Below are 54,452 nucleotides of genomic sequence, written 5' to 3'. Positions count from 1 at the left end.
CGCTCTTCGAACGGGAACTTCTGGTTCGCCCCATAGGCCGAGCTGGTCGACGCCAGCACCAGATGCTGCGTGTTATAGCGGCGGGAAAATTCGATGACATTGAACGAGCCGACGATATTGGCGTCGATATAATCGCGCGGATGGTCGAGGCTGTAGCGCACGCCCGCCTGCGCCGCAAAATGCACCACCATGTCGGGCGTATCGCGCCGGAACACCGCTTCGAGCGCCTCGCTGTCCTCGATGCGGATACGCTCCAGCTGAAACCCCTCGAACGCGGTCAGGCGGGCGGCGCGGTCTTCCTTCAGCTGTGGGTCGTAATAAGGGGTGAAACAGTCCACGCCGGTCACGCTGTGGCCTTCTTTGAGAAGCCGCAGCGCCATCTCGCTCCCGATGAAGCCGGCCGCGCCGGTTACGAGGATTTTCATGTCAGTCTCATCTCAAATCGCGCCCGGCGCACTAGCCATCACTTGCCCCGAATGTGCAACACCCCCGCCAGTTGGGCGAGGGTGCGCGGCAGGTCAATTGCAGCCAGCAATCAGCGTTCGCGGATGCGCGGCCCGATGGCCATGGCCTGTCCGGAGTTCATCGCTTCTGCGGTGGCGAGTTCTTCCAGCAGCACCTGGGTGCGCTCGTCGCCTGCGAAGGCGCTGATGACGGCGGCGGCGCGGGCAGTTTCTGCGGAGACGCCGAACAGGTCTTCCAGGGCTTCAAAGCCGGTCTTGCGGTAGGGGTAGAAGGCAAGGCGCGGTTTCACGTCAGCTTCGATACCGGCCAGGGATTTGGCCTTCTCGATGGCGTCCATGAAGGTGCCGATCTCGTCGACGAGGCCTTGCTGCTTGGCCGCTTCCCCGGTCCAGACGCGGCCGCGGGCCACTTCATGCACCTGGTCATAGGTCATGCCGCGGCCTTCGCCGACATGGGCAAGGAACCGGTCATAGCCGCGCTTCAGGCTGGCCTTCACTTCGGCTTCCTGGCTTTCGGTGAAGGGCGCGGTGCCCCAGGCGGAGGCAAAGTCGCCGCCAACGGTCACGGTGTCGAAGGTGACGCCGATCTTGTTGAAGGTGCCATCAATGGCCAGCTTGCCGCCGAAGATGCCGATCGAGCCGGTCAGAGTGGCGCGGTTGGCGAGAATGGCGTCCGCGCCGGTCGACACATAATAGCCGCCCGATGCTGCCAGGCTGCCCATCGAGACGACCACCGGTTTGCCCGCTTCCTTGGCCCGCTCCACAGCGCGCCAGATCTGGTCAGATGCCGTCGGAGAGCCTCCGGGGCTGTCGACCCGGAAGACGATGGCTTTCACATCCTCATCTTCAGCCGCGTCGAGAATCGCGCGGGCGATCACGTCCGAGGCAAAAGCCGGCGGGTCGGAGAAGGGCGAGCTGCTGGTCGCGCCGCCGGTGACGATGGCGCCTTCGCCGCCGATCACCGCAATCAGCGGGGCCTTGCTGTTATACTTCGCAGGCGAGGTATAGGCGGCCAGGTCGATCAGCTCGGCATCGTCGCTGCCGGCACGTTCCTTGGCGGCTTCCTGCGCGTCTTCCGGCCAGCCGAGCTTGTCGATCAGTTTCAGCTCGACGGCGTTTTCAGCCGTTTTCGGGCCGCTTTCCAGAATCGTGCGCAGCTGTCCCGGCTCCAGGCCGCGATCTGCCGCGATGTCGCTCAGCGCGGTGGCCCAGATCGAATTGGCCAGCGCTTCCATCGCTTCGCGGTGGGGGCCGGTATAGCTCGTCTCATTATAAGAGTTGGGCGCGTTCTTGTATTCGTAGAGAGGATAGACCTGCGGCTCCAGGGCGATCTTGTCGAACAGGCCCTTGTAGAACTCAGTCTCGAACACGACGCCGGTGACCATCAGATCGGTGCCCGGCTGCATCCAGATTTCATCGGCTGCGGCGATCGAGTGAAACGCCGAAGGGCCGCTGGCCCCGAACATGCCCTGGGAATGGGCAATGACGAATTTGCCCGACCCCTGGAAGCTTTTCAGCGCCTGGCGCAGTTCTTCGGCGCGGCTCGTGCCAAAGCCCATATCGGCGCCGCGGATATAGATGCCTTTCACCGACTTGTCGGCTTCGGCCTCTTTCAGCTTCAGCAGCAGGTCGATGAAGCCGGGCGTGCCGGAAAGGGCGGCGAATCCGCCAGAGGGCGCCTGATCGGGATAGTTGGCGTTCAGGTCCAGCGTCAGGACAATATTGGCGGGGTGGGGCGGCTTGGCGCTGACGGCCATGCCGATAAGCGTGAAAAGAAAAAAGAAGCCTAGGACGATGAACAGGATCATCGCCGTGAAGGCGCCTGCCATGGACAGCAGAAAAGTTTTCATTTCCGGGAGGCCTTCCTTGAGGGCGCGCGGAGTGCGCAAACGGGTTCTGGAATGATATTGTTGATAATCGATAAAATGTAAAGACCTGCTATGCTGCGGGCGCTTGCCGCAGCCTTTCAGATGAAATCCGTGTGCAAAACGCTGGAAGCGGGTGTTGCCAGCGCAATAAAGGTTGGCTATCTGGCGCTTCCACTGTTGGGGTGTCGCCAAGTGGTAAGGCAGCGGTTTTTGGTACCGCCACCCTAGGTTCGAATCCTAGCACCCCAGCCACTCTCTCCCGCATCTGTCTCTTTCTTGGTGCTTTGTCCCGTTGTCTGGGCCGAAGGGGCGGACTTGTTTCTTCTATTGCGTTTGATTGAAGCCGGGGTTTCTCTGGTTGCGCGCGCCGCTTGTTTTCAGGCTCGGGCACAAGGCCGGTGGGGGCGCGCAGGTTCGCCGATAACCGGCGAGGGGGGCAATATGAAGAATCTCGCGAAACAGCGCCTGGCGTTTGCCGTCATTGCCGGGCTGATGCTCAGTGTTTTCGGCGCGCCGGTCATGGCGCAGGGGGAGGAAGCGCCCGCCCCGTGGATCCCGATGAAGACCACCAGCGGCTGCACCTTCTTTCTCTACGATTATGATGACCCGGCCGGCTCCTGGTACAAGGAAGCGGGCTGGACCTGGACGGGCGGCTGCGCAAACGGCGTTGCCTCCGGCTCAGGAGACCTGACCACACAGCGCATTGATAGTGGTGGGGGAAGTTATTCGACGGGCTATCGCGGCGCCTTGATCGGCGGATATATGAACGGGCGCATCGAAGAGATCCACAACGGCAAGATGCTGGCGAGCTATTACTGGCAGTCTTTCGACATGGGGTGCGGAGACGCAGCGCACTTTGTCTATTGCGTGCCTGCAACCCTCACGCCGGCATCTGCGCCAGCGCCGGCGGCTCCGACAGCGGCGTCATCCTCCTCGCGCCTGGGCACCGATACCGCCGCAATAAAGGCGGCACTGTCCGGGGCCCCTGAAGACCGCGTATTCGCCATGCTGGCGGAGCTGATCGAGACCGGCCAGATAGATCTGGCGCGGGAGGCCGAGGTGCAACTGGCCCGGCGGTATCCGAACTCGCCGCTGATCTCTGTCGCGCGCCAGCTGCTGGACGCCTTGAAAACCGGGCCTTCGGTGCCCACCGGCGCCAGCGGGACAAGGGTGACCCATGATTTTCTGCGCCAGGCCGCTGAGGCGACCTACGGCAATGCGACGAATATCAGCTCAGGTGGATTGCCTGCCTATGAGGTGATGGTGGTCCGCGACGGGAACCGCCTTCCTGTTGTTGTCGAGCTTTCCGGCAACATGGAATATCTCTGGGTGTCCGTGCGCCTCACCGATCGTCCGGTGTCTCCGGAAGTCGCCTCGCGCGCCCTGCAGAGAGTGAAGGATTTGCAGCCCACAATGATGTGGGAATTCAACGGGCTGCGCATCGGGCGCGCGATCGCCAATGAGGGGCTCACGGCGGAAGAAGTCCGTCAGGCGATTGATCAGGTGACGGCTGACGCGCTCGCCACCATTGACCTCTGGGGGAATTGAATCGCCGCGATAAGGTGAGTGGCTTGCCTTAAAAAAGATATATTCAGCCCGACTAATGCCCCCTTATGCGGCATCGCTGCCCCATTAAGCTGCATCTGACATGCCAGCGCATGTAAACTTGTCATGTTCGGTCGCTAGAGGGGCCCAGCCGGTGCTTTGAGTGGCGCCGGAAACGAACTGCGCGGGGCTGGTTGCGTTACAATGTGGTCAGGATATTTTCTAAGGAATGGTAAAGCCTGATTGATCCGAAATTAGAGGATTGTTACCGTCAGGGTTCACAGCTAAGGCCTTTCGGCGCTCCGCAGCAGAATGCCGCTGGGTCTATCAGACAAGAATAGAGGACGGACAGCGTCCCGTTACCATGCAGGGGAGGTGATTGGGTTTTGATTCTCCCATCCACTTCCGGGTTCACTTTGCGGCTCTGTGTGTGTGAGCCGGCATAAGATCGGGACGGCCTCGTGAGCAGGCTCGCCCGCAACCAGGATTTACGCGCCCCGGAGAGGGTGCGTCACCGTTTGTTTGGAGAGTTGAGAGGCTAACCTCATGAAGAAACTTCTTTCACCCGCTCGCAGCGTGATCGCTGCCGCGCTGATCGCCGGGCTGGCCATTCCAGCTCAGGCTCAATTCCGCGAGGCGCTGAACACGGGCGAGCAAGCGACCCGGAGAGCCGAACAGATCCAGGATCAGATCAACCAGCTGGATGATCAACGTTCGGATATGGTTCGCGAATACCGCACGCTCCTGCAGCGTCGCGACGCTGCTGAGCTCTTTGCAAAGCAGCAGGAACTCGTCGTGCAGAGCCAGCGGGAAGAGATTGCCTCGCTCACCGAACAGCTCGGCTCGATCGACGACATCACCGCGCAGACTGTCCCGATGCTGCTCGGCATGATCGAAGACCTGAAGCTCTTTGTTGCCGCCGACCTGCCTTTCAAGATGGAAGAGCGTAACGCCCGCCTTGAAGCGCTGGACGGCGTGATGCGCAGCCCGAACGTTTCTGCCTCCGAACAGTACCGCCTGATCATGGAAGCCTACCAGGCTGAGATGGAATACGGCCGCACGATCGACACCTGGCAGGAAGAGATCTCCATCGACGGCAACCCGACCACCGTGGACATGTTCCTCTATGGCCGTGTTTCTTACGTCTACCTGACGCCGAACGGCAGAGCTGCCCGCTTTGACCGCGCCACCGGTGAGTGGGTCAACCTGCCTGGCAGCTACGTGCCGGAAGTCCAGCGCGCCATCCGCGTCGCTCAGGGCAAGGCCCAGCAGGTCGTTCTGTTCGCCCCGGTCCAGAAGTTCTCGGTCCAGTAAACGGCCCGAACCGTCAGACACAAAGGTTTTCAAAACATGTTCAAGTTCAAATCCTCTCTGAAGGCTCTGGGTGTTTCTGTCCTCGTTGCGGCAACTGCTGCCACGATGGCGCCCCCGGCCGTCGCTCAGACCCTTTCTGAAGTGCTCGCTGCGGTTCGCCGCGACTCCGAGCAGATGTCCGCCGCTGACCAGGCTCGCCTGCGCGAATTCCAGCAGGACACCGCCAGCCAGTCCGCCCGTATGGCCGAAGCTCGCAACGCGCTCGCCGCTGCTGAAGGCCGCGCCGCAGCTCTCAGCCGCGAGTTCGATGCCAACGAAGCCCAGCTCGGCGCTCTGGAAGCAGAAGTTTCGGCTCAGGCCGGTGACTTCCAGGAACTGCTTGGCCAGTTCCGCTCGGCAGCCGGCGCCACGATGCCGGAAATCGCCAACTCGGTCGCCAACTTCGACTATAAAGACCGCGTGGAAGCCATCGCCGAGATCGCTGAAGCCCGCGTCCTGCCGACCCGCGCCCAGCTGGAGCGTCTGCCCAAGGCAATGCTGCAGGAAATGATCGCCCAGTCCGAAGTCAAGACCTTCACCGCGACGGTCAACGGCATCGGCGCTGACGGCTCGAATGGCGAAGCTGAACTGATCCGCGTCGGCGTGTTCACCGCCGCCACCACCTCTGGCCGCGACTTCGTCGAAGTCCGTGGTGGCCAGGGTTCCGACACCTTCCTGCAGGTCTTCGCGAAACAGCCGGGCGGCGCTTACTCCTCCGGTATCGCTTCGCTGATCCGCGCGGGTGAAGGCGAAGTCGTCCGCGCTCCGGTCGATCCGTCGAAAGGCAACCTCTTCGGTATCCTCGGCGACCTGCCGACCTTCGGTGATCGTCTGAAACAGGGCGGTGAAGTCGGTGCCGTGATCGCCACTCTGGCCGTCGCCGGTATCCTGCTCGGCCTGTTCAAGATCTTCACCCTCTTCACCATGGGCGGCGCAATGCGCGGCACGGCGAAAACCCGCCAGGCCGGCACCGGCAACCCGCTGGCCCGCGTGTTCGAAGTCTACGAGAACAACCGCAATGCCGATGTTGAAACCCTCGAGCTGAAGCTGGACGAGCAGATCCTGCGCGAAAGCCCCCGCATCGAGCGCTTCAACGACATCATCAAAGTGCTTGCTGCCGTCGCCCCGCTGCTCGGTCTTCTGGGTACGGTCGTCGGTATGATCATCACCTTCACCGCCATCACCATCTACGGTGCCGGCGATCCGAAGCTGATGGCTGGCGGTATCTCGGTCGCTCTCATGACCACGGTGTTCGGTCTCGTCGCAGCTATCCCGCTGCTTCTGATCCACGCTGTTGTCTCGGCTATGGCCCGCGGCAACCAGCAGCTCCTCGACGAGCAGGCCGCTGGCCTCGTCGCCGAGAAGATGGAATCCGTCCACGGGGGCCGGGCATAAGCCCGCCCCTCAGAGCGCTCGAGGAGTAACCCGATATGGGTTTCCAAGACCTACAAGCCTTCCTTGATCGTGGCGGTCCCGTTCTGATCGTCATCATGGCTGCCACATTCATCATGTGGGCCCTGATCCTGGAAAGGCTGTTTTACTTCCGCTTTGCTCACAAGCAGGTGGCAGCTGAAGCGATCGCCGAGTGGCGCGCGCGGTCGGACCGCAAGTCCGTCCCCGCCCACTGGATCCGCGACAAGCTCGTTTCCGAAGTGCGCGCCAAGGCGGAGGCGAATGTCCAGCTGACGAAAGCAATGGTGGCCCTTGCGCCATTGCTGGGCCTGCTGGGCACAGTGACGGGCATGGTGGCCGTGTTTGATATCATGGCCATCACTTCCGGTGCAGATGCGAAGGCCATGTCGGCCGGTGTGTCGCGCGCCACGATCCCGACCATGGCAGGCATGGTGGCCTCCCTGTCCGGCATCCTGTTCACATCGGGCATGGACCGGCGGGTGAACCGCGCTGTCCAGGCGGTCGAAGATGAGATGGAGATCGGCTGATGCGTGGACGTTCCGCAAGACCTCCCGAGGAGGCCAATGTTGACCTGACGCCCATGCTGGACGTCGTCTTCATCCTCCTCATTTTCTTCATCGTGACGTCGACCTTTGCACGTGAGGAGGCGATCGGCCTTGAGCCGCCGCCGCCGCCGTCTCCTGACCAGGAGCAGCAGCAGACCCAACAGGCGATCCTGATCTTCATTGATGAGTCCAATCTCATCACGGTGAACGGTCGCCCGACGGATATCGGCTCGGTGCGTGCAAATATCGAACGCGTGGTCGCAGAAAATCCGCAAAGTGCGCTTATCATTCAGGCTCACCCCAAAACCCGTAGCGGTATTGTGGTGAAGATCCGTGACGAGGCGTACAATGCGGGCTTCCGCGATCGTGTGAACATCGTCATTTCGCAGACCTAGGAGACCCCAATGGCCAGAAAAAAACGCTTGGCAACGGGTGGGGGCAGCGCCGAGGATGACGTGAACCTGACGCCCATGCTGGACGTCGTGTTCATCCTGCTCATCTTCTTCATCGTGACGGCCCAGTTCATCAAGGAACCGGGTGTGCCGATTGTCCGTCCGGATGTGGATAACAAGGCAGCGGCCAAGCCGCTCGCCATCCTCATCGCGATCGACAAGAACAGTGAAATCTACATCGACAAGCAACGCATCAACCCGAATGAGCTCGGCTTCGTGCTCAAGGAAATGCGCCTCGACAATCCGCGGGGCGAGGTGGTGATCCAGACCGATGTGGACGCTGAGGCGCAGGTAATGGTTGACGTAATGGAAGCCATCAACAAGATTGATGGTGACACCGTCATCAATATCTCCGCGAAAACGTCGGGTTAGGGAGGATCGGGCATGTTCAATAATCCTTTCATGCGTCTGCTGGTCGGGGTGGTTCTCGCGATCCCGATCGTGGTGGTGATCTTCCTGCTTATGAACTCGCTGATTTCGGTCGACGAGATCGAGCTTACCGAAGGTGAAACCCGGACCCTGGCGGCGATCACGCCGCAGAAACAGGACACCGAGGTGCGTACCCGTACACGGACGCCGCCCAAGAAGATCGATGCTGCGCAGAAGCCGCCGCCGCCGCCGAAACAGTCTGCCACGAAGTCGAGCATCAACCTGCCGACTCCGAAGATCGAGGGCGGCGTGCCGCAGAACCTTGATCTTGGCCGGATGAACTCGCTGGCGATCGACCCGGTTGCCGTGTCCGACCGTGACGCGCAGCCGATCCGCCCGCCGACGCCTTCGTTCCCGCAGCGTGCGGCTGAACGTGGCCTCTCGGGCAGCTGCGATGTGCGCTTTGACGTGGATACCCGCGGCAAGCCGTACAACATCGTGGCAACCTGCACCGACAGCGTCTTCAAGTCGGAAGCCGAACGCGCCGTGTCGCGCGTGGAGTTTGCGCCGAAGATCGTTCGCGGCCAGGCGGTTGAGCGCCGGAACGTTGTCTACCCGCTGGAATTCAAGATCCAGTAGGGCCCCCATCGGGTGATGGCTGCTGTTTCAGCGGCAGCCATCAGCCCCTTCGACGGAATTGCCGGTAGGGCTCAGGGGCCGGGCCGGCGATCCATCAGGTCCAGTATGCCGCTTTGGCGGTGAGGAGAAAAAACGATGCAACTCAAGGCAATCCTTAAAGGGGCGATCGTAGCGGGGGCGATGGCAGTCATGGGTGCAGGATCTGCGCTCGCGCAGGCCTGTACGGAGACCACCTTCAGCGCCAAGACGGGCCAGACCTATCTTGAAGCTGAAACCGCAGCGATGGCGAACAAAGACTGGGCGACGGCAATCGCGAAGCTGAACCAGCTGCGCGCCGGCGAGCTCAACTGTTATGAAGAAGGCGCGGTTATCCGCCTTTCTGCCTACATCAAGATCGAACAGGGCGACCGCGCAGGCGCCGTCCGCGATCTTCTGGATGCAATCAACAAGGGCTATATCCCGGCTGATCAGCGCGCCCAGACCTACTACAACATTGCCCAGATCTATCTGCAGGATGAAAACCTGGCTCAGGCGCTCGACTATATGACGCGCTGGATGCAGGCTGGCGGCAAGCCGGACCGGACGCAGAAATGGCAGCTGGCCGTGCTCAACCAGCGCGCCAACAAGAATGCCGAGGCCATCAGATGGGCCGAGGAAGTCCGCCGTGACGATGGCGCCAAGTTCGACCAGCAGCTCTATGACCTGCTCGTCTTCCTGTACAACGACACCGGCAATAAGGCGAAGCTGGCCGAGGTGCTTGAAGCCCTCGTCGAGCGGAACCCGAAAGAGCGCAAATACTGGGATGCAATTGCCGGCAACTACTTTGCTGGTAACGAGGAGCGCAAGGCGTTCGAAGTCCAGAAGGCTATGTATCTCGGCGGTCTCTTGACCACCGAAGACGAAATCATGCGCATTGTGAACTTCTACAACCGCTTCAACGCGCCCTATCACGCTGCCCGCGTGCTCGAGAAGGAAATGAATGCCGGTCGGATCAAGAAGTCGGTTGAGCGCATGTCCCTCCTGGCAGACTTCTACCAGGTGGCCCGTGAGCATGAGAAAGCCATCCCGGTGATCCGTCAGGCCGCTGAAATGGGCGGTGGCGGCGCGATGTATGAGCGTCTCGGCGCTTCCTACAGCGAGCTGCAGAAATGGCCGGAAACCGAAGAGGCGCTCCAGCGCGCACTTCAGCTCGGCGGCGTAAAAGACCGGGGCAATGCCTGGGTCCGGATCGGCCAGTCGCGCTATGAGCGTCGGGATCGTGCCGGTGCCCGCGAAGCCTTCCGTCAGGCCAATAATGCCGGTGGCCGCGGCTGGCTCGCCTTCATGGACTCCGAAGAATACACGCGCGACGCGCTTGTTTGCTTCGAGGTTCAGGCCGCGATGCTCAACGTTCAGAACGAAGAAAAGATCTGCAAGAAGCTCCAGGCCCTTGGCGACAACATGCCGGAAGGCTGTAGAACCGTTGAAAACCGCCTGAAGGCAGCTGAGGCGAAGTTCAACGAAACGCCTGAGTGCAAGCGCGCCGCCCAGCCGGTCTGATCCGGCAGGCGGGCCCTGGCCCCTTGAGCAAGTCTAATGGAAAGCCCCGGCCGTCTGGTCCGGGGCTTTCTGCATCTGGCACCCGGCTTGTCTCCGCCCGTCCGGAAGTGTCCGAACCTGTCCGGATTTGTCCAGAAATGTCCCCCGCCTGTCCGGGCCTGTCCTGCCCAGGGCGCCTGGAATCCTGTCATTTTCCGGAAAAGTCCAATAAAATCAGGAGACCTATCTTCCGCCTCCGGCCAAACAAAAACGCCGGCAGAAAATCTGCCGGCGTTCTGAAAATCTCTGACTGTCTCGAAACAGCTTCCGCGCAGATCAGCTCGGCGGCGAAGAGCTGGAGATGCTGTAAGGGCCAGGCGTAGCGGAGGAGAGCGCAGGCTTGCTCTCATTGGCCGGCGAAGCCGCGACCGGGCCGGTTTCCCGCAGCGGATCATCCGCATGCTTCACCTGGCCTTCAAACACGGCGTTCGACTGGATCTGCAGCGAGGAGTGGACAATGTCCCCCTTCACATGCGCGCCGGTTTCCAGTTCCACCTTGCGCGCGCGGATCGAACCCTTGATCCGGCCCTTGACCTTGACGACTTCGGCTTTCACTTCGCCGGTGATCTGGCCACTGGCGCCGATGGTGATGTCGGTCGCGCTGACATCGCCGTCCACGATCCCGTCAATCTGCAGCGCACCTTCCGAGGTCACCGAGCCGTTGATCTTCATGTCGGCGCAGATGATGGAAGCCGCGCGGGCGGCAGGTTTGGAGGCGGCGCCACGAATGGCATCCTGGGCTGGCACCGGCTTCTGCATCGGTTCGGGCGGTGGAGCCGCCGGCGTTTTGTTATTCTTTGTGAACATGTTTGCCTGCTTTCAGGAACTTCATAGGGTCATAAGGCTTGTCATTGTACCACACTTCGTAATGAAGGTGATCCCCGGTGCTGCGCCCCGTAGAACCCATGCGCCCCACCAGGTCCCCAACTTTTATAACATCGCCCTTCTTCACCGTATACGAGCGAAGGTGGCCGTAACGCGATTTGAAGCCGTGGCCGTGGTCGATCTCGACCAGCAGACCATAACCGCCGCGCGATCCGGCAAAAACAACCGTGCCCGGACCAGATGCCACGATCGGCGCATCCCGGTAGGCGGCAAAATCCGTTCCCCAGTGTGCGGCAGGCCGCTTCGTGAAGGGGTCGACGCGAATGCCGTAAGGGCTTGTATAGCGGAACGGAACGGCGACCGGGATGCCCAGCGGCAGGTCGTTCACGATCCGCTCGTAATGTTTCATCTCGGCGATGCGGGCGCGGGCCTGTGACAGGCGCACCATGAAGGGCTGATCACCGCCAATGGCCGGTTCAGCGGCCGAAGAGGTCAGCGCGCCGATGGAAACCAGAGGGCCGCCAATGCCCGATTGCGGCGCGGCAATCCGGTCGCCGGTGGCCACCTGGGTCAGGTTCAGCACGCCGCGGGCCCGTTCGGCGCGCTCGGCGGCGAGATCTTCCATCTGATTGAACAGCATGTTCATGTCAGACTCGATGGCCTTCGGCGTGCCGCGTGCAGCCGGAACACCGATGGAGGCCAGGGTGAGATAAGCATCGCGCGACTGGCGGCGATCGGCTTCCTCGATGGTGGCTTCGATCAGCAGGGGCGCGCCATCGCCTTCGAGCGCCGACATCTTCATGCCGTCCTCGTCGCGCATCTCGTTCAGCAGTTCTTCCAGCGCGCGCTGTTTCTGCTCGAGTTCGGCGGTTTCCTTGCTGCGTTCTTCAAGCAGGGTGCGCTGCAGCGATTCGCGGGCGCGCAGATCCTGGACCCAGCGTTCATACTTGGCGAGTTCCTTGCCTTCGCCCGTCTGCGGAGTACCCGGCCCGCCGCCCAGCACAAAATTGGCCGTGGCAAACATGGTCCAGCTGGCGAGGGCGGTGACCCCGGCGGCCATCATGGCCTGCTGCCAGGGAGAGATGGAAATGTAGCGGACAGTGCCTCCGCTGCGGTGATAGATCTGGCGTTCCGGAAAAGCGCGGTCGAACGTCGCTTTAAGGTTTGCACTCCACTTCGCCATGCAAGCTACCTGTCAGCTGGAAACTTTTTATGATGACCGCAGAAAAATCTTCCGCAGCGCTCCCATACCCCGCGTTTATACATACCCAATTCGCCTCTTCGCGAAACCCCTTGGGAGCATATTTTTAGGCAATCTTAGCATGATTGGGTAAATCTGCTGTTAACCTGGGCATCTGTTGCAGGAACTACAGCGCCAGCGCCGCCTAACCTGTCAGGGAGTTAATGTTTTCCAGAACATCTTCGGCATGTCCCTTGACGCGCACTTTAGGCCACACACGGATGATCTTGCCATCCGGCCCGATCAGGAAAGTGCGCCGCGCCATGCCCATATACGTCCTTCCGTACATGGATTTTTCCTCCCATGTCCCATAGGCCTCGGAGACCTTCCCGTCCTCGTCGCTGCCCAGTTGAATCGTGAGGGCATGCTTGGCTGCGAACTTTTCATGACGGCTGAGCGGATCGCGGGAAACCCCCAGCACCACCGCGCCGGCCTTCTCGAAGGCCTTTGCGTGCGTGGAAAAATCGATCGCTTCCTGCGTGCATCCGGGCGTGTCGTCCTTGGGATAGAAATACAGCACCAGATACTTGCCTGCATAATCGGCGAGGCGGCGCTTGCCGGCGGTCGTTTCCATCGAGAAAGCGGGGGCTTTGCGCCCTTCCTGCGGTCCTGTGGTCATGCAATGCTCCTATGGTGCCTGAAGTTCACGAAGTTTATAGTCTTATGATGCCTCTGGACCTGCGGCAGAAGAGACTTTCCTGAGGAGCCCGCTATTGGTCCGCCAGACCGCTTCCATTGTGGTTTTCGAGATTCTCGGCGGATTGATTCTGCTGGCCTTCGTGCTGGCGGCGGTGCTGATGCTGCGCCTCGCCAGCGGGCCGATTGATCTGGCTGTTTTCCGGGATGATGTGGAGGAGGCGCTGGCCGATGCGCGGGGTGGGCGCGGCGTTTCCCTCGGCGCGCTGCAGCTGGAATGGTCGCCGCAGGACAGGCGCGTGCAGATCATGGCGCAGGATGTGCGCCTGCTGGACGGCGCCGGGCGTCCCGCCGCCGAGGCGGAAAATGCGGTGATCCAGCTTTCCGGCTCGGCCCTGGTTTTTGGCGGCATTGAAGTGCTGGCCATGGATCTCAGCGATGGCTGGATCGCGATTGACCAGATGTCGGCGCGTCAATGGGCGCTGGCAGGTGATCCGCTGCCGGAGTTTCGGGAAACCCGGCTTCCCGATACGCCGCAGGGCTGGATCGATTATGTCGGCGGGGTTCTTCCTGAATGGCTGCGCGCCTGGCGCGAGGCGCGCGCGAGCATGCGCCTTGAGGCCGCCGGCTTCGAGAATATCGAATTGCGCGTGCGCGATCAGGCAGGTGCGTTGATCGGCACCGTTGAAGATGCCAGCGGGCGCCTGGCGCTGGGCGCTACGGGAATGAATCTCAATTTCAGGGGCAAGGGCCTCGGCGAGGGGCTGCCTGCGGCGATCACCCTGTCGATTGCCAACCCCAATGACACGCGCAGCCTGCGCGCAGAGCTTGCCCTGACGGGCTGGCCCCTCGGTGATTTCGGCGCCCGCCTCGGGCTTGACCGCGAACTCACCGAAGGTCTGCCCTCGGACATAAGCCTAGCTGCGAACCTTTCCGAAGAGACCGGCATTGATGAAGTCACCCTGGTCGCGAAAAGCGGCGAGGGCCGGTTCTCCTTTGACGACCAGGTCTGGCCGGTGCGGGATCTGGATCTCTCGCTGCTCTATGATCGCTCCGAGGACCGGCTCAATCTCAAGGTCGCCTCGCGCGGCGCCGGCCCGTTCAAGGGCACGGCAGATATCGCGCTTGAAAAGGCCCTCACCGGAGAGGGCTTCCGCCCCTTCGTGCTGCAAAGCCCGGCCCTGACGCTCGACCTTACGCCCGTCTTCACCGCGCCGATTGATCTGGCCAGCGTGCGCGCGTCGGGTGAGGCGGATATTGATGCCCTCGCCCTGCGCGCGGCGAAAATGGAATTCGTTTCCGGCGGCGCCAGATTTGACGCTGCCGGCGATCTTGCCCGCACGCCGGATCGCCAGCCCGGAGAGGCTCCGGTGCTCGGCGAGGTAACGCTGTCTGTTCCCGGGCCGATGCAGGTACCGACCGTTCTGAATTTCTGGCCCGCCAAGCTCGGCGAAGGTGCGCGCAACTTTACGGCAGAGCGCATCGAGACGGGCACAGTCTTCGATGCTGCCGGCCGCATCACGCTGGCCCGCGACAGCCTGCCGGGCGGTTATCTGAAGGACGATCATCTGGAGGTCACCTTCCGCGTGGAAGACGCCAGGGTGCGCTTTCTGGATGATCTGCCTGCGGTGGAAAATGCCTATGGCCAGGGGCGCCTGACTGGCAACAGCTTCCGCGTGCAGCTCAGCCAGGGGCGCTTCGCCGGATGGACCCTTGCCGAGGGCCTGGTGGATTTTCCGGCCTTCACGCCGCGCGGCGAGGATTTTCGCGTCTTCGCCAAGGGGCGCGGGCCCGCCCTGAACATGATGAAGGCGCTTGTCGACTCGCGCCTGGAAATAGATTTCGATCCGGCGCGCATGTCGGGCGACGGGGATCTCACCTTCGAGATGTTCCGCCCCGCTCTCAACGATGTGCCGTATGAGGATGTTCGGTTCACCGCCATCGGCACTGTGCGCAATGCGGGTCTGAAAAACGCCGCGCTCGGCTTTGATCTCGCCAGTGGGACAATGGATGTAAAGGTCGATCAGGCGGGCGCCGAGCTTACCGGCGCGGCCCGCCTGGGCCCGTCGCCCGTCACCTTCCGCTGGTATGAAGGCTTCACTGATGAGGGCGCCCCGGCAGACCTCACCGCCACCGGCACCGTCTCGGCAGATTTCCTCAACCGCTTCGGCATTCTCGGCCGGGCCTACATGACCGGCGAAGCCCCCATAGATGTCACCGCAAAGCTGGACGGGGAAACACTTGTTACCTCGAATATCAGCGTCGACCTTTCGTCGGCGCGCCTCGATATGTCCGAGATCGGATGGGTCAAACCGGCCGGCACCGCGGCCCGCGCCGATGTCAGCATTTCCCAGAAGGGAGAGCTTTCCGCCTCGCGGGTGACCTTCATCAGCCCGACCGCGCGGCTGGATGGGGATTTTACCCTTGGCGCCGATTCCAAACTGATTTCGGCAAACCTGCGGGAAGCCTTCTTCCGCAATGTCGCCGAAGTGTCCGGCGCGGTGCAGCGCGAACCGGGCGACCGGCTGACCGTCACGCTGCGCGGCAAATATCTTGATGCCTCCGGCATCATTCCGGGGCTGGGCGGCATGGCGGGCGCGGCCGGCGCAGAGCCTGCCGAAGGCACCCCGCTGACCATCATTGCAGAAGTTGACCGTCTCACCCTGCGCGAGGGGCTCGATCTGCGCCAGGCGAAACTTCGCGCCGTCACCGGCACGCGCGGCCTGCAATCGCTGGAGGCGAGCGGCCTGGCCCTCGGCGGCGCCCCGCTCAGCGCCAAACTCTCCGCCGGCGGATCAGCGCCGATCCGGATTGATGTTTCCTCCGGCGACGCGGGCTTCATCGCCAGCGCCTTCCTGGGCGCAGACTTCATCACGGGCGGGGAAATGGCCCTCTCCGGCACGCTGGAGACAGCCGCCGCGCCGGCAGACCTGCTGCTGCAGATTTCCAATGCGCGGATGAGCAATGCGCCTTTCCTGACGCAGATCCTCTCGCTCGCCTCCCTGCGCGGCCTTGCCGACACGCTGAGCGGGGAGGGCGTGATGTTCTCCCGTATCGACATTCCGATGAAAGTGCAGGGCGGGCGCTATGTCGTCACCGGCGCCAAGGCGCAGGGGCCCGCCCTCGGCCTCACCGCGAACGGTTATATCGACATGACCAGCCAGGCCATCGAGATCGACGGTGTTCTGGTACCCAGCTTTGGCGTCAACTCCGCCCTCGGAGGAATTCCCATCATCGGCGATCTCGTCGTCGGCCGCGATGGCGAGGGCATCTTCTCGCTGACCTATTCCGTGCGCGGCACGCTGGAAAAAGCCAACGTCTCGGTAAACCCGCTCTCTGCGCTCGCCCCCGGCGTCATCCGCCGTGTCTTCGAAAACCCGTCCGACACGAAGATCCCCGAAGCGATCCCTCGCGCCCCGGACCAGGCCCTGCCGCCGGAACTTCCCCCGCTGAAGGAAGAAGAGTTCTAGGCGGGGCTTACCCCGCCTTCACCAGCGCGTGCCGCTTCTTGCCGGCTGAGAGCTTGATCGCCCCGTCCTGCAGGTCAGCCAACGAGACCTTGGCATTGGGATCAGACACCAGTTCGTCATTGACGCGGATCGCGCCCTGTTCGATCAGACGCCGCGCCTCGCCGTTGGACTTTGAAAGCCCCGCTGCCGTGCAGGCGGCGGCCACCAGCATCCCCGCCTCAAGCTCCGCCTGCGGAACAAGCGCTGTCGGCAGCGCATCGGCAGATGCTCCACCCGCAAAAACAGCCTTCGCCGCCGCCTCAGATTCCTTCGCCGCCGCTTCCCCATGCAGCAGGGCCGTCGCTGCATTGGCGAGCGCAATCTTCGCGTCGTTGATCTCCGCGCCCTGCAGCGCTTCCAGCCGCTCGATCTCTTCCCGCCCAAGGTCGGTGAAGAGGCGCAGGAACTTGCCCACGTCCGCATCTTCCGTGTTGCGCCAGAACTGCCAGTATTCATACGGGCTCCTGCGGTCAGCGTTCAGCCATACGGCTCCGCCCACGGTCTTGCCCATCTTCACGCCGGAAGAGGTGGTGACGAGGTGCGCGGTCACGCCAAAGGCTTCCCCGCCTTCCGCCTTGTGAACAAGGTCCACGCCGCCCACGATATTGCCCCACTGGTCCGACCCGCCAAGTTGCATCCGGCAGCCATAGCGCCGGTAAAGCTCAAGGAAGTCATAAGACTGCATCAGGAGGTAGTTGAATTCGAGGAAGGTGTAGGGCTGCTCGGCCTCCAGCCGGCGGCGCACAGTGTCCTGCTTCACCATCGTGTTTATGGTGAAGTAGACACCGATGGCGCGCAGCATCTCAAGATAGCCAAGCTGCCCCAGCCAGTCATTGTTGTTGACCATGATGGCGTCATTGGCCCCGTCGCCAAAGCGCAGGAACGGCTCGAACGCGGTCTTGATGCCCGCAATGTTGGCCTCGATCTGCTCATCGGTCAGCAGCGGGCGGGATTTCTCCTTGTCCGTCGGATCGCCCACCTTGGTGGTGCCCCCGCCCATCAGGGTGATCGGCTTGCCGCCATGGCGCTGGAAGATGCGCAGCATCATGATCGTCATCAGATGGCCCACATGCAGGCTGTCTGCGGTGGCGTCATAGCCCACATAAGCGACCGGAGTTCCCTGGGCACAATAGGCATCGAGCTCAGCCTTGTGAGTCGTGTCCTTGATGAAGCCGCGCCAGCTCAGCTCGCGCAGGAATTCCGACTTGAAATCGCTCATATTCTCGTGTCTCCGATGAGATGCGCGCGCCTAGCATAGAAAGGGCCAGCCTTGAACACCGGTCTTGCAAATTCAGGTCCCGTCTGGGTCGCAGGCTTCATGTCCGGCACCTCGCTGGATGCGGTCGATGCCGCCATGATCCTGACAGATGGCGAGGATGTGCTGGAATTTGGCCCCGTTGCGGAGCGCAAATACACAGCCGAAGAGCGCGCCGTCCTGCAGGCCGCCACGGATGCTGCCCGCGCCTGGAACTGGCAGGGCCCGCGCCCCGAAGCACTTTTCGCCGCCGCCTGCGAGACAATCACGAAAACCCATGCCGATGCCTGGGCGATGATGACCGGGCAGGCAGGCGCGCCCCGGCCCGTCCTCGCCGGTGTCCACGGCCAAACGGTGCTGCATCGCCGCGCGCGCCCCGGCCAGCCCGGCGCCACGCTCCAGCTGATTGAGGCGCCTTCGCTGCAGGCCGCGCTCGGCGTGCCGCTCGCCTATGATTTCCGCTCCGCCGATGTCGCCGCTGGCGGGCAGGGCGCGCCGCTTGCCCCGGCCTATCACGCCGCCCTGATGCGCCGCCTCGGCGGGGAGCCGGCCGTGGTCCTCAATCTCGGCGGCGTCGCCAACATCACGGCGCGCACGGCGGATGGCGCGCTGATCGCCTTTGACACCGGCCCCGCCAATGGCCCCATCGATGAATGGGTCGAAGGCCACGGCAAGGGCACGCATGATGTTGGCGGCAGGCTCGCCGCTGCGGGCCGCGTGCATGAGGGCCTGCTGACCCAGCTTCTCGCCCATGACTGGTTTGAGGAGCCCCCGCCCAAATCGCTCGACCGGTATGATTTCAACGCCTCCATGGCGCGCGGGCTTTCTCTGGAGGATGGCGCAGCCACACTGACCGAATTTTCCGCCGCCGCTGTCGCCGCCGGTATTCGTCAGCTCCCGGAGGTTCCCGCCCGCCTCATCGCCTGCGGCGGTGGGCGGCACAATCCGTCCTTCATGGCCGCGCTCGCCCGCCAATGCCCCTGCACCGTGCTCACCGCAGAGCAGGCCGGCTGGCGCGGCGACTCAATAGAGGCCGAAGCCTTCGCTCTGCTCGCCGCCCGCACAGCGCGCGGCCTCCCCCTCAGCTGGCCCGGCACCACCGGCGTCCCCGCCCCGCAGACCGGCGGCGCGATGATCGGTTGACGAAGCCCCTCACTTCCCATTGCGCCCTCTCACGGAACAGCCAGGCTGGATGCAACTCGCCCCTCTCCCTCCGGGAGAGGAGGGGCCCGCGCCCGGACGGCGTGGGAGGTGAGGGCCTTCCCGCCCTATCCAACCCATCCCGCTGGCGACGGACCTAAAATTTTCATATATTTCAATCCATTACAAGAAATATCCGCAATCCTTGTCCACCCCCTCGCGTGCCGGGCGTATCCTTGGTGGATGTTCAGTCTTGCCCGCCTCAGAAAAGAACCTGCGCTCGCGCGATATTTCGCGTTCGTGCATCCCTTCTTCTGGCCGGTGCTGATCTGGCAGCTCGCGCGCGCAGTGGAAGAAGTGCGCGCCGCCGGGCGCAGCCGCGCCATGCTGCGCGTGATGTGGTGGGGCGGCGTGCACATCGAATATCTCGGCGACGCCGCGCCCAACCCCTCCGCCTACAGACCAGTTGAGCCCACACGAAAGCCGTGGAGCGATCCCTGCTGGTCCAGCGCCGTTCCGGCGATCTTCAACGCTGATGAGTCGCACACCCTTTTCTTTCCCCGCATTTGCGGGGGCTTCGAGGGAAAAGCGTTTGCACTGCAAACGCCCCGAGAAGGAATGAAGGGGGCCTGCGCCCGCGCCGCACGCCCCGACACGTCCTAGCTTTCCGTAACCGCCGAACCCAGCTCAAAATCCCCGGCCAGCGCCCGCTGCGTCCGGCCCTTCGTGCTGTGTGAAACTCTATGTCGCTGTCCGCAGCCGGCAAAGATGCCTAAAGCCGTTCCATCACCGCGCTCATCAACGGCCCGATATCCGTGTTCAGCACAAGATCGGCATACGGATCGAGGTCTGTTTCCTCGCGGTTGACGATGGCAAGCCGTGAGCCGGCCTTCTTCGCCACAACCGGCAAGCCCGCCGCCGGATAGACTACCAGCGAGGAACCGAGCACGAGGAACAGGTCTGCCAGCAGCGCTTCTTCGGTCGCCCGTTCCATTTCCGCTTCCGGCATCGCCTGGCCGAAGGAGATGGTCGCGGATTTCACAAGGCCGGTGCAGAACATGCAGGTGATGTCTTCATCCGCTTCCCAGCGGTGGCGCAGCGCCTCAAACTCGTAGCGCTTCCCGCATTGCAGGCATTTGGCATAGCTCGCATTGCCGTGCACCTCGATCACCTTGTCCGCCGGCACGCCGGAGGCCTGGTGCAGGTTGTCCACATTCTGCGTGATGACGCTGGTAACCTTGCCCGCCTCCACCAGCTTGGCCACAGCATAATGCCCGGCGTTCGGTTCCGCCCCGGTCCAGCCGGCAGTCTTGTTGAACACGCGTGTCCAGGCTTCCCGCCGCGCATCGCGCGAGGCGACGAAATCCTGAAACATGATCGGCTTCATCTTGCTCCACACCCCGCCAGGCGAGCGGAAGTCGGGAATGCCGCTTTCGGTCGAAATGCCCGCGCCGGTGAACACCACCACGCGCTCGGCAACCTGGATCATATGGGCGAGATTTTTGGCGTCAGTTTCGGTCATGCCCCCGAAACTATACGGGATTTGCGCGGCCTTCTAGCGGAACATGCCTTCGCGCAGATTGATGCCATGCTCCACCCACGCCTTCAGGCAGCACAGCATGTGCATCCATCCGCCCTTGTTGCCGAGGGCGGATTTCAGCCCCTCAGGCGTTTGCCGCCAGCCTTCCTCGGCAATCGTCACCAGCGTGCGGCCATCCTCCAGCGCTTCAAACCGCATCGTTACCTGCGTGCGATAGGGGCCTTCTTCGCCGCCGGGCTCTGCGGCCGTATCGCCTGCATCCCAATGCAGGATGATACGCTTGTTCTTTTCAACTTCGGCCACATATACCGGAAACGCGCCGGGAAAATCGGCAAAGTCCCAAGTCACCGTCGCCCCCGTTTCCAGCCGCCCTTTGGCGCCGCCGGTTGTGAAATAGCCGGATAGTTTTTCCGGGTTCACCACCGCCTCGAACACCTCGTCGACTGGCCGCGCAATCCGTCCGCTCACCTCGAATTTCAGATCCATGGCAGGGCCTCCGGTCTTGATCTTTGCACCATCATGTTATAAAAACATAACATGTCAAGCAGCAAGACCGCCCCTCGCCGCGAAACGCAGGAAGATCTCGTCTTCAAGGCGCTCGCCGCGCCCGTGCGCCGGGCCATCCTTGATGCGCTGAAGGATAATCCGCAGACCACAACAGAGCTCTGCGCCCGCTTTCCGGAGATCGACCGCTGCACCGTGATGCAGCATCTCAAAGTGTTGGAAGGCGCTGATCTGGTGATTGCGCACAAGGTAGGCCGGGTGCGCTGGAACCATCTCAACGCGCTGCCGATCAAGACCATCCATGACCGCTGGATTGGCCCGCACGCTGCCGGCGCGGCCGACAAGCTCGCCCGGCTGAAAGCAGGGCTGGAACGCGGCTAGACCACCGTGCCGACAGCCCCGCCGATCAGGCCGGTCACAAGCATTGCCGCAGCCCCCCAGAACACGACGCGGACAACCGCCCGGCGCTTCTTCGCCCCGCCTGCCTTCGCCGACAGCCAGCCCAGAATGGCCAGCGCCAGCAGCGAAACGGCCGCCACCACTGGGGTGACCGTCCCCGAGGGCGCCAGCGCCGCTGCGATCAGCGGCAGGATGGCACCGGCCGAAAAGCTCGCTGCCGAACTCCAGGCCGCTTGAATGGGGTTGGCGCTCGCCACTTCCGTCAGCCCGATCTCGTCGCGCGCATGGGCGCTCAGCGCGTCATATCGGGTCAGCTGCTCGGCCACGGCCCGGGCGGTCACCGGCTCCACGCCCCGGTCGATATAGATCTGCGTCAGTTCATCGAGTTCTTCCTCGGGGAATTTGTGCAGGGCCAGCCGTTCTATCTCCAGATCGGCCTTTTCCGTATCGGCCTGCGAGCTGACCGAGACAAACTCTCCTGCTGCCATCGACATTGCCCCGGCCACCAGACCCGCAATCCCCGCCACCAGAATATCGGAAGGCGAGGCGGCAGCCGACGCCACCCCAATCATCAGGCTGGCGGTGGAGACGATCCCGTCATTGGCGCCCAGCACGGAGGCGCGCAACCAGCCGGTGCGCTGGCTGTAATGGTGCTCCTTGGGCAAATAAGGGTCGGGCATTGGGCGCTCCACCGGAACAGGGGCTGTAGCAACCGGAAAAAACGGTGCAAAAACGGGCAGGTAAGGTCAGGTTAACCCGCACTTGCGCACGTGGCCACACACCGTTACGCCTTTGCAGGCTGGCAATAGCAATAAGGGGACACCCGAATGAACGTCTTTCTAATCGTGCTCGCGATCGTGGTGGCTGTCATTGGCGCCATCATCCTGATCTATAACGGCCTCGTCATGAAACGGCAGCGGGTCAACCAGGCCTTCGCGGATGTGGATGTGCAGCTCAAGCAGCGCCAGAACCTGATCCCAAACCTCGTGGAAACGGTGAAGGGCTATGCCGCCCATGAGCAGGCGACCTTCCAGCAGGTGATCGCCGCGCGCAACGCCGCCCAGGCGGCCAATACAGCGGGCGAAATGGCCAAGGCCGAAGGCGTGCTCAGCCAGGCGCTCGGCAAGCTCTTTGCCCTCGCCGAAGCCTATCCGGACCTCAAGGCCAACACCAACTTCCTGCAGCTGCAGCAGCAGCTCTCCTCGATCGAGGACAAGCTGGCCGCCGCCCGCCGGTTCTACAACTCGGCCGTCCAGGACTATAACACCGCCCGCGAACAGTTCCCCGGCTCGATCATCGCCGGCAGCTTCAATTTTGAACCGCGCGAATTCTTCGATGTTGGTGTTGAAGGCCGCGCATCGATGGACGAGCCGCCAAAGGTCGCCTTCTGAGGGCCTCGCCGGACGGGACTGCCCGCGCTATCCTGATCCGGTAGCCAGGGAGGGGAGGCCCCATGTCCATCATTCGTTATCTTCCGGTTGCGGCGGGCTTCATGCTCGCCGCTTGCGCATCCACCACCGACACGCCCACCGTCCGCTGGAGCGCGGCGGCCTGGAACGGCCTGGCCGCGCAGACCATCGGTACGGAGAATTACAGCTTCTTCGCCGCCCCGCTGGACGGGCAGGGTTTCAAGCTGAAGCTGACGCTGACCACAGACGGAATGTTCCGCATTCAGGAAGAAGGCGAAAGCACGCTGCCGGAGGAACTGCGCGCCGCCGCCGAGCAGGCCGCGCCCGAAGGCTGCCGCCTAGCCTCGCTGGAGGTGGCGCCCGATGGCAGCGCCGAAGCGGCCTATGATTGCCAAACTTAAATGTTGGCAGGCATGGACAGCGCCGGGGCGCCAAGCTCAGAATGCGGAATATCTTTATTCAGGGGTGGTGCCGCGTGATGCGCTATATGATTGTTGCAGCTTCCGCTTTGCTGGTGGCCTGTTCTCCGTCTGCGCCAGGACAGAAGGCAGAGGAGGGCGAAACCCTTCAGGCAGAACTGACATCTCCCGTTGAAGCCGCCGAAGACGCAGACGCCGCCGCGCCGCTGCTGGACCCCACGGCGCTGGACTTCTCCCGCATGGCCCTTGCCATGCGCATTCCCACCGCCTTCCAGGCGCGCGAAGAAGGCGCCCGGCTGCAGATCAATGTCACCAATGAACGCCTCGGCGTAAATGTGGCCGAGGAGTTTCCCCTTGTTCAAACGAGCGAGGTGACCAGCCCTTTTTTGGCGTCAGAGGCGCGGGAGGGTTACAGGATATGGACCTATGGAACGCGGCCGGAAGATGGGCCTCTGTTGCAGGCGATCAGCGCCGAGCTTGCCCGCCTGAAGCGCGAAGCGCCTGGGGAGAATGAGCTGAGCTTCGGCGCGGTCGCGCCCGGCTGCTGGAACGAGACAAGCCAGACCCCGGAAAGCCTGCGCCGCACGCTCTACATCCGCGTCACACCGGAGGCAGACTTTGAGCTGTTCGTGCCGGAACAGGAAGTCGGCAAGGGCGAGTTGCCCGGCCTGGAAAGCTTCTGGGGCGCCTGCGATTCTTAAGCGGTCTGACGCGCCGGCTGCGCCGCAAACCACGGCTCCAGCCGCGCCAGCGCTTCCTCGATCTCCGGCGTTGAGAGCGCGAAGGAGAAGCGCATGAAACGCCCGCCATCGACAGGATCGAAATCTACCCCCGGCGCGGTCGCCACGCCGGTCTCCTCCAGCAGTTTCAGGCAGAAGCCCAGGCTGTCATCGGTGAAGCGCGAAACGTCCGCATAGATATAAAACGCGCCATCGGGCGGGGCGATATTGTCGAGGCCCAGACGCGGCAGCGCTTCCAGCAGCAGCGCGCGGTTCTTCCGGTAAACGGCCAGATGCCCTTCAAGCTCGTCCCGGCTGTCCATGGTAATCAGCCCGGCATGCTGGGCCAGCGATGGCGCGGTGAGGAACAGGTTACCGATATAGGCATTCGTCCGCGCCACACCTTCTTCGGGCGACACGAGCCAGCCCAGCCGCCAGCCCGCCATCGAGAAGTATTTTGAGAAGCTGTTGACGACATAGGCGCCGGGCGCAAATTCCAGCATCGAATGGATCTTCGGACCATAGGAAAGGCCATGATAGATCTCGTCGGAAATGATCCGTATGCCCCGGCGCTGGCAGACTTCAGCAATCGCGGCGAGTTCCTCTTTCGGAATGATGGTGCCGGTGGGGTTGGCCGGGCTCGCAATGATCACGCCCTGGGGCGCAGGCTCCAGCGCATCGAGCGCGGCGGCTGACAGCTGGAAGCGCACCTCCGGCCCGCAGGCGATCTCCACCGGCTCGAGGTTCAGCGCGCGCACCGTGTTGCGATAGGCCACATAGCCCGGCCGCGCCATCGCGATGCGGTCGCCCGGGTTGAAGGCTGTTGAAAGCGCCAGAACCAGCGCGGGCGAGGCGCCGCAGGTGATCACCATCCGGCGGGGGCTGAGCTCCACGCCAAAGCCCTCACGGTAATGCCGGCAGATGCGCTCTTTCAGGGGAAGGCTTTCCCAATAGCCCATCGCTTCGCTGTCGAGCACATGGTGAGCCGCCGCAATCGCGCCCTTGGGCGCACCGGTGGAGGGCTGGCCAAATTCCATATGCAGAATGCGCTGCCCGGCGGCTTTCAGTTCGTGTGCGCGGCGGCTGATCGCGATTGCCTGAAATGGCGCAATATTCTGTCCCATCGGGAACCTCTGTGTTCGTGATTACTTCGCCGCCAGCGCCGGCAGCCATGTGGCCAGCGCCGGCATCGACGCCACCATTGCCAGCAGAATGACCTGCAGTCCAATGAAGGGCAGCGCCCCTTGCCAGATCTGCATCGTGGAGACTTCCGGCGGCGCGGCCCCGCGCAGATAGAAGAGGGCAAAGCCGAAGGGCGGCGTCAGGAAGCTCGTCTGCAGGTTCACCGCCATCAGGATGCCCAGCCACACCGGATCACAGCCCAGCAGGATCAGCGGCGGCGCCACCAGCGGCACCACCACGAACACGATCTCGATGAAGTCCAAGAAGAAGCCGAGGATGAACATCACCAGCATGGCGGCGGCCAGCGCGCCCCATTTCCCGCCGGGTACATTGTGCAGGATGTCATGCACCAGATCGTCCCCATCGAAGCCGCGGAAGACGAGGCTGAAGAGAGACGCGCCGATCAGGATCAGGAACACCATGGAGGTGATGTGGGCGGAGCTTTTCAGTGCGGGCCCGAGCTGTTTCACTCGGCGCAGCACCAGCAGCCCGGCCACCAGCGATGCGAGAATGGCAAAGGCCGCCAGCACGGTGATCGCCATGCCGATGAAATCCGCCCCGCTATGGCCACCCGAAGCGGTGCGCAGGTCGAGCGTGTTCCGCAGCACGATGATCAGGAGGATGCCGGCAAGGCCTGCCAGCATCACCGGCATCAGGCGGCTCTGCGCCTCCCGTGCCAGGCGCATGCCCGCGAGCAGGATGGCGCCGCCCGCGCCGATGGCGGCCGCTTCGGTGGGCGGGGCAACGCCGCCCAGGATCGAGCCGAGCACGGCGACGATCAGTGCCAGCGGCGCGCCCAGGCCAAGGGCCACATCGCGGAAGGTAAGCGGCGCGGTGCCTTCAATCACCTCGGCCGGCGGGCAGGAGGCGGGCCGGAAGACCGCCATGATGGCAATCCACAACAGGTAAAGCGCCACCAGGATCAGGCCGGGGATCAAGGCTCCGGCGAAAAGATCGCCCACTGAGACAACCGCTGATCCGCCCCCGGAGCGAAGCGCGGCCTGGCTGGCTGCATTCGAGATGGCGTCCGCCAGAAGGATCAGCACGATGGAGGGCGGAATGATCTGGCCGAGTGTGCCGGAGGCGGCAATCGTGCCGGTGGCGAGGCGCGGGTCATAGCCCTGCCGCAGCATCGAGGGCAGGGCGATCAGCGTCATGGTGATCACGGTGGCGCCGACGATACCGGTCGAGGCCGCCAGCAGCGTGCCCACCAGCACCACGGCAATGCCGAGGCCGCCGCGCATCTTGCCGAGCAGGCGGCTGGCGATGCCCAGGAGATCTTCGGCCACACGCGAGCGCTCGAGGATCACGCCCATGATGACGAAGAGCGGCACGGCCACCAGCGTCTGGCTCTGCATGATCGAGCTGCCTTCGATGCGGCTCGGGAAGGCTTTGAGGAAGGTGTCGGGGAACACGCCGGTGGCAATGCCGATCAGCGCAAAGATCAGCGCCACCCCGCCCAGGGTCAGCGCTACGGGATAGCCCGCCAGCAGCGCGCCGATGGCCACCACGAACATCGAGATGGCAAGGATCGCCTCAAGCTCCATGGCCGCCTCCTTCTGCTGCCAGCTGCTCCGGCGTTTCCGGCGGGAGGGCGCCGGTATTGCGCAGGGCGGCCTTGATCGCTTCGGAAAGCCCCTGCGCCATCAGTAGCACTGCAAAGACCGGCACCAGCGTCTTGAACAGGAAGAAGATCGGCAGACCGTCAGACTCGCGCGAGCCTTCCAGCAGCAGCCAGGCGCGGGCAAGACCTGCCTCGCTCGTCATCAGGATGCGGACGCAGATGGGGAAGAGGAACAGGTAGATGCCGGCTAGCTCGATCCAGTTGCGTCCCGTCTCGCCAAAGCGCGGGCGCAGGATGTCCACACGCACATGCGCCCCGTCACGCAGGGCTGCGGCAGCGCCTAGCATGAACATGGCGGCAAAGCTGTAGGTTGTGATCTCGTTCAACCAGCTGAAGGAGAGGGCGAAGGTGTAGCGCAGGATCACCACTGCGAGCATCGAGAAGACGAGCAGCAGGCTGGCGGCAATCGTCGCGCCAAGAGCTGCGCCGGTGATCTTGTCGATCAGACGGCTGAGCTTCAGCGCAAACCCGTCAACCAGGCGCGGCGCGCTCAGCGCAATCAGCGGCACCAGGAACAGCGGCAGGCTGATCAGGCCCAGCCATTTCAGTCCCGTGCCGATATGCAGGAAGATGCCTGTGTCCATGCCCGCCCCGGCGCCCTTACTTGCCGAGCGCCCGGGCGGTGTAATACACCCCGTCCGAAACCCCGGCCCAGCCGCGCATCAGCTTCAGGGATTTCTCGAAGCTCTCATAGATGCGCTTCTCGACGCCGCTGCGCCCGGCAGAGGCGCGCACATCATAGGCTGCTTCCGACATCCGCTTGACGACATCTTCGGGGAAGGATCGCATCTGGACGTTATGCTGGTTCACCAGCAGGTCGAGATGGACGGAGTTCTGATAGGTGAATTCGCCCAGCGTCTCATGGTTCACCGCTTCGCAGGCGGCCTTGAAGATCGCCTGCTCGCTGGCCGTGAGGCTGTCCCAGACGCCGCGATTGATGCCAACGGCAAGGCTGGCGCCTGGTTCATGGAAACCTGGGCCGTAATAGAAGGGTGCCTCGCGGTGAAAGCCGAGGGAGTAATCGTTCCACGGGCCCACCCATTCGGCCGCATCAATCGCGCCGGTCTGGAGGGCCTGATAGATCTCGCCGCCCGCCAGCGCGATGGAGGCCCCGCCAAGCGCGCGCAGCACTTCGCCGCCTTGCCCCGGAATGCGCATGCGCAGACCCGCCATATCCCTCAGGGAGCGGATTTCCTTGCGGAACCAGCCGCCCATCTGGTGGCCGGTATTGGCGCCCTGGATGCATTTGATGCCGAACTGGCCGGAAAGCTCGTCCCAGAGTTCCTGCCCCCCGCCAAAGTCGATCCAGCCCATGATCTCCTGGGCCGTCATCCCGAAGGGCACAGCCGTGAAGAAGGGAAAGCCGGTGGACTTCGCCGTCCAGTAATATTCGGCGCCGTGATACATATCCGCCGAACCATTGGCGACGGCATCGAAGGATTCAAACGGCGGCACGAGTTCGCCCGCGGCAAACACCTTCACCTCGATCAGCCCATCGGTCATGTCGCTGATACGCTGGGCCACGCGCTCGGCGGCGGTGCCCAGGCCGGGCAGGCCCTTGGGCCAGGTGGTGACCATGTTGAAACGGCGCCGGTTGCGGCTGATGGCCGGTGTTGCCAGCACGGCGCCGGCTGTTGGCGTCGAGAAGGTGGCGGCCGCGCCGGCCACACCCAGTGCGCCTGCGCCGATCAGGTTACGGCGGTTGATCATCAATGCCCTCCCCACGCGGCATGGGTCTCTTTGGCGCGTTTGCGCCATCGGTCCGTTTTGCCGGCGAAAAACTAGTCGTCGTCTCTCAAGGGCCGCCAGCGGTCGCCGTCAAGCACTTCCAGCGGTTTGTAGCGCCGTTTGTAGTCCATCTTCGGGCTGCCCTTCACCCAGTAGCCCAGATAGAGGTGCGGCAGGCCGAGGTCGTGCGCGTGCAGGATGTGGTCGAGGATCAGATAGTGGCCAAGGCTGCGGCTGGCCTTCGACGGGTCAAAGAAGGTGTAGACCATCGACAGCCCATCGCGCAGCACATCGGTGATGGCGGCGGCCACCAGCGGCGCGTCCGGTTCCGGCCCTTCGCGATATTCGAAAATCAGGCTTTGCACCGGGCTGCCGCCGACCATGGCGACATAATCCCGGTAGGTCATGTCCGACATGCCGCCATTGTCATGGCGCGTCGTGACATAGGTTTTCAGCAGGCGGAACTGCTCGCGGGTTGCCTGCGCGGCAACCGGGCGGCGCACCAGCGTCTCGTTGCGCGCGATCACCCGCCGGTCATTGCGGCTGAGCTCGAAATCCCGCGTCGCCACCCGCACGCTCTTGCACGCATTGCAGCGCGCGCAGGCTGGCCGGTAGGCAATCGACTGGCTGCGGCGGAAACCGGACTGGCTGAGCACGTTATGCACAGCGTCTGCTTCCGGAATGGCGAGGTTGGTGAAGGCTTTGCGTTCCTTCCTGTCAGGCAGATAGGGGCAGGGGCTGGGGTTCGTGACGTAGAACCTCAGCGACCGCTCAAGGCCCGCCAGCAGAAGATGTGGATCCGAAAACTTCATTGCCGCTGACGATACACCGGCGCGCCGATACGCCAAGTGGCGTTTTCGGGGCAGAGGGCCGGGCGCAGCAAAAATGGCGCAGGGTTGTGCCCTGCTGGTGACAGTCTAGTCGGCCAGATGGACCTGCAGGCTGATGCGGCGGTTGGCGGCCAGGTGGGGCTGGCCGGCGCTGAGGGGGCGGGTGTCGGCATAGCCGGTGACGCCCACGACCCGCTCTGTCCCGAAACCGGACGCTTCAAGCAGCCGGCGGGCCTCATTGGCCCGGGCCGAGGAAAGTTCCCAGTTGGAGCTGGCCGTGCCCGCCATCGAGAAGGCGTCGGTATGGCCTTCGATGGAAACGGTATAGGGCAGGGCCGCAAGACTTGCGCCCGCCGCGCGGATCAGGGCGGCGCCGGTTTCCGTCAGCGCGCCGCTGCCGGTTTCGAACAGGGGCCGGTCGGCGGTATCCACAAGCTCTATCCGCACGCCTTGCGCATCGGCAGACAGCTGCACACTGTCACCGGCCGCCTTCAGGCTTTCAGAGAGTTCCAGCATCGCCAGCAGGCGGGCCGCGTCTGACAGCGCCTCGCTGGCCGTCACCGAGACGGTAGCCGGTTTACCGGTAAATTCCGAAGCGATCACCGCGCGGTCTTCTTTCGAGACCCCGCTGATCAGCCACATGAGCAGAAAGAACGCGACCAGGGCCGTCAGGAAGTCGGCATAGGCCAGCTTCCAGGTGCCCGTTTTACGGGTAGGCATAACGGGCCTTCTGCCCGTCTGCCGCCGTGAGGTCGTGGCATATGCCATTGCTCTTTTGCGTCCAATCCTTCTGATGGATGACGCTGGTGTATCAGGTCGTGGTGAAAGCCACGCTTCGCCGAGGGGTGGGATTTCTATGAAATTCGCTCTAATTAGCCCGTAATTCAGCAGGAGAGAGCAATGGCGCGCACCGCATTTCTGGGCCTCGGGGTCATGGGTTTCCACATGGCTGGCCATCTGGCGCGGGCAGGCCATCAGGTCACCGTCTGGAACCGCACGCCCGCCAAGGCCGCTGCCTGGACCGCTGCCCACAAGGGCAAGAGCGCGGCAGACCCCGCCTCTGCCGTGTTCGGCGCCGAATATGTGCTGATGTGCCTGGGCGATGATCCCGATGTACGCGCGGTGTTTGACGGCTTTGAGCCAAGCCTGGGCGCGGGCATGACTGTCATCGACCACACCACGGCCTCCGCCTCCCTCGCCCGCGAACTGGCCGAGCGCTGCCGTGCCAAGGGCGCCCATTTCATTGACGCGCCGGTTTCGGGCGGCGAGGCGGGCGCCATCAATGGCAAGCTCACCATCATGTGCGGCGGCGAGGAAGATGCCTTCGCCAAGGCAGAGCCGGTGATGGCCGCCTTTGCCCGGGCCACCACGCTGATCGGCGAGAGCGGCGCGGGCCAGCTTGCCAAATCCGTCAACCAGATCTGCATCGCCGGCATCGTCCAGGGCCTCGCCGAGGCACTCCACTTTGCCGGCAAGGCGGGGCTGGACGCAGAGAAGGTGATCGCGGCGATCTCCGGCGGCGCGGCCCAGAGCTGGCAGATGGAAAACCGCTGGAAGACGATGACGGACGGCAAGTTCGATTTCGGTTTTGCGGTCGACTGGATGCGCAAGGACCTCCGCATCACGCTGGACGCTGCCCGTGAGAATGGCGCAAGTCTTCCGCTCACGGCGCAAGTGGATCAGTACTATGCCGATGTGCAGGCGATGGGCGGCAACCGCTGGGATACCTCCAGCCTGATCGCCCGGCTGGACCGGAAGCCTGACTGATGGGGATCTGCCGCGTCGATATTCACATCCCGTCTGATGGCGAAGCCTATGACACGGCGATACGGATCATCAAGGCATCAGACCCGATCGACTATCTGGTGCTTCAGCCGGAACAGAAAGACCGCCGCCTGATCCAGGTGATCATGCGGGACGGCCCGGTTCAGGCCATGCTCGACAATCTTCAGTCCCTGCTCGAACACCGCTCCGGCTGGCGCGTCACCGTTGCCGATCTGGATGTGACCATTCCCAAGCTGCCCGAGCCGAAAGACGAGAAGAAAATCGCCCGCCAGCAGCACACCCGCGAGGAACTCTACGTTCAGGTTTCCAGCAATGCGAAACTCAACCGGGACTTCATCGTCATGGTGGTGCTCTCCACCATCGTGGCGGCGATCGGGCTTGTCTCGGATGGGGTTGCCGCCGTGATCGGCGCCATGGTGATCGCGCCGCTGCTCGGCCCGATCATTGGCCTGGCGATGGGCGCTGCGCTGGGCGAGCTCGCGCTGCTGCGCCGGGGCATCCTCACATTGTTTGCGGGCATCGCCATCGCGCTCGGCGTTTCGCTGGCGCTGGCTTTGGTGCTGCCGCCCAACTGGGAAAGCCGGGAACTCATGTCCCGCGCGGAAGTGCGGCTGGACGGTTTGGCGCTTGCCATGGCGGCAGGTGGCGCAGCGGCGCTCTCGGTGACGCGGGGCGCTTCCTCGGCGCTGGTGGGCGTGATGGTGGCCGCCGCGCTGCTGCCACCGGGCGCAGCGTTCGGCCTCTTCCTTGGCTATGGCGAATGGCAACTCGCCCTGCGCGCGGCGCTGCTGCTCAGCCTGAATGTGGCGGCGCTGATCCTGTCGGCGCTGATTGTCTTCCGCCTGCGCAAGATCCGTCCCCGGACATGGATAGAGCAGCAACATGCCAATCGCGCCGTCTGGCTGAACGCGATCCTGTCAGGCCTCTTCCTTTTGATTGCCATCGCGCTCATACTGCTGCTGGATCTTGGGAGCGCCGTCGAACTCGGCGCCTGAGACGCCAGGGGGGAAGACGATGGCAGGCAAGGAAGCGAAAACAAAACCCACGGCGATCAGCCCGGCAGATTACATCGCTGCCATGGAAGATGGCCCGCGCAAGACGGACGCCGCTACCGCGCTCGCCTGGATGACGAAGATAACGGGCCTGAAACCGAAAATGTGGGGCCCGTCGATGATCGGTTATGGCCGCTATGCCTATACTTATGACAGCGGCCATTCCGGCGAGGCGATGCTGACCGGCTTCAGCCCGCGCAAGGCAAACCTTGTCTTTTACGCCATGCCGGGCACGCGGGATTACTCAGCCGAGCTTGCCCGCCTCGGCAAGCACAAGACCGGCAAGAGCTGTCTCTATATCAATAAGCTGGCCGATATAGACATGGACGTGCTCGCCGAAATCGTGCGCGATGGTGTCGCCCATATGCGCCGGAATTATCAGTCCTGGGACGAGTGAGCGTGCGGAGGTGCGCTCAGAAGGCCGGCATGTCCATCATTGCCAGCGCGTCGTTCAGGATTTCCTCGCCCAGAAGCTGCGCATAGGTTTCCACGGCGCTTTCGAATTTGGGGTTCTGAACATCCGCGAAGCTCATGCCGCATTGCGAGGTCGCAATGGCCAGCGCGCTGAAGCTGAAGTTGAGCAGGGCCGCATTTGCCTCCGGCTTCTGATCCTGCAAAGCGTGGATCATGACCTGTTTTACATTCGTCTTGAGTTCCGGTGTCGTATTACTTTTCATACAGGTTGCCAGACGATCAGGGTCGAAGTCCGCGAACGCCGGCAGGGCGGAACTGGCGAGCACTGCAGCAGCAATAACAGAACGTAACATGGTTCGTCTCCGGAGCTTGTCGATGTCTCCTCCTGAGTACAACAGCCGCGCGTTCGGCGAAACGAAGGAACGCAGAATCCCTGCTTATGGGTTTACATCCCGGATCAAGCGCCTACCTTGTTCATCTACGCTTCAGGAAGGCGTGGTGCGCAGCTGCGGCCTTCTCCAACCATCCTCCAGAACGATTGGATATCTTATGACTGTCAAGAACGGCGACACCGTACACATCCACTATACCGGCACGCTGAGCGACGGGTCGACTTTTGATAGCTCGCAAGGGCGCGAGCCGCTCTCCTTCGAGGTGGGCAGCGGGCAGATCATTCCGGGCCTGGATTCGGCCATTCCCGGCATGGCGGTGGGCGACAAGAAAACCGTGAATGTGCCCTGCGAAGATGCCTATGGGCCGGTCAATCCGTCCATGCGTCAGGATGTACCGCGTACAGAGTTTCCGCAGGACGTGCCTTCAGAAGTTGGCACCCGTCTGCAGATGCAGACACAGAATGGCCAGGTGATCCCCGTGGTGATCGTTGCTGCCGACGACGCCGCCATCACGCTGGACGCCAATCACCCGCTGGCCGGCAAGGACCTGACATTCGATATTGAACTCGTGGCGATTGGCGCTGCGGCCTGATTGCGGTGGGCGATGGGCCAAGCGTCCATCGCCCACCTTTAGTCCAGCGCCCGCATCGCCGCCGCGATTCCCGCGCCGCCGGGCAGGTCTTCCAACGCCGTGATGACGCCTGCGCGCATCTCAGGCGTCTTGTTCTGGCCGAGCTTGCTGATCCCCTCCAGCCGGCTGGGCCGCATCTCGAAGGCGCGAATGCCATTCAGCAGCGCTTCAAAGACGGCCGGCTTCATCTTCGCCCGCGTCCAGGGCGGCTTGGGCGAGAGGCCAGCCTCGAACACGGCGGAGAGGTCATCCAGAAACGCTGCTGCGCCCTCCCGGCCCGTTTCGGTTACTTCTCCCTCGGCTTCGACCGACAGATAGTTCCAGGTCGGCACCTGATCGGGCACATCGCCATACCAGTCCGGCGAGATGTAGGCGTCCGGCCCGGTGAACACGAGGGTGGCCGCCGCCCCCGCCAGCAGCCGCGCCGTAACCGGATTGGCCGCCGAAAGGTGGAAGCGCAGGACAGGGCTCTCTCCCTCCAGCCGCACGATCACCGGCGTATGCACAGCCAGCGGCGCGCGTTCGCCATTCACCATCACGATGCCCAGAGGATGGGCGGCAATCCGCGCCAGCAGGGTGGCCGGGTCGGTCTCACGGAAGCGGGGCGAAGGGTGCATCGGCTCAGAACAGGTTGCCCTGATCCCCCTTCTTGCGGGGGGCGGGCTTGGGTTTGGCGGCAGGTGGGGGCGTGTCGCCCTCGATGGGCGCGGCGGTGACGTCGCCGTCCGCAAAGGTCACGCGCATGACCGGAAGTGTCCGCGCCTGTCCGGATGTGCGCACCAATTGTCCGGAATTGTCCCGAATGATCACATATCCGCGCTTCAGCGTCGCCTGATAGGACAGCGTTTCGAGCAGCTTGCCCTCCGCGTTCAGCGCCGCCTTGCGCTGCTCGATCAGACGCATCAGCGCAGGGCGCGCGCGCACGGCCGCCTCACGCAGGCGCTGGCGCTGTCCCCGGATTTCCGCCCGCAGGGTAGAGGGCGAAAGCTGCAGCCGGGAGAGCTTCAGGCGCGCCTTCTGGGTCAGCGCCAGGGCGGCGCGGGGCAGGCTGGCGGCGGCATAGTCCAGCCGCTGACGCTTTGATTGCAAAAGGCTTTCCGGGCGGGGCAGGCGGGCCGCGACGAGTTTGTCGCTGGCGCGGGCAAGGGCGCGGGTGAGCGCGCGTTTCAGCCGCTGGCCAGACTCTTCCACGCTGAGGATCAGCTCTGTGCGCACCGGCACGGCGATCTCGGCGGCGCCTGTGGGCGTGGGTGCCCGGCGGTCGGACACATAGTCGATCAGCGTGGTGTCGGTCTCGTGCCCAACCGCTGAAATCAAAGGAATTTCACTCTCGAAAGCGGCGCGGACGACCGTTTCCTCATTGAACGGCCAGAGGTCTTCAATCGAGCCGCCCCCCCGCGCCACGATCAGCACATCGGGCCGGTTTGCCCCTGTCATCGCGTTGAACCCGCGGATGCCGGTGGTCACCTGGGCAGCGGCCTGTTCCCCCTGCACCAGCGCGGGCCAGACAATGACGCGCACCGGAAACCGGTCACGGATCCGGTGGAGGATATCCCGGATCACCGCCCCGGTCGGCGAGGTGATCACCCCGATGGTGCGGGGCATGTAGGGGATCGGCTTCTTGTGTCTGGCGTCGAAGAGGCCCTCGGCAGCGAGCTTTTTCTTGCGCTCCTCCAGCAGCTGCATCAGCGCGCCGGCGCCGGCGGGCCGCATCGTGCTGGCGATCATCTGATAGGCCGAGCGGCCTTCATAGGTGGAGAGGCGCCCGGTGGCGACCACTTCCAGCCCTTCCTCGGGCCGGAAGGTCAGCCGGTCTACCTGGCCCCGCCACATGATGGTGTTGAGGACGGCCTTGTCGTCTTTGAGGTCAGCATACATGTGGCCGGACTTGGCAATCGTCACCCGGCCAAGCTCGCCGCGCACGATCACCTGGTCATAATTGGTCTCGATTGTCCGCTTCAGGCTCGCGGCGAGTTCCGAGACGGTCAGTTCAGGCTGATTTGTGGTCGGCGAGTCAGGCATTTGGGCTTGATCCCATGCCCTGCTCAGCGCATCAAGCCGCCCCATGAACATACTCCTGATCGGATCGGGCGGCCGTGAACACGCCCTGGCCTGGAAGATGGCCCAGTCTCCCCTCGTGGACGTGGTGCATTGCGCGCCCGGCAATCCCGGTATGGACGCGGTGGGCCCCTGTTTTGATGTGGGGGCCGATGACATTGACGGGCTGGTGAAGCTTGCCCTGCAGATAGAGCCCGACCTGGTGGTGATCGGCCCGGAGGCGCCCCTCGCCCTTGGCCTGTCTGACATTCTGCGGGCACGGGGATTTGACGTGTTCGGCCCCTCCAAAGAGGCGGCTCAACTGGAAGCCTCCAAGGCCTTCTCCAAGGGCCGGATGACGAAATACGGCGTGCCTACGGCGGCCTATGGCGAGTTCACCGAGGCTGCGCCTGCCAAGGCGTTCCTGCGCAAGATGCGCGCGCCCTATGTGCTGAAGGCCGATGGCCTGGCAGCCGGCAAGGGCGTTGTAATTGCCGGGACACTGGAAGAGGCCGACAGCGAAATCGACGAGATGCTGTCAGGCAAGTTTGGCGACGCCTCCGCCACGCTGGTGATCGAGGAATTCATGCACGGCGAAGAGGCCAGCGTGTTCGTCATCACGGATGGTGAAGGCGCGATCTTCCTGCCTGCCGCCCAGGATCACAAGCGCGTGGGCGATGGCGACACCGGCCCGAACACCGGCGGCATGGGCGCCTACGCGCCCGCCCCGGTCGTCAGTGAAGAGATCATGTCTCGCGTCAAGTGCGAGATTGCCGCCCCGATGCTGAAGGGCATGGCGAAAGACGGGATGCCCTATCAGGGCGTGCTGTATATCGGCATCATGGTGACCACTGAAGGCCCAAAAGTGGTCGAGTTCAATGCGCGCTTCGGTGACCCGGAATGCCAGGTGCTGATGAAAGGCCTGAAGGGTGATATTGTGCCCGCCATTCTTGTGGCGGCGACTGGTGGCCTGAAAGGCAATGAAGAAGCGTTCGAGGCGCTGCTGGAACTGGAGGACTTCCAACCGGCGGCAACCGTCGTTCTGGCAGCCAAGGGCTATCCCGGCAGCTATGAAAAAGGCACCGTGATTGAAGGCGTGAAACAGGCCGGGGCGCTGGAAGGTGTCACGGTATTCCATGCGGGCACGGATGTTGCCGATGGCGGAAAGCTGATCGCCAAGGGCGGCCGCGTGCTGAACGTGACGGCCAGCGGCGCCACCCTGCGGGAAGCGGTGGACCGGGCCTATGCAGGCGTTGACGCGATCAACTGGCCGGAAGGTTTCTGCCGCCGGGATATTGGCTGGCGCGCGCTCTAGCTAGTCATAGCTGAATGCAACGCTCATCCTGAGCGAAGTCGAAGGATGGCAAGCGGTGCGATCGCCAGCCCCGGCTCGTCCTTCGACTTCGCTCAGGATGAGCCGTTCGGGGGGCAGCGGCGCCTCAGGAATTGGGATCGATCAGGACCTTGATCTCGCTGGGGTTTTTCGCGAGGCTCTCGAAAGCCGCTTCGGTATTGGCGAGTGGCTGGCGGCTGGTGATGAGGCGGGCGGCCTTGTCCGGGTGCGCCTCTATCATGGCGAGGGCAGCGGCGAACTCTTCCGGGCGGTAGGCGAAGCTGAACTCAAGCGTCAGTTCACGGAGGATGCCGTCAAGCGGGGTGAGCTTCTCCTCATGCGGGCAGACGCCGGCCACGATGATATGGCTGTGCGGCGGGGCGCCCTTGATCACCTGATCCAGCATCCCTTGGGCGCCGGTGCATTCGAAGATGTTGGCGCCGGGCGGCAGGCCGCGGAAATCCCGCTCAAGCAGGGGTGACATCGGATAAGGCGTCAGCTTCAGATCGCCCCAGTGATCGAAGGCAGACCCGGCCGACGGATCTATGACAATGTCGGCGCCCAACGCGCTGGCGGCGCGGCGGCGCTCTGCGGAGAAGTCTGCCGCGAGGATGGGCCCTCTGCCCTGCAGGCTGAGCGAGAGGATGACGGCGAGGCCGACCGGGCCGCAACCGATGACGACATTTGGCGCGCGGTTGCGGCTGGCCAGATTGGCCGCATGCAGACCAACGGCCAGCGGCTCGCTCAGCGCGGCAAGATCATGCGGTACACCCTCAGGGATGCGGAAGCTGCGGCAGGCATCAATGCAGGAAAGCTCGGCCAGCCCGCCGCCATGGGCGGGCGAGAGGCCGATGGTCTGCGGGCCTTCATGCGTGTGCGTGAAGGGCAGGCCGGTGATGATGTCGCCGGGCCTAATCTGCGTCTCCGTGCCCGGCGCGATGCCGATCACTTCAGCGGAAAACTCATGCCCCGGAATGATCGCCGGCATCTGGGACAGGGCTTCCGGCGGCAGGGTATCGGCCATGGCCGCCATCTGTTTGCGGGCGCTGAGATCACTGCCGCAGATGCCGGTGAAGATCGGCCGGACGAGGAGTTGGCCAGGCGCAGGCGAGGGGTCCGGCATCTGGCGTATGCTGATGGATTTGCCCTGAAGAACGGCGGCGCGCATGATACGTGTCCTGATGCTTGCTGCGGGTCAGCTCTGGGGCGGAAGGGCGAAGCGGGCGACTTCCGGCTGGCCGGTGTGCGCGGTGGTGCCGCCATCGGCCACCATGATCGTGCCGGTGACATAGGAGGCGTCTTCCGAAGCCAGGAAGGCCACGACGCTGGCCATCTCTTCGGGCTGGGCCGCGCGCCCGAGCGGGATGCGGCTTTCCCATTCTTCCTTCAGGCCCGGCAATTGCTGGGCACCCGCGGTAATCGGTGTATCGACGAGGCCGGGGCAGAGCGCGTTGACGCGGATGCCGTCGCGGGCATGGTCTACCGCGAGCGCGCGGGTGTAGTTGATGACGGCGCCCTTGGCGGCGTTATAGGCGGCGAAGCGGTAGTCTCCGCCCATGCCAGAGATGGAGGCCGTATTCACGATCGCGCCGCCGCGCGGCATGTGGGGGATGGCGAAGTGGCAGGCATAATAGACGCTGTGCAGGTCTACCGCGATGACACGTTCCCACTCCGCAGGCTGAATTTCCACGCTGGTGCCGAAACTGCCAATGCCGGCATTGTTGAAGAGGATGTCGATGCGGCCATGGCGATCCACTGCGGCCTTGATGAGCGCTTCGATATCGCCGGCGCTGGAGACGTCGCATTTGATGGCCATGGCCGTAGCGCCAAGGTCAGCCGCGATGGAGGCGCCGCCATTATCGTTCAGGTCCGCCAGCACCACATGGGCGCCTTCGCGGGCCAGCAGACGGGCGGTGGCCGCGCCAATACCGGAGGCGGCGCCGGTGATGACGGCGACTTTGTTCTCAAATCTTTTCCGGGTCATGTGAGGCTCGCCTATTGCGCGCTGCTGGGCGGGGCTTCGGTGGCCCAGGCCGGGCGGCGCTCCTTGATCACATCGGTGATCTTCGCCCAGGCGGGCAGCGTCTTGGCCAGGAACTTGATGTCGAAATTCTCTTCGCTGCGGAATTCCAGCACCTCGACGCCTTCCGGGCCGGGTGTGTAGCGATAGGCTTTGTCCTTGCCGATGAAGAAGCCGTCACCCTTGCCGAGCTTTTCCGTTCCGAGCTGCAGCGTGCCGGCGACGATGTAGTAAAGGCAATCAGCATTGTGCGTGTGCAGAGGAAGCGGGAAGCCGCTCTTGAACCAGGCATAGGTGAGGCTGAAGCCGGGGCGGGAGAAGAGAGTTTTCACCACATTGCCTTCAGCAAAGCCTGCTTCCAGCGCGCCGCCGATGCCAGCCTGCATGTCTTCATTGAGATCGGCCACTTCCATATGGCCTGTCTCGTCCAGCGTGGGCGCAGAGGCAAAGCGGAAAATTTCCATACCGGCCGTATTGGCAGACGGTTCCGTCGCGGCAGTTGTGGTCATGTGTTCCTCCCGTGCCGGATGATTTCTTGTTATGGCTTCGAAAAGCCTCTGGCGCCGCGCCCGGCAACGCGGCAAGCTGGAAAATTAGTATCATGGTTAGAAAGGTAGTCAATGTTGACTATTTCTGAGCCGGATAGCCAGGATGACGAGTGGGGAGCACAGTCTTGATGGGTATGAACGACAGGAGCGATCCGCTGCCGCATACGCTGGCGGCACGCCCCCGGCGAACGCGGCGGGGCGAAGAAACGCGCCGGCAGCTGATCACTGCGGCCATCGAATGCTTGTGTGAGCGGGGCTATGCCGCCACCTCCATCGAAACGGTGATGGAGCGGGCGGGCGTCAGCCGGGGGTCAGTGCTGCACCAGTTCCCGACGCGGATCGCGCTGATTACCGGCGCGGTTGAGGCGGCGATGGACCAGATGATGGAGCATACGCGAGAGCTGATGCGCGCCTTACCCAATCCGGTGGCCCGGTACCGGGCGATGTGCGACCTGTTCTGGGAGTCCCAGAACATTCCCGAGGGCGCCGCCATTACCGAGGCGCTGCTGGCCTCGCGGTGGGACGCCGCGCTGGGAGAGGCATTGCGGCCCATCGGTATGCGGGTCGAAGCGGAGATTGACCAGGATACATGCGCCACGGCGATTGCTGCCGGGGTGAAGGATGTTGAGGCGGCCATGGTGCATGCCCGCGTGCTGATCCTGACGCTGCGCGGCATCACGCTGGAACTGATGTATGACAAGAACCGGGCGATGATCCACAAGGCCCTGGAACAGATCCGCGCGCAGCATAAGGCGCATTGCGAGGATATGCTGGGGCCGGAACCGGCTTAGCCCTGGGCTTCCTCGTCCTTGAACCAGACCTCGACCGGCCCCTTCAGGGTCAGCTGCATCGGCCGGCCCTTGCGGTCCACAGCCTTGCCGGCGGACACCTTTATCCAGCCCTCGGAGATGCAATACTCCTCGACGGTGGATTTCTCTTCACCGCGAAAGCGCACGCCAATGCCGCGCACCAGCACGTCATAGTCGTAGTACGGGCTGTTGGGATAGATCGAGAGACGGTCGGGAGGTGTATCGGTCATGGCCGGGGTTTAGCCGCCTCGGGCGGGGCGGATCAAGCAAAATAGGCGGCGTTATTTGCCGACGAAGATCAGCGTGCCTGCGGGCACTTCGTTTGCGAACGCGGCCAGGTCGTCCTTCGAGAACACGATGCATCCATTCGACCGGCCGAGCTTGCCATGGCGGGTCAGGAAGGCGGGCTCTGCATAGTCGGCGGCATGGACGACGATCGCCCGCTCACGCGAGGTGCTGTTGGTTTTGTCCAGCCCATCGAGGCGGAAGGACAGGCCATGTTTGCCGGTATATTCCTCGGCGAAACGGAAGGTGCCTTCGCTGCTCGCCTGTGAACCCGGCAGGCTGGAGAAACCGTCGAGATAGCCGTCATGATCCTTGTCGGTGCCCATGCCATGGGCGGCGCGATAGGCCGAGACGGCGCCGGTTGCCAGATCGATGACATGCAGCCGCTTCTTGCTGGAATGCTGGCCATAATCGACGATCACCAGCTTTCCGGTGCTGCCGCCATTACGGGCGTGCGCTTCCATCGCAGCGAGGGCACGTTCCAGGAGTTCCGGGCGTATGAGCCCGTCCGGATCGAGCATTTTTGCCTGCGCGCTCAACCCGGCGCTGGAAAAGATCAGAAAGATCAAGGCGCAAAAACGGAATGCGGTTCTCATCCTGGTATCCTGAAAAGGTGACACGACGCGGCGGCAGGTCTTGGCGGGACGGCGCGGACTTGTATGGTATCCATACAGAATCCGGCAGAATTGAGAGAGACCAAAATGGCAGAGGGCGATACCGCACAAGACCTGTATTCCGGCACAAAGGAAGTCGCCGAGTCGCACCGTTTTGACGAAACCAAGCTGGCTGCCTGGATGGAAGCGAATGTCGAGGGGTATGAAGGCCCGCTGGTGGTGCGCCAGTTCAAGGGGGGGCAGTCCAACCCGACCTATCAGCTGATCACGCCGAAGAAGAAATACGTGATGCGCCGCAAGCCGCCGGGCAAGTTGTTGCCGAGCGCGCATGCGGTGGACCGCGAGTTCACGATCATCAATGCCCTCTACCCGCTCGGCTATCCGGTGGCCCGCCCCTACGGCTTGTGCCTGGATGAGAGCGTTACCGGCACGATATTCTATGTGATGGATTGTGTGGAAGGCCGCATCCTGTGGGATGGTACGTTGCCGGAGTATCAACCGGCCGAGCGCCGCGCGATCTATGAAGCCAAGGTGAAGACCTTCGCCGACCTGCACAATGTGGACTGGCGGAAAGCGGGCCTCGAAGGCTTCGGCAAGGAGGGCGATTATGTCGCCCGCCAGATTCACCGCTGGACGAAGCAGTACAAGGCCTCCGAAACGATCCACATCCCGGAGATGGAAAAGCTGATCGAATGGCTGCCGGGAAACATCCCGCCGGGCGACACGACGACGATTGTTCATGGGGACTACCGCCTCGACAACATGATCCTGCATCCGACCGAGCCGAAGGTGATCGCGGTGCTCGACTGGGAGCTGTCGACGCTGGGTGATCCGATTGCGGACTTTTCCTACCATCTGATGAACTGGGTGATGCCGCCGGGGGATTCGGCGCGTGGCTCTATCATGGCGATCCCGGACCTGAAGGCCTGGGGCATTCCGACGATGGAAGAATATGTGGGCCTTTACTGCGAGCATACCGGCCGCAAGGGCCTGCCAGAACTCGACTATTACTTCTCCTACAACGCCTTCCGCCTGGCCGGCATCCTTCAGGGGATCATCGGCCGCGTGCGCGATGGCACCGCCAACAGCGCCAACGCAGAATCCAACGCTGCGCGTGTCGTTCCGCTGGCACGGTTTGCTTATGAGTATGCCCGCCGCGCCGGCATGCCGGGGTGAGGGACAAGCCTTCCAGCCCGCCGGCCCCTGAGGGGGGCCGGCGGCTGCTGACGCGCCGGGATTTGCTGTTGCTGGCGCTGGCAAGCGCCGTTGTTACGGCAAACGCCTATTACATCCACCCGATCATCGCCCTTGTGGCGAAGGATTTCGGCGTTTCGCCTTCGGGCATCGGTCTGGTGCCCGCGCTGAACCAGATTGCACTTGCAGTCGGGATTTTCGTGCTGCTGCCGCTGGGCGACCGGTTCAGCAACCGTCAGCTGGCAACCGTGTTTGCCGCCGGGCAGTTCCTTGGGCTGATGATGATGGCCTTTGCGGGCAGCTTCTGGCTGTTCGTGGCCGGATCGACTTTCCTCGGCTTCTCGACGATTACTCCCTATCTGCTGCCCGCTTATGCCTCCAAGCGGGTGGAGCCTCAGCGTCTCGGCCAGGTGACAGCGACGCTGACAACCGGAGTGATTGCCGGCATCCTGATCGCCCGTGTGGGCGCTGGCTGGGTGGGCGAGCATCTGGGCTGGAGAACGGTCTACTATATCGCCGCCTGTGTCATGCTGGCGATAACCCTGCTCCTTCCACGGATCATGGAGGGGCGGGAGAAGTCCGCTGCAGAAGGGCCGGCAGAGAATTATTTCGGCCTTGTCCTCTCGGTCATCCCGATTGTGCGGCGCCATCCCGAAGTGGTGCTCTCCGGCGTGATCCAGGGGCTCGGCTTTGGTATTTTCCTGTCCGTGTGGCTGACGCTGGGGCTTCATCTCACCAGCCCCGAGATGGGCTATGGCACCGATACGGTCGGCTATCTGGCGGCGCTGGCGCTGCTGAACCTGATGACGACCGCGCCGCTGGGCGCCTGGGCAGACCGGGTGGGCGCGCGGAAGGCGCGCTTCCTCATTTCTCTGGTGCAGTTTGCCGGTGTCTGCCTCCTCGGAGTTTTCGGGCACAGCCTCTGGCTGCTGATCATCCCGCTGACGCTGATGAACGTTGTCGGCCCGCTGATTGATGTGACGGGGCGGATGACGTTCCTGAGCCAGCCGCCCGGCGTGCGGACCCGGCTGATGACGGCCTATATCGTGCTGATGTTCATCGGCGGCGGACTTGCCAGCTGGGGCGCAACCTTTGTGTATGAGCAGGCGGGTTGGGATGGGACAACGCGGCTGGCACTGATCCTCTCAGCCTTGCTGGTGACGCTGTCCTTTCTGAGTATGCGTTTCATGGGGCGCGGCAAGACGTGACCCCGCCGCCTGAACATGGCAGGATCGATCAAAAGGGAGATGTTATGACCGAAATTCTCAAAGGCCCGCTGCGCAGCCCCGTCAATATGCTGACCGAGCAGAAATATGGTGGCCACAAATCCCTGCATGATGACGCAGAAGCCGCGCGCCTTGGCATCAAGGCGGGGCCTATCGAAGGGCCGACACATTTCCAGCAATTCGTGCCGTTGCTGGCGGACGTCTGGGGCAAGGACTGGTTTGAACGCGGTTGCTTCTCCTGCCATTTCCTCAACATGGTGTTCGATGGCGAGAAAGTCCGTGCCGAGATTGACAAGCCTGCGCCGGGCGCCACGCGCACGGCGGCGCGGGCCTTCAAGGAAGATGGCACGCCCGTGCTGGAAGCCAGTGCCACGCTGGGCCCGGACCATGGCGAGACACTGCTGGAGGCGCGGATGAAGGCGCTGCGCCCCGCGAGCGATCTCGTCATCCTGGCGGACATGAAGGTTGGCCTGCAGGGCGCCGCCGAAGAACGTGTGCGGATGGGGCCGGATCAGAATATGGGCGATCTCTATCCCTTCTCGCTGGCAGAGAAGCTGGCCGTGATCACCGAGAATGACCCGATGTATTCGGATGCCGGCGCCTCGCCCTGGGGGCGTCCGGTGGTGCCGCTCGAAATGGTCAGCGTGCTGGCCAACTATTCCAGCCATGGCGCCCGCTTCCCGGTGAAACATCCGAGCATTGGCCTGTTTGCCGATCTGGAAATCCGGATGATCGAGGGACCGCTTTTCGTGGGCGAGGAATATGTGCTGCGGCGGGAGGTCGTGGCGCTTTCAGAATCGCGGCGGGTGGAGAATTACTGGATCCGCACGCGCATCTTTGATGCCTCCGGCCAGAAGCAGGTGGCCGAGATGCTGCTCAATCACGGCGTGATGAAGGCGAGCTATCCCGAATATCCCAAGGAACGCCTCGCCTGACGTATCGGGGGCGATTGCATCGACGGTAAGGGGCGCTACCCTGCGCGCGATATCTCTGGGAGGGATTACCCGTGAAGAAACTGATTGCCGCCGCGCTCGGCGCGCTCACCCTGTCAGCCCCGGCTATCGCCGAGGATGCCGTCATCCATGCCGGCCATGTGCTCGCCAAGCCGGGCGAAGGCTATCTGACCCGCCAGACAATCCTGGTTGAAGATGGCCGCATCGTGTCGATCACGGCCGGCTATTCGACGCCGAAGAACTATACGGTGATCAATCTGCGAGACGCCTATGTGCTGCCGGGGCTGATCGACAGCCATGTGCACATCACCAGCGAGAACGGGCCGGGCGGGCGCATCAAGGATTTCGAGGATTCCGAGGTCGACACCGCTTTTGACGGCGCTGCCTTTGCACTGGTAACGCTGAAGGCGGGGTTCACCACGGTTCAGGATGTGGGCGCGCCCAACGATTCCATTTTCGGCCTGCGCGACGCCATTGCGCGCGGCGCTGTGCCGGGCCCGCGTATGCGTGCCTCCGGAAGCAGCGTCGCGATCACCGGCGGGCATGGGGACATCAACGGCTATTCCTCGCGCGTGATGGCAGCCTTCACGGGCAGCAGCATCTGCAACGGCGCTGATGATTGCCGCCGGGCCGTGCGCCAGCAGATCAAGGAAGGCGCCGATCTCATCAAGATCACCGCGACCGGCGGAGTGTTGTCCAACACCGCTGCGGGGCTGGAACAGCAATTCACCGATGAGGAGCTGGCCGCCATCGTGGACGCCGCTCACAAGATGGGCCGCAAGGTGACCGCGCATGCCCATGGCAAGAGCGGGGTAGATGCGGCGCTGCGCGCCGGCATCGATTCCATCGAGCACGGCACGTACCTGGATGCCGAGTCTATTGCGCTGTTCAAGCAAAGCGGCGCCATTCTGGTGCCCACCGTGCTGGCGGGCGCGACGGTGACCGGCTGGACGAATGAACCCTGGCTGCCGGCGCCGTCACGGGCCAAGGCGGCGCAGGTTGGGCCGTTGATGCTGGAGATGCTGCGCCGGGCGCATGAGGGCGGTGTGGCGGTGGCCTTTGGCACCGATACCGGCGTCTCGCGCCATGGGGACAATGCCCGGGAATTTGCGCTGATGGTGGAAGCAGGGTTCACGCCCGAAGAAGCCATCCGGTCAGCGACGGTCGTGGCGTCCGAGCACCTGGAAATGGCCAAGGACATCGGCACGCTGGAGCCGGGCAAATATGCCGACCTGATTGCGGTGACCAAAGACCCGCTGAAAGACATCCGCGTGCTTGAGGCGGTCGAGTTCGTGATGAAGGGCGGAGAGGTCTACAAGTCCGGCAAGTAATTTGCAGGGCGACAGGGACGCGGCCTCCCGCTTTGACGGCGGGGGCTGCACCGCTTATGCATTTATGATGGTAAATCCTGCCTGCGCCGGCGTTACCCCTGTGAGGAAAGTCATGGCTATCCGCTCCTGCCTGCTTGTTTCGGCCGCGTTTCTGACGCTGGGCGCCTGTAGCGACACGGCCCCTGCTTCTACCCGTGCGGCGGCCCCAGCCGCCTCAACGGCGGGCGGAGACGAATGTGTGCCGATTGCGGACGGGATGTATGAGATGCGGGATGGCCGCCTGCTGGTGAGCACAACGCCGCCGGAACTTGCCGCCAATAATCCGGCGCTCTGGGCGCAGGAAATTCAGACAGGGCTGCAGGCCGCAGGAATTGACTGGCTTGGCATCACCATGCGCGATCAGGTGGCCGTGGTGACCGGCTCAGCGCCGGACGCCGGCGCCAAGGCGCAGGGCCTTGCTGCCGGATTGGCCGCCATTGAGGGGCATCCGCGCGCGGGGGCTGCCGGGATGCTGGTCGTGGATGGCATTTCAGTTGAGGGCGGCGAAGAGGGCCTCGGCGTGCCGCTGGCGGCGCTGGCGGGTCAATTGACCACGGCGGAAAGCTGTCAGGCGGCGTTCAATGCGACCTCCAGGGACCGGGTCATTCAGTTTGGCACCGGCAATGCCAATATCTCCCCGGTCAGCCTGCCGCTGGTTGATGCGCTGGGCGGGGTTGCCATGCTCTGCCGGGCCTTCGAGATCGAGATTGGTACGCATACGGATACACGCGGCGCGGACGACTATAATTTGCGCGTCTCGCAAGAGCGGGCCGATGCCCTGCGCGCCTATCTGATCGGCAAGGGGCTGCCCGAAGAGACGCTGAAAGCGGTGGGCTATGGCGAAAGCCGCCCGATCGACACAGGTTCGACGGCTGAGGCGCATGCCCGCAATCGCCGGACCGAATTCACGGTAAAGCCGCGCTGAAGCCTCAGAAGTTGAGGATCAGGCCGGTCGACGGGGAGACCTTGGCGTCCAGTGTCTGGCGCCAGGCTGTCTCGATGGCGGCGCGGCCCTTCTGATGTTCCGGCGTCAGGTATTTTGACGAGGCAGCATAGAAACCCGCCAGAGATTTGCCCGTCCGCGCGTTGAGTTCATCCGCCCCCAGCGCCTTGGCACGCTCGGCGGCATATGTTGGCACAAAGAAGAATTCCGGCTGGGGGCCGGGCGCCTCCACCGGCGCGCGATTGCCTTCCCAATCTGTCACGCCAATCACCAGGCTGCGCACCAGCCGGTCTTTCAGGGCGTGATGGACATCGGCTGTCAGCGCCGGGCGGCCAAGGAAATCCACATAGGCGGTGAGGCCGCGGGCATGCAGGCTGTCGACTTCATCATAAGTGGTGGTGCGCGCATAGAGGCCGGAGGCTTCGACAAAGGCCTTGTTGGCCGGTGAGGTGAGGCCGATGGCTTCCACGGCGCCCCGCTGTTTCAGGCAATGGGCAAGCGCCAGGGCCGTTTTCGACGAGGCAGAGGAGATGACGACGGTTTCGGGAATGTCCGCGCCCGTTTCCATCAGGCAGTCATCGATCATCCAGCCGGTGGTGAACAGCGGACGGAACAGCATCTGCTGGGCTTCGAAGGCGGGATCGTAGGAGGGGTCCGCGGCGTTGAAGATGTAGGTGTTGTAGATCGGCGCGAGGCCCTGACGGTGGGCGGCGCCGTCCATGAAGCTCGCCGCGCTGACGCGGATAGGTGAAACGTCGAACTGTTCGGAGACCGGCAGGTAGCCATAGACCCGCGCGCCGGGCGCGACGCCCTCAGCTTTCGACTCGGTCACGGTCGCAAAGCCCCAGACCGGCACGCGGCCAAAGGCCGGATCGGCGGCAGGGAAGAAACTCCAATAGCCCATCGCCTCGCCAAACGTGGCATAGGTGACGTTGTTTGCGGTGAGCGCGAAGGCATCGACCTTCAGGCGGGCCTGGCCGTCAGCGAGCGGAGCCGCAGGCGTTTCGGTCCAGCTTGTGTCGCGCAGATTGCCGCGACGGATCAGAAAGTCAGCCATGTCTTGTCCCCTTTTCAGGGCTCAGCTGCGGCCTTTCCCCATGAATGCGCCGATGCGAGCCTGCATGTCCGGGCCTACACCCTCATTGTTAAGTATTTCCCATTGCAGGCCGCTGTCCATATCCCGCGCGTCCGTTGCCTCCAGAAGGCGTTTGTTGGCAGCATGACTGAACGGCGAATTGGCCAGGATCTGACGGGCGATTCCGTCGATGGCGGCGTCAAATTCCGCATCCGGAACAACGAGTTCTGCAAGGCCAATCCTGAGCGCCTCGGCGGCGCCGAACATTTCGGCGGTGAACATCAGGCGCTTGGCGGTGGCAATGCCGACGCGCCGGGGCAGGCGCTGGCTCATGCCCCAGATCGGGGTGAGCGCCCATTTGGCGTGAGTGTCGCCAAACTTTGCGCTTTCGGCGGCGATGATGAAATCGGCCGCCAGCGCCACTTCCAGGGCGCCGGTGTAACAATGCCCGTGCACGGCAGCGATCACCGGTTTGGGCAGGCGCTCCATCAGGCGGAGGGTTTCCGAATGCCAGCCGCGCGAGGGCACAGCTTCGCCTTCGGCGATATCGGCAAGATCGTGCCCGGCGGAGAAACACCGCCCGGCGCCGCGCAATACCACGCAGCCGATGGAGTCGTCCTTGTAGAGCGCGAGCACATGTTTGCGCAGCTCCTCGAACATACCCACGGTGAGCGAGTTGAGCTTGTCCGGGCGGTTCAGCGTCAGGATGGCCAGGCCATCGCGGTCTTCGCGGAGAACGACGCTCATTTGCCGAGATCCACCATCAGCGACGAGATCGCATGCACAAAGTTGTTCGGCGCAATCGTCTGCTCACCGGTCCATCGCACGTTCGGGAAGCGGCTGAGAATGTTCCGATAGGCCGATTCCAGTTGCATGTTCGCCACACGCTGGCCAAGGCAGACATGCGGCCCGTGGCCGAAGGAAAGATGTTCCTTGGCGTTGGCGCGGTCGATGTCGAAGGTGTTGGGATCTGCAAACTTTGCCGGGTCACGGTTGGCGGCCGGATAATACATCACGACCTTTTCGCCCGCAGCGATCTTCTGGTCACCCAGTTCGGTGTCCTGCGTGGCGGTGCGGCGCATATAGGTGACAGGTGTGACCATGCGGATGGCTTCATGCACGAAATTGGGGAAGCGCTCGGGCTTCTCCTTCAGCTGCTCGCGCAGATGCGGATTTTCCGTCAGCAGGCGCATGGTTCCCGAGAGGGAGTTGCGCGTGGTATCGTTCCCCGCAAAGACGATCAGCAGCCAGGAACCATCCAGGAATTCCGGCGAGAGCGGCTTGCCGTCGATCTGCACATTGGCGATGGCGGAGAGAAGGTCCGGCTGCGGATTTTTGCGCCGCTCATCCAGCAGGTAGCGCCCATATTCGAACATGGCCTGGATTTCGGTCATGAAGGTCATGATCTGCTCAGGCGTCACATTGCCGAGGCCTTCCTGCTGGGCCTGGTATTGCGAGGTCTCAAGGAAGTGCATCCAGTGGACGAGCTTCGGCCGGTCGGCCGGCGGCACGCCGAGGATTTCGCAGAGCGTGAAAAGCGGCAGTTCGGCAGAGAACATCTCCACCATGTCGACCACGGGCCCTTGCTTCTCCATCGCGTCGAGCAGACGGTTGACCTCCACATCCACGCGCTTGCGAAGTTCGGCAACAAAGTCGGCGCGGAAATAGGCCATATGCTCCATACGGAGCGGCGTGTGGAAGGGCCGGTCCAGATTGATCAGCGAGTTCAGCGAAGAGGAATGCAGCAGCGGATGGCGCGGAACGCCCTCCATACCGTAATTCATCAGGATGCCGCCTTTCTGGGATGAGAAAGTTTCGGGCGCCAGCTCGACTTTCTTCACCAGATCGTAGGACGTAACGGCCCAGAATCCTGCGCCGAGGACTTCCGGATGCCACATGACGGGGGCTTTCTCGCGCATTGTCGCGAACGCGTCATGAGTGTAGCCACCATTGTCCGAGAAGACGGTCGGCTGGGTCAGGTCCACCGGCGGCGTGAGGGCGTGAGCCTTGCCGAATTTCGGTTCCTTCGGCGGGCTTTCAACCTGATAGGTTTCGGTGACATTCAGAAGCGTCATTGATCCTGCTCACTGTGATGGCGCCTCCCCTCAGGGAGGCGATTAACTAGAATTTGTACCGTACCGGGATGGATTTCGGGCCGCCGACGAAGTTGGCCTTGATGAAGCTCGGCTCTCCGGCCAGCTCGATCGATTTCACGCGGCTGAACAGCTCCTCATAGATCGCCTGCATTTCGAGGCGGGCAAGGTGCATCCCGAGGCACATATGGCCGCCATAGCCGAAGGAGATCAGCTTGTTGGGCGAGCGGTCGGCGCGGAAGGTGAAGGGATCGTCGAAGACTTCCTCATCCCGGTTGCCCGACGGATAGCAGAGCAGAACGCTCTCCCCCTTCAGGATCTTCTTGCCCCGGAGTTCATAGTCATCCTGCGCGGTGCGCATGAAATGCTTCACCGGCGTCGTCCAGCGGATGGCTTCGTCCACGGCCATGCGCGAGACGGCCTTTGGATCGGCCATCATCTTTTTCAGCTCGGACGGGTTCTGCAGCATGCCGAGCACGCCGCCGCCGGTCGATGCGCTGGTTGTGTCATGGCCCGCAGCGGCCACGATGATGTAATAGCTCATCGCTTCCAGCTGGCCGATCGGCTCGCCGTCCACCATGCCATTGGCGATGACGGTGGAGACATCATCCTTCGGGGTGGCGCGCCGGTCGGCCGTGATGTTGGTGAAGTACATGAAGAATTCGGCCAGCGTCGCCTGGATCGAGGCGAGGCCCTTTTCCACATCGCGCTCCTCGGCGAGGGATTTGTCGCGCATCAGGTCTTCATCCTGCGCGCCGAAAATCTCCTGCGTCAGCTTCAGCATCATCGGTTCATCCGATTCCGGAACACCGAGGATCTGCATGATCACGCGCAAGGGATAATAGAGCGCCACATCGCGCTGGAAATCGCACTCCCCGCCCATGTCTTCCATCCGGTCGACATACTGTTTGGCGATGGATTTGATGGCGTCTTCGCGCTTCTTCACATTCTGCGGCATGAACCATTCCTGGGTCAGGTGGCGCAGCTTGTAGTGCAGCGGGTCGTCCAGCTGGACGAGGGTTTTCAGAAGGTGGGGCTGGCCGAACTTGGCGTAAACGCCCTTCTCCGCCTCGTGATAGGAGAGCATCTCGCGCTGGCCGTTTGTGAACAGCTGGTTCTGGCGAGAAATATCCATGATGTCGGCATGCTTGGTGGCCGCCCAGAAGGGACGGAAGCCTTCAGGCTCGCACCAGGCCAGCGGATCTTCGGCGCGCAGCCGCTTGAAGGCCGCGTCCAGCGCCGCCTGGTCGGCATAGACGGCCGGGGTGACGATCTGATCGCAGGTGGCCGCTGCTGCTTCGCTCATGCGGCGCGCAGGGTCTTTCTTTGTGTCCGGCGGAACCGCCAGCACAGCTGTATCGGACATGTGAAAAGCCTCCAGAGCGTGGGGTGCGGATCTAGGCCCGCTTTCCCTTTACTCTAGTCGAAGGCCCCCGCCTGCCAAGGCGTGACTTAGGGGCAGGAGCGGGCTTGGCGGGCGCAGAATCGACCTTGTGGCCCAGCTCTGCCAGCGCCGCTTCGAGGAGGTCGGAGGGTACCTCATCCACCTGGCCTGGTTTCAGATCTGCCAGCACAAACGGGCCATAACTCACCCGGATCAGGCGGTTCACCGTAAGGCCGACCGATTCCAGCGCCTTGCGCACCTCCCGGTTCTTGCCTTCGGTGAGGGTCACGGTCAGCCAGGAGTTCGCGCCCATCTCCCGGTCGAACACCGCCTTGATCGGCTGGTACTTTACGCCCTCGACCGTAATGCCGCTCGCCAGTTCGTCGATCTTCAGCTGCGTCACCGTTCCCTTGGCGCGGACGCGGTAGGTGCGCTCGAGCGCCGATTTCGGCAGTTCCAGGAAGCGGGCGAGTTCCCCATCATTGGTGAGGAGGAGCAGGCCCTCGGTGGTCAGGTCGAGCCGGCCAACGGTAACGGTCCGGGGCAGGGATTTGGGCAGCTCGTCGAAAATCGTGCGCCGGCCGGCCGGATCGTTGGTGGTGGTGATCAGGCCAGCAGGCTTGTGGTAACGCCAGAGGCGGCTGGCATCAGGCGCCCGAACCGTCTTGCGGCCAACCTTGATCAGCTCCTTGCCGGTCACCTTGAAGGCTGGGGATGTCAGCTTCTGGCCGTTAACGGTCACTTCGCCCGCCTCGATCAGGCGTTCGACCTCGCGGCGGGAGGCAATGCCCGCCCGCGCCAGATATTTGGCGATACGCTCGCCTTCCGACCAGTCGGCCGGGGCGGCAGCAGATTTGTGGGCAGGGGCGGGCCGTTTCGCGCCGGAAGGTTTCCGGTTCGGGCGGGCCGTCTCGCGACGCTCCGTCATGGCAGTGTCTTTCTATGTGGCTTCAGCCGAGGAATTGCAGGACTGGCGCGCCAATAGCAAGGCCGAGCGCCACCTCAGTGGCCATCCAGATCGGGATGATGCGCGTATCGCCGAGTTTCGAACGGTCAAACAGCAGCGAAACCACCCGGCCAAACGCTGCGCCAAACCATCCCGCTGCAATCGGCATCACCGCCAGGGCAGACCCGGCCGGCGGGGTGAGCAGCACAATGCCCAGCGCTACAGCGTGAACCAGGAAGAGAAGGCCGCCATATGTGGCGCGGAACTCCGAATAGCCCCCGCCCTTTGCCGGATCGGCTTTGAGGCGGACGACACCCGAAGCCCATTCGGGCACAAGGAGGGCGCCCAGCCCCATCGCTGCCCCGAGCCCAAGCCCTGTAATCGCTAGAATTTCTGTCAGCGGCATGACGTTTCCCTGCGTTTTCCTGATGTCAGGATAGGCCGTCCAGCCAGCAAGGCCAGTCGGGTCCGCGAAACGTTACAAACACCCTGCTTTCCTGAATTTCCTGTAAACCCTAACGCAATTTCGGAAAAAATTAACCTTTGGGCGGCTTGATCAAATCGAGTTCAGCGGCGCCCCAGAGAATCACTCCCCACTCCCGCCGCAGCGTAACCTGAGGACACGACGCCCATGCGCATGAAGATGTTCGCCGCAGAATCGATGGAAGCTGCCAAGGCGATGATCTTTGCGGAAATGGGCGCGGATGCGGTGATCCTGTCCGAGCGCGAAGTAGATGGCGGCGTGGAAGTGCGCGCGGCCACCGACCGGAAAGGCGCATCAGCTGCCGGGAACGAGCCGCTCTTCCTGCGCGACGCCCGCAATCTCGGCCATGGCCGCGGCGTGGACAATCCGATCTTTGCCCGCGTGCGGGACGCGCTGCTGTGGCATGGCGCCCCGCAACGCTTTGCCGAGCGTGTGGCCAATGAAGGCGCTGGCCGCCGCCCGGGCGAGTTCTCGACGCCTGAGGAGGCGATGGCCGAGGGCCTGTCGCGCCTTGTGACCTGCGATCCTATTCCGGCCCGCCTGGACCGCGACATTCTTCTCGTTGGTCCGCCCGGCCATGGCCGCACCTCGACAGCAGCGAAGCTGACCCGCCGCGCTTCGGTGGCGCGGGCCGAGATCACGCCGCTGGCGGCTGACCTCGACGGGTCTGCAGCCGGTGAGCAATTGGCTGCCTATCTCGAGCGCGAGCGCGGGCAGATCCGGGTGGCTGAAACGCCCGATGCGCTGTTCAGTGAGCTGAGATCCCTGCGCAATGAAAGCCGCCGCTGCGTGATCGACCTGCCGGCCATCAACCCCTTCGAGGGCGATGATCTGGCGAGCCTTGGCGATCTCGTGGCTGCCATCCGCGCCGAGCCGGTGCTGGTCCTTTCTGCTGAGGGGCACCCGGACGATCTGGCCGAGTCCGCCCGCGCTTTCCACCGCGCAGGTGTTCGCCGCGCTATCCTGACCAAGCTTGATGTTGTACGCCGCCGGGGCGGGGCCATCGCGGCTCTTACCTCATCAGGTATCGCATTCTCGCATCTGGCAATCACGCCGTTCATTGGTGGCGGGCTCGTCCCGGCCGCCCCGTCACGTCTTGCTGCGCTTCTTATGGAAGACGCCCGCGGCGATGTGATTGCCCTCAGAGGAGCTGCATGATCCCATGAGCTTTGCCCTTCGCAGATCGCAAGACCGCCCGCCCGTTCGTCCGCCCCCGCGCGTGACGCCGGCTTCCGTCATCACCGTTGCCAGTGGCAAGGGCGGGGTCGGCAAGACCTTTGTATCCATCTCTCTGGCCTCGTCCCTGGCGCAGGCCGGCCGCCGTGTTTTGCTGGTGGATGGCGATCTTGGCCTTGCCAATGTCGACGTTCAGCTGGGCATCGCGCCGGAGACGGATCTGGCGGCTGTGGTGGCTGGCTGGGTTGAGCTTGAAGACGCAGTTACCCCGATTGATGGCGGCGCAGGCCATGGCGGGTTCGATGTGCTGCCGGGCCGTTCGGGCTCCGGTGCGCTGGCTGAGCTGCCCACGGAAGAAGTTGCGCGCCTTGCGGCCGGTCTCTCGGCGCTGGCGCTGCAATATGACCATGTGGTGATTGATCTTGGCGCCGGCATCGAAGCCAACTGCATGCGGCTCGCTCGCTCGGGCGACAAGGCGCTGATCGTCATTACCGATGATCCCG

At 63.3% G+C, this 54,452-nt stretch carries 57 protein-coding genes and 1 tRNA gene (2 of these 58 running past the window's edge); 29 read left to right on the top strand and 29 right to left on the bottom strand.

What is annotated here, in order from left to right; translation table 11 throughout:
- A protein-coding gene (locus BBF93_RS13720; protein ID WP_035599759.1) for an NAD-dependent epimerase/dehydratase family protein crosses the window boundary here: on the bottom strand, positions 1–425 show its 5' end (the start). It extends 580 nt beyond the left edge of the window; 425 of the gene's 1,005 nt are visible here — the first part of the coding sequence; it begins with the start codon at positions 423–425; its stop codon lies off the left edge, out of view.
- Positions 426–535: 110 nt separating this feature from the next.
- Positions 536–2,314 (bottom strand): signal peptide peptidase SppA, encoded by a 1,779-nt coding sequence (sppA, locus tag BBF93_RS13715; RefSeq protein ID WP_035599757.1) that lies wholly within the window; start codon positions 2,312–2,314, stop codon positions 536–538.
- Positions 2,315–2,510: 196 nt separating this feature from the next.
- Between sppA and BBF93_RS13710 the strand changes: the two genes are divergently transcribed.
- The 9 genes from BBF93_RS13710 (at position 2,511) to BBF93_RS13670 (ending at position 10,187) form a co-directional block, all read left to right on the top strand.
- Positions 2,511–2,584: transfer RNA gene (locus BBF93_RS13710), tRNA-Gln, on the top strand.
- Between the two features lie 189 nt (positions 2,585–2,773).
- A complete protein-coding gene (locus tag BBF93_RS13705; protein WP_114106296.1) occupies positions 2,774–3,880 on the top strand; it encodes a hypothetical protein in 1,107 nt (368 codons plus the stop codon).
- Between the two features lie 543 nt (positions 3,881–4,423).
- Entirely contained in the window at positions 4,424–5,191 is a 768-nt protein-coding gene (locus tag BBF93_RS13700; protein ID WP_035599751.1) for a DUF3450 domain-containing protein, read from the top strand.
- Between the two features lie 36 nt (positions 5,192–5,227).
- Positions 5,228–6,625: a MotA/TolQ/ExbB proton channel family protein gene (locus BBF93_RS13695; RefSeq protein WP_114106295.1), complete on the top strand. Its 1,398-nt coding sequence runs from the start codon at positions 5,228–5,230 to the stop codon at positions 6,623–6,625.
- Positions 6,626–6,660: 35 nt separating this feature from the next.
- The gene (locus tag BBF93_RS13690) at positions 6,661–7,170 is read left to right on the top strand and encodes a MotA/TolQ/ExbB proton channel family protein (protein WP_035599743.1); all 510 of its coding nucleotides are present in this window, start codon (positions 6,661–6,663) and stop codon (positions 7,168–7,170) included.
- The gene (locus BBF93_RS13685) at positions 7,170–7,583 is read left to right on the top strand and encodes a biopolymer transporter ExbD (protein ID WP_035599741.1); all 414 of its coding nucleotides are present in this window, start codon (positions 7,170–7,172) and stop codon (positions 7,581–7,583) included. Before BBF93_RS13690 ends, BBF93_RS13685 begins: the two co-directional genes overlap by 1 nt.
- Positions 7,584–7,592: 9 nt before the next feature.
- Positions 7,593–8,012 carry a biopolymer transporter ExbD gene (locus BBF93_RS13680; protein WP_035599740.1) on the top strand — a complete coding sequence of 140 codons (420 nt, stop codon included), beginning with the start codon at positions 7,593–7,595 and terminating at the stop codon, positions 8,010–8,012.
- Between the two features lie 12 nt (positions 8,013–8,024).
- On the top strand, positions 8,025–8,648 hold the full coding sequence (locus BBF93_RS13675; protein WP_233349133.1) for a TonB family protein: 624 nt from the start codon (positions 8,025–8,027) through the stop codon (positions 8,646–8,648).
- A 135-nt stretch (positions 8,649–8,783) separates the two neighbouring features.
- The gene (locus BBF93_RS13670; protein WP_035599736.1) at positions 8,784–10,187 is read left to right on the top strand and encodes a hypothetical protein; all 1,404 of its coding nucleotides are present in this window, start codon (positions 8,784–8,786) and stop codon (positions 10,185–10,187) included.
- 315 nt (positions 10,188–10,502) lie between these two features.
- On the opposite strand, the gene BBF93_RS13665 is transcribed toward BBF93_RS13670, so the two are convergent.
- The 3 genes from BBF93_RS13665 to BBF93_RS13655 all read right to left on the bottom strand — a co-directional run bounded on the left by BBF93_RS13665 (position 10,503) and on the right by BBF93_RS13655 (position 12,910).
- Positions 10,503–11,033, bottom strand: coding sequence for a polymer-forming cytoskeletal protein (locus BBF93_RS13665; protein ID WP_035599735.1), 531 nt, complete (start codon positions 11,031–11,033; stop codon positions 10,503–10,505).
- On the bottom strand, positions 11,017–12,234 hold the full coding sequence (locus BBF93_RS13660) for a peptidoglycan DD-metalloendopeptidase family protein (protein WP_035599734.1): 1,218 nt from the start codon (positions 12,232–12,234) through the stop codon (positions 11,017–11,019). The genes BBF93_RS13665 and BBF93_RS13660 overlap by 17 nt, the downstream gene beginning before the upstream one ends.
- A 202-nt stretch (positions 12,235–12,436) precedes the next feature.
- On the bottom strand, positions 12,437–12,910 hold the full coding sequence (locus BBF93_RS13655; protein ID WP_114106293.1) for a peroxiredoxin: 474 nt from the start codon (positions 12,908–12,910) through the stop codon (positions 12,437–12,439).
- 94 nt (positions 12,911–13,004) lie between these two features.
- On the opposite strand from BBF93_RS13655, the gene BBF93_RS13650 reads away from it, so the two are divergent.
- Entirely contained in the window at positions 13,005–16,397 is a 3,393-nt protein-coding gene (locus tag BBF93_RS13650; RefSeq protein ID WP_114106292.1) for an AsmA-like C-terminal domain-containing protein, read from the top strand.
- Positions 16,398–16,404: 7 nt separating this feature from the next.
- Here BBF93_RS13650 and tyrS read toward each other — a convergent pair whose 3' ends face one another.
- A complete protein-coding gene (gene tyrS / locus BBF93_RS13645; RefSeq protein WP_114106291.1) occupies positions 16,405–17,655 on the bottom strand; it encodes a tyrosine--tRNA ligase in 1,251 nt (416 codons plus the stop codon).
- Between the two features lie 51 nt (positions 17,656–17,706).
- Here tyrS and BBF93_RS13640 point away from each other — a divergent pair, with 51 nt between their 5' ends.
- Together BBF93_RS13640 and BBF93_RS13635 are read left to right on the top strand one after the other, a co-directional pair.
- Entirely contained in the window at positions 17,707–18,834 is a 1,128-nt protein-coding gene (locus tag BBF93_RS13640) for an anhydro-N-acetylmuramic acid kinase (RefSeq protein ID WP_114106289.1), read from the top strand.
- 240 nt (positions 18,835–19,074) lie between these two features.
- Positions 19,075–19,494 carry a hypothetical protein gene (locus BBF93_RS13635; protein WP_114106288.1) on the top strand — a complete coding sequence of 140 codons (420 nt, stop codon included), beginning with the start codon at positions 19,075–19,077 and terminating at the stop codon, positions 19,492–19,494.
- Between the two features lie 109 nt (positions 19,495–19,603).
- Here the strand turns inward: BBF93_RS13635 and BBF93_RS13630 are convergent, their stop codons facing one another.
- The gene (locus tag BBF93_RS13630; RefSeq protein WP_035599723.1) at positions 19,604–20,353 is read right to left on the bottom strand and encodes a Sir2 family NAD-dependent protein deacetylase; all 750 of its coding nucleotides are present in this window, start codon (positions 20,351–20,353) and stop codon (positions 19,604–19,606) included.
- A 33-nt stretch (positions 20,354–20,386) separates the two neighbouring features.
- Positions 20,387–20,857, bottom strand: coding sequence for an SRPBCC family protein (locus BBF93_RS13625; RefSeq protein ID WP_035599721.1), 471 nt, complete (start codon positions 20,855–20,857; stop codon positions 20,387–20,389).
- 51 nt (positions 20,858–20,908) lie between these two features.
- Between BBF93_RS13625 and BBF93_RS13620 the strand changes: the two genes are divergently transcribed.
- Positions 20,909–21,256: a helix-turn-helix transcriptional regulator gene (locus BBF93_RS13620; protein WP_035599718.1), complete on the top strand. Its 348-nt coding sequence runs from the start codon at positions 20,909–20,911 to the stop codon at positions 21,254–21,256.
- Here BBF93_RS13620 and BBF93_RS13615 read toward each other — a convergent pair.
- Positions 21,253–21,954, bottom strand: coding sequence for a VIT family protein (locus BBF93_RS13615; RefSeq protein WP_035599716.1), 702 nt, complete (start codon positions 21,952–21,954; stop codon positions 21,253–21,255). The genes BBF93_RS13620 and BBF93_RS13615 overlap by 4 nt on opposite strands.
- A 147-nt stretch (positions 21,955–22,101) precedes the next feature.
- Here BBF93_RS13615 and BBF93_RS13610 point away from each other — a divergent pair, with 147 nt between their 5' ends.
- From BBF93_RS13610 to BBF93_RS13600, 3 genes are all read left to right on the top strand, one after another.
- Positions 22,102–22,665, top strand: coding sequence for a LemA family protein (locus BBF93_RS13610; RefSeq protein ID WP_035599714.1), 564 nt, complete (start codon positions 22,102–22,104; stop codon positions 22,663–22,665).
- Positions 22,666–22,727: 62 nt separating this feature from the next.
- Positions 22,728–23,084, top strand: a complete 357-nt coding sequence (locus tag BBF93_RS13605; RefSeq protein ID WP_114106287.1) for a hypothetical protein — start codon at positions 22,728–22,730, stop codon at positions 23,082–23,084.
- An 86-nt stretch (positions 23,085–23,170) separates the two neighbouring features.
- Positions 23,171–23,803 (top strand): hypothetical protein, encoded by a 633-nt coding sequence (locus tag BBF93_RS13600; RefSeq protein ID WP_162786571.1) that lies wholly within the window; start codon positions 23,171–23,173, stop codon positions 23,801–23,803.
- Here BBF93_RS13600 and BBF93_RS13595 read toward each other — a convergent pair.
- The 6 genes from BBF93_RS13595 to BBF93_RS13570 form a co-directional block, all read right to left on the bottom strand.
- On the bottom strand, positions 23,800–24,945 hold the full coding sequence (locus BBF93_RS13595; protein WP_114106285.1) for a pyridoxal phosphate-dependent aminotransferase: 1,146 nt from the start codon (positions 24,943–24,945) through the stop codon (positions 23,800–23,802). The genes BBF93_RS13600 and BBF93_RS13595 overlap by 4 nt on opposite strands.
- Positions 24,946–24,966: 21 nt before the next feature.
- Positions 24,967–26,550, bottom strand: a complete 1,584-nt coding sequence (locus BBF93_RS13590; RefSeq protein ID WP_114106284.1) for a TRAP transporter large permease subunit — start codon at positions 26,548–26,550, stop codon at positions 24,967–24,969.
- A complete protein-coding gene (locus tag BBF93_RS13585) occupies positions 26,540–27,211 on the bottom strand; it encodes a TRAP transporter small permease subunit (protein ID WP_114106283.1) in 672 nt (223 codons plus the stop codon). The genes BBF93_RS13590 and BBF93_RS13585 overlap by 11 nt, the downstream gene beginning before the upstream one ends.
- 16 nt (positions 27,212–27,227) lie before the next feature.
- Positions 27,228–28,337, bottom strand: a complete 1,110-nt coding sequence (locus tag BBF93_RS13580) for a TRAP transporter substrate-binding protein (protein ID WP_114106281.1) — start codon at positions 28,335–28,337, stop codon at positions 27,228–27,230.
- Between the two features lie 71 nt (positions 28,338–28,408).
- On the bottom strand, positions 28,409–29,167 hold the full coding sequence (locus BBF93_RS13575; protein WP_114106280.1) for an arginyltransferase: 759 nt from the start codon (positions 29,165–29,167) through the stop codon (positions 28,409–28,411).
- A 105-nt stretch (positions 29,168–29,272) separates the two neighbouring features.
- Positions 29,273–29,905, bottom strand: coding sequence for a flagellar motor protein MotB (locus BBF93_RS13570; protein WP_035599692.1), 633 nt, complete (start codon positions 29,903–29,905; stop codon positions 29,273–29,275).
- Positions 29,906–30,085: 180 nt separating this feature from the next.
- On the opposite strand from BBF93_RS13570, the gene BBF93_RS13565 reads away from it, so the two are divergent.
- Genes BBF93_RS13565 through BBF93_RS13555 form a run of 3 tightly spaced genes read left to right on the top strand, consistent with a single transcriptional unit; the run spans position 30,086 to position 32,419 of the window.
- The gene (locus BBF93_RS13565; protein ID WP_035599688.1) at positions 30,086–30,952 is read left to right on the top strand and encodes an NAD(P)-dependent oxidoreductase; all 867 of its coding nucleotides are present in this window, start codon (positions 30,086–30,088) and stop codon (positions 30,950–30,952) included.
- Positions 30,952–31,965: a TIGR00341 family protein gene (locus BBF93_RS13560; RefSeq protein WP_114106278.1), complete on the top strand. Its 1,014-nt coding sequence runs from the start codon at positions 30,952–30,954 to the stop codon at positions 31,963–31,965. Before BBF93_RS13565 ends, BBF93_RS13560 begins: the two co-directional genes overlap by 1 nt.
- Positions 31,966–31,984: 19 nt before the next feature.
- Positions 31,985–32,419, top strand: a complete 435-nt coding sequence (locus BBF93_RS13555; RefSeq protein ID WP_035599682.1) for a DUF1801 domain-containing protein — start codon at positions 31,985–31,987, stop codon at positions 32,417–32,419.
- Between the two features lie 16 nt (positions 32,420–32,435).
- Here BBF93_RS13555 and BBF93_RS13550 read toward each other — a convergent pair whose 3' ends face one another.
- Positions 32,436–32,789 (bottom strand): hypothetical protein, encoded by a 354-nt coding sequence (locus tag BBF93_RS13550; RefSeq protein WP_114106276.1) that lies wholly within the window; start codon positions 32,787–32,789, stop codon positions 32,436–32,438.
- Positions 32,790–32,985: 196 nt separating this feature from the next.
- On the opposite strand from BBF93_RS13550, the gene BBF93_RS13545 reads away from it, so the two are divergent.
- Positions 32,986–33,420, top strand: coding sequence for a peptidylprolyl isomerase (locus BBF93_RS13545; RefSeq protein WP_035599676.1), 435 nt, complete (start codon positions 32,986–32,988; stop codon positions 33,418–33,420).
- Between the two features lie 38 nt (positions 33,421–33,458).
- On the opposite strand, the gene BBF93_RS13540 is transcribed toward BBF93_RS13545, so the two are convergent.
- Both BBF93_RS13540 and xseA read right to left on the bottom strand, forming a co-directional pair.
- Positions 33,459–34,076: an FMN-binding negative transcriptional regulator gene (locus BBF93_RS13540; protein WP_114106275.1), complete on the bottom strand. Its 618-nt coding sequence runs from the start codon at positions 34,074–34,076 to the stop codon at positions 33,459–33,461.
- A gap of 4 nt (positions 34,077–34,080) precedes the next feature.
- Positions 34,081–35,481, bottom strand: coding sequence for an exodeoxyribonuclease VII large subunit (gene xseA, locus BBF93_RS13535; RefSeq protein WP_114107087.1), 1,401 nt, complete (start codon positions 35,479–35,481; stop codon positions 34,081–34,083).
- Positions 35,482–35,524: 43 nt separating this feature from the next.
- Between xseA and purD the strand changes: the two genes are divergently transcribed.
- The gene (gene purD / locus BBF93_RS13530) at positions 35,525–36,811 is read left to right on the top strand and encodes a phosphoribosylamine--glycine ligase (RefSeq protein ID WP_114106274.1); all 1,287 of its coding nucleotides are present in this window, start codon (positions 35,525–35,527) and stop codon (positions 36,809–36,811) included.
- Between the two features lie 124 nt (positions 36,812–36,935).
- Here the strand turns inward: purD and BBF93_RS13525 are convergent, their stop codons facing one another.
- Genes BBF93_RS13525 through BBF93_RS13515 form a run of 3 tightly spaced genes read right to left on the bottom strand, consistent with a single transcriptional unit; the run spans position 36,936 to position 39,358 of the window.
- Positions 36,936–37,997 (bottom strand): zinc-binding dehydrogenase, encoded by a 1,062-nt coding sequence (locus BBF93_RS13525; protein WP_051612612.1) that lies wholly within the window; start codon positions 37,995–37,997, stop codon positions 36,936–36,938.
- Positions 37,998–38,024: 27 nt separating this feature from the next.
- Complete coding sequence (locus BBF93_RS13520; RefSeq protein ID WP_114106273.1) at positions 38,025–38,813, bottom strand: SDR family NAD(P)-dependent oxidoreductase; 789 nt, start codon at positions 38,811–38,813, stop codon at positions 38,025–38,027.
- An 11-nt stretch (positions 38,814–38,824) separates the two neighbouring features.
- A complete protein-coding gene (locus BBF93_RS13515) occupies positions 38,825–39,358 on the bottom strand; it encodes a cupin domain-containing protein (protein WP_035599665.1) in 534 nt (177 codons plus the stop codon).
- A 167-nt stretch (positions 39,359–39,525) separates the two neighbouring features.
- Here BBF93_RS13515 and BBF93_RS13510 point away from each other — a divergent pair, with 167 nt between their 5' ends.
- Positions 39,526–40,188, top strand: a complete 663-nt coding sequence (locus tag BBF93_RS13510) for a TetR/AcrR family transcriptional regulator (RefSeq protein ID WP_051612611.1) — start codon at positions 39,526–39,528, stop codon at positions 40,186–40,188.
- On the opposite strand, the gene BBF93_RS13505 is transcribed toward BBF93_RS13510, so the two are convergent.
- Both BBF93_RS13505 and BBF93_RS13500 read right to left on the bottom strand, forming a co-directional pair.
- Positions 40,185–40,436: a DUF3297 family protein gene (locus tag BBF93_RS13505; RefSeq protein ID WP_035599662.1), complete on the bottom strand. Its 252-nt coding sequence runs from the start codon at positions 40,434–40,436 to the stop codon at positions 40,185–40,187. The two genes, BBF93_RS13510 and BBF93_RS13505, sit on opposite strands and share 4 nt — an antisense overlap.
- A 51-nt stretch (positions 40,437–40,487) precedes the next feature.
- Positions 40,488–41,087, bottom strand: coding sequence for a murein L,D-transpeptidase catalytic domain family protein (locus BBF93_RS13500; RefSeq protein WP_114106272.1), 600 nt, complete (start codon positions 41,085–41,087; stop codon positions 40,488–40,490).
- Positions 41,088–41,192: 105 nt separating this feature from the next.
- Here BBF93_RS13500 and BBF93_RS13495 point away from each other — a divergent pair, with 105 nt between their 5' ends.
- The 5 genes from BBF93_RS13495 (at position 41,193) to BBF93_RS13475 (ending at position 46,773) form a co-directional block, all read left to right on the top strand.
- Positions 41,193–42,281: a phosphotransferase family protein gene (locus BBF93_RS13495; RefSeq protein WP_114106271.1), complete on the top strand. Its 1,089-nt coding sequence runs from the start codon at positions 41,193–41,195 to the stop codon at positions 42,279–42,281.
- On the top strand, positions 42,278–43,507 hold the full coding sequence (locus BBF93_RS13490; protein WP_233349132.1) for an MFS transporter: 1,230 nt from the start codon (positions 42,278–42,280) through the stop codon (positions 43,505–43,507). The genes BBF93_RS13495 and BBF93_RS13490 overlap by 4 nt, the downstream gene beginning before the upstream one ends.
- Before the next feature lie 44 nt (positions 43,508–43,551).
- The gene (locus tag BBF93_RS13485) at positions 43,552–44,460 is read left to right on the top strand and encodes a hypothetical protein (protein WP_051612609.1); all 909 of its coding nucleotides are present in this window, start codon (positions 43,552–43,554) and stop codon (positions 44,458–44,460) included.
- A gap of 71 nt (positions 44,461–44,531) precedes the next feature.
- Positions 44,532–45,809, top strand: coding sequence for an amidohydrolase family protein (locus BBF93_RS13480; RefSeq protein WP_035599657.1), 1,278 nt, complete (start codon positions 44,532–44,534; stop codon positions 45,807–45,809).
- A gap of 112 nt (positions 45,810–45,921) precedes the next feature.
- Positions 45,922–46,773, top strand: a complete 852-nt coding sequence (locus tag BBF93_RS13475) for an OmpA family protein (protein ID WP_162786570.1) — start codon at positions 45,922–45,924, stop codon at positions 46,771–46,773.
- A 4-nt stretch (positions 46,774–46,777) separates the two neighbouring features.
- On the opposite strand, the gene BBF93_RS13470 is transcribed toward BBF93_RS13475, so the two are convergent.
- Genes BBF93_RS13470 through BBF93_RS13445 form a run of 6 tightly spaced genes read right to left on the bottom strand, consistent with a single transcriptional unit; the run spans position 46,778 to position 52,695 of the window.
- A complete protein-coding gene (locus BBF93_RS13470) occupies positions 46,778–47,848 on the bottom strand; it encodes a DUF2855 family protein (RefSeq protein ID WP_114106269.1) in 1,071 nt (356 codons plus the stop codon).
- A gap of 21 nt (positions 47,849–47,869) precedes the next feature.
- Positions 47,870–48,613 (bottom strand): enoyl-CoA hydratase/isomerase family protein, encoded by a 744-nt coding sequence (locus BBF93_RS13465; protein ID WP_114106268.1) that lies wholly within the window; start codon positions 48,611–48,613, stop codon positions 47,870–47,872.
- Positions 48,610–49,941 (bottom strand): cytochrome P450, encoded by a 1,332-nt coding sequence (locus BBF93_RS13460; protein WP_233349131.1) that lies wholly within the window; start codon positions 49,939–49,941, stop codon positions 48,610–48,612. The genes BBF93_RS13465 and BBF93_RS13460 overlap by 4 nt, the downstream gene beginning before the upstream one ends.
- 46 nt (positions 49,942–49,987) lie before the next feature.
- Positions 49,988–51,325, bottom strand: a complete 1,338-nt coding sequence (locus BBF93_RS13455) for a cytochrome P450 (RefSeq protein WP_114106267.1) — start codon at positions 51,323–51,325, stop codon at positions 49,988–49,990.
- Between the two features lie 31 nt (positions 51,326–51,356).
- Positions 51,357–52,271, bottom strand: a complete 915-nt coding sequence (locus tag BBF93_RS13450) for a pseudouridine synthase (protein WP_114106266.1) — start codon at positions 52,269–52,271, stop codon at positions 51,357–51,359.
- A gap of 22 nt (positions 52,272–52,293) precedes the next feature.
- Positions 52,294–52,695, bottom strand: coding sequence for a hypothetical protein (locus BBF93_RS13445; protein ID WP_114106265.1), 402 nt, complete (start codon positions 52,693–52,695; stop codon positions 52,294–52,296).
- Positions 52,696–52,920: 225 nt separating this feature from the next.
- On the opposite strand from BBF93_RS13445, the gene BBF93_RS13440 reads away from it, so the two are divergent.
- A complete protein-coding gene (locus tag BBF93_RS13440) occupies positions 52,921–53,931 on the top strand; it encodes a flagellar biosynthesis protein FlhF (protein ID WP_035599641.1) in 1,011 nt (336 codons plus the stop codon).
- A 4-nt stretch (positions 53,932–53,935) separates the two neighbouring features.
- On the top strand, positions 53,936–54,452 hold the 5' portion of the coding sequence (locus BBF93_RS13435) for an AAA family ATPase (protein ID WP_035599637.1). 320 nt of this gene lie beyond the right edge of the window; 517 of the gene's 837 nt are visible here — the first part of the coding sequence; its start codon is at positions 53,936–53,938; the stop codon falls past the right edge of the window.

The organism is Hyphomonas sp. CACIAM 19H1, assembly GCF_003325995.1.
GTDB classification, from domain to species: domain Bacteria; phylum Pseudomonadota; class Alphaproteobacteria; order Caulobacterales; family Hyphomonadaceae; genus Hyphomonas; species Hyphomonas polymorpha.
Note: the sequence above shows the minus strand (reverse complement) of the source record. Positions and strands in the feature narration are given on the sequence as shown.

Excerpts from the sequence above, each read along its gene's own strand:
- sppA (WP_035599757.1), bottom strand. The coding sequence starts at position 2,314 with ATGAAAACTTTTCTGCTGTCCATGGCAGGCGCCTTCACGGCGATGATC.
- BBF93_RS13705 (WP_114106296.1), top strand. The coding sequence starts at position 2,774 with ATGAAGAATCTCGCGAAACAGCGCCTGGCGTTTGCCGTCATTGCCGGG.
- BBF93_RS13700 (WP_035599751.1), top strand. The coding sequence starts at position 4,424 with ATGAAGAAACTTCTTTCACCCGCTCGCAGCGTGATCGCTGCCGCGCTG.
- BBF93_RS13695 (WP_114106295.1), top strand. The coding sequence starts at position 5,228 with ATGTTCAAGTTCAAATCCTCTCTGAAGGCTCTGGGTGTTTCTGTCCTC.
- BBF93_RS13690 (WP_035599743.1), top strand. The coding sequence starts at position 6,661 with ATGGGTTTCCAAGACCTACAAGCCTTCCTTGATCGTGGCGGTCCCGTT.
- BBF93_RS13685 (WP_035599741.1), top strand. The coding sequence starts at position 7,170 with ATGCGTGGACGTTCCGCAAGACCTCCCGAGGAGGCCAATGTTGACCTG.
- BBF93_RS13680 (WP_035599740.1), top strand. The coding sequence starts at position 7,593 with ATGGCCAGAAAAAAACGCTTGGCAACGGGTGGGGGCAGCGCCGAGGAT.
- BBF93_RS13675 (WP_233349133.1), top strand. The coding sequence starts at position 8,025 with ATGTTCAATAATCCTTTCATGCGTCTGCTGGTCGGGGTGGTTCTCGCG.
- BBF93_RS13670 (WP_035599736.1), top strand. The coding sequence starts at position 8,784 with ATGCAACTCAAGGCAATCCTTAAAGGGGCGATCGTAGCGGGGGCGATG.
- BBF93_RS13665 (WP_035599735.1), bottom strand. The coding sequence starts at position 11,033 with ATGTTCACAAAGAATAACAAAACGCCGGCGGCTCCACCGCCCGAACCG.
- BBF93_RS13660 (WP_035599734.1), bottom strand. The coding sequence starts at position 12,234 with ATGGCGAAGTGGAGTGCAAACCTTAAAGCGACGTTCGACCGCGCTTTT.
- BBF93_RS13655 (WP_114106293.1), bottom strand. The coding sequence starts at position 12,910 with ATGACCACAGGACCGCAGGAAGGGCGCAAAGCCCCCGCTTTCTCGATG.
- tyrS (WP_114106291.1), bottom strand. The coding sequence starts at position 17,655 with ATGAGCGATTTCAAGTCGGAATTCCTGCGCGAGCTGAGCTGGCGCGGC.
- BBF93_RS13635 (WP_114106288.1), top strand. The coding sequence starts at position 19,075 with ATGTTCAGTCTTGCCCGCCTCAGAAAAGAACCTGCGCTCGCGCGATAT.
- BBF93_RS13630 (WP_035599723.1), bottom strand. The coding sequence starts at position 20,353 with ATGACCGAAACTGACGCCAAAAATCTCGCCCATATGATCCAGGTTGCC.
- BBF93_RS13625 (WP_035599721.1), bottom strand. The coding sequence starts at position 20,857 with ATGGATCTGAAATTCGAGGTGAGCGGACGGATTGCGCGGCCAGTCGAC.
- BBF93_RS13620 (WP_035599718.1), top strand. The coding sequence starts at position 20,909 with ATGTCAAGCAGCAAGACCGCCCCTCGCCGCGAAACGCAGGAAGATCTC.
- BBF93_RS13615 (WP_035599716.1), bottom strand. The coding sequence starts at position 21,954 with ATGCCCGACCCTTATTTGCCCAAGGAGCACCATTACAGCCAGCGCACC.
- BBF93_RS13610 (WP_035599714.1), top strand. The coding sequence starts at position 22,102 with ATGAACGTCTTTCTAATCGTGCTCGCGATCGTGGTGGCTGTCATTGGC.
- BBF93_RS13605 (WP_114106287.1), top strand. The coding sequence starts at position 22,728 with ATGTCCATCATTCGTTATCTTCCGGTTGCGGCGGGCTTCATGCTCGCC.
- BBF93_RS13600 (WP_162786571.1), top strand. The coding sequence starts at position 23,171 with ATGATTGTTGCAGCTTCCGCTTTGCTGGTGGCCTGTTCTCCGTCTGCG.
- BBF93_RS13595 (WP_114106285.1), bottom strand. The coding sequence starts at position 24,945 with ATGGGACAGAATATTGCGCCATTTCAGGCAATCGCGATCAGCCGCCGC.
- BBF93_RS13590 (WP_114106284.1), bottom strand. The coding sequence starts at position 26,550 with ATGGAGCTTGAGGCGATCCTTGCCATCTCGATGTTCGTGGTGGCCATC.
- BBF93_RS13585 (WP_114106283.1), bottom strand. The coding sequence starts at position 27,211 with ATGGACACAGGCATCTTCCTGCATATCGGCACGGGACTGAAATGGCTG.
- BBF93_RS13580 (WP_114106281.1), bottom strand. The coding sequence starts at position 28,337 with ATGATCAACCGCCGTAACCTGATCGGCGCAGGCGCACTGGGTGTGGCC.
- BBF93_RS13575 (WP_114106280.1), bottom strand. The coding sequence starts at position 29,167 with ATGAAGTTTTCGGATCCACATCTTCTGCTGGCGGGCCTTGAGCGGTCG.
- BBF93_RS13570 (WP_035599692.1), bottom strand. The coding sequence starts at position 29,905 with ATGCCTACCCGTAAAACGGGCACCTGGAAGCTGGCCTATGCCGACTTC.
- BBF93_RS13565 (WP_035599688.1), top strand. The coding sequence starts at position 30,086 with ATGGCGCGCACCGCATTTCTGGGCCTCGGGGTCATGGGTTTCCACATG.
- BBF93_RS13560 (WP_114106278.1), top strand. The coding sequence starts at position 30,952 with ATGGGGATCTGCCGCGTCGATATTCACATCCCGTCTGATGGCGAAGCC.
- BBF93_RS13555 (WP_035599682.1), top strand. The coding sequence starts at position 31,985 with ATGGCAGGCAAGGAAGCGAAAACAAAACCCACGGCGATCAGCCCGGCA.
- BBF93_RS13550 (WP_114106276.1), bottom strand. The coding sequence starts at position 32,789 with ATGTTACGTTCTGTTATTGCTGCTGCAGTGCTCGCCAGTTCCGCCCTG.
- BBF93_RS13545 (WP_035599676.1), top strand. The coding sequence starts at position 32,986 with ATGACTGTCAAGAACGGCGACACCGTACACATCCACTATACCGGCACG.
- BBF93_RS13540 (WP_114106275.1), bottom strand. The coding sequence starts at position 34,076 with ATGCACCCTTCGCCCCGCTTCCGTGAGACCGACCCGGCCACCCTGCTG.
- xseA (WP_114107087.1), bottom strand. The coding sequence starts at position 35,481 with ATGCCTGACTCGCCGACCACAAATCAGCCTGAACTGACCGTCTCGGAA.
- purD (WP_114106274.1), top strand. The coding sequence starts at position 35,525 with ATGAACATACTCCTGATCGGATCGGGCGGCCGTGAACACGCCCTGGCC.
- BBF93_RS13525 (WP_051612612.1), bottom strand. The coding sequence starts at position 37,997 with ATGCGCGCCGCCGTTCTTCAGGGCAAATCCATCAGCATACGCCAGATG.
- BBF93_RS13520 (WP_114106273.1), bottom strand. The coding sequence starts at position 38,813 with ATGACCCGGAAAAGATTTGAGAACAAAGTCGCCGTCATCACCGGCGCC.
- BBF93_RS13515 (WP_035599665.1), bottom strand. The coding sequence starts at position 39,358 with ATGACCACAACTGCCGCGACGGAACCGTCTGCCAATACGGCCGGTATG.
- BBF93_RS13510 (WP_051612611.1), top strand. The coding sequence starts at position 39,526 with ATGGGTATGAACGACAGGAGCGATCCGCTGCCGCATACGCTGGCGGCA.
- BBF93_RS13505 (WP_035599662.1), bottom strand. The coding sequence starts at position 40,436 with ATGACCGATACACCTCCCGACCGTCTCTCGATCTATCCCAACAGCCCG.
- BBF93_RS13500 (WP_114106272.1), bottom strand. The coding sequence starts at position 41,087 with ATGAGAACCGCATTCCGTTTTTGCGCCTTGATCTTTCTGATCTTTTCC.
- BBF93_RS13495 (WP_114106271.1), top strand. The coding sequence starts at position 41,193 with ATGGCAGAGGGCGATACCGCACAAGACCTGTATTCCGGCACAAAGGAA.
- BBF93_RS13485 (WP_051612609.1), top strand. The coding sequence starts at position 43,552 with ATGACCGAAATTCTCAAAGGCCCGCTGCGCAGCCCCGTCAATATGCTG.
- BBF93_RS13475 (WP_162786570.1), top strand. The coding sequence starts at position 45,922 with ATGGCTATCCGCTCCTGCCTGCTTGTTTCGGCCGCGTTTCTGACGCTG.
- BBF93_RS13470 (WP_114106269.1), bottom strand. The coding sequence starts at position 47,848 with ATGGCTGACTTTCTGATCCGTCGCGGCAATCTGCGCGACACAAGCTGG.
- BBF93_RS13465 (WP_114106268.1), bottom strand. The coding sequence starts at position 48,613 with ATGAGCGTCGTTCTCCGCGAAGACCGCGATGGCCTGGCCATCCTGACG.
- BBF93_RS13460 (WP_233349131.1), bottom strand. The coding sequence starts at position 49,941 with ATGACGCTTCTGAATGTCACCGAAACCTATCAGGTTGAAAGCCCGCCG.
- BBF93_RS13455 (WP_114106267.1), bottom strand. The coding sequence starts at position 51,325 with ATGTCCGATACAGCTGTGCTGGCGGTTCCGCCGGACACAAAGAAAGAC.
- BBF93_RS13450 (WP_114106266.1), bottom strand. The coding sequence starts at position 52,271 with ATGACGGAGCGTCGCGAGACGGCCCGCCCGAACCGGAAACCTTCCGGC.
- BBF93_RS13445 (WP_114106265.1), bottom strand. The coding sequence starts at position 52,695 with ATGCCGCTGACAGAAATTCTAGCGATTACAGGGCTTGGGCTCGGGGCA.
- BBF93_RS13440 (WP_035599641.1), top strand. The coding sequence starts at position 52,921 with ATGCGCATGAAGATGTTCGCCGCAGAATCGATGGAAGCTGCCAAGGCG.